The sequence below is a fragment of the Herpetosiphon llansteffanensis genome (genome assembly GCF_003205875.1).
Lineage (GTDB): Bacteria > Chloroflexota > Chloroflexia > Chloroflexales > Herpetosiphonaceae > Herpetosiphon > Herpetosiphon llansteffanensis.
This window is the reverse complement of record NZ_PUBZ01000093.1, coordinates 1-57,671: the sequence shown is the minus strand read 5'-3', so window position 1 is coordinate 57,671 and position 57,671 is coordinate 1. Positions and strand designations below refer to the sequence as shown.

The 57,671-nt window shown below is 51.0% G+C and carries 46 protein-coding genes, 1 tRNA gene and 2 pseudogenes (1 of these 49 running past the window's edge); 8 read left to right on the top strand and 41 right to left on the bottom strand.

Translation table 11 applies throughout. The annotated features are described in order from the left end of the window. The 3 genes and pseudogenes from C5S61_RS12670 to C5S61_RS26855 form a co-directional block, all read right to left on the bottom strand. Positions 1 to 496, bottom strand: partial view of an SAVED domain-containing protein gene (locus C5S61_RS12670; protein ID WP_110515412.1) — the 5' portion only. The gene continues 653 nt to the left of window position 1, outside the view; the window shows 496 of its 1,149 coding nt (coding positions 1–496); the start codon lies at positions 494 to 496; its stop codon lies off the left edge, out of view. A gap of 8 nt (positions 497 to 504) precedes the next feature. Continuing rightward, positions 505 to 894, bottom strand: coding sequence for a hypothetical protein (locus C5S61_RS27585; RefSeq protein WP_369128090.1), 390 nt, complete (start codon positions 892 to 894; stop codon positions 505 to 507). 9 nt (positions 895 to 903) lie between these two features. Further along, a pseudogene (locus C5S61_RS26855) lies at positions 904 to 1,902 on the bottom strand (hypothetical protein); the annotation flags it as partial. A 223-nt stretch (positions 1,903 to 2,125) separates the two neighbouring features. On the opposite strand from C5S61_RS26855, the gene C5S61_RS12660 reads away from it, so the two are divergent. Continuing rightward, positions 2,126 to 2,200: transfer RNA gene (locus C5S61_RS12660), tRNA-His, on the top strand. 334 nt (positions 2,201 to 2,534) lie between these two features. On the opposite strand, the gene C5S61_RS12655 is transcribed toward C5S61_RS12660, so the two are convergent. From C5S61_RS12655 to C5S61_RS12570, 18 genes and pseudogenes are all read right to left on the bottom strand, one after another. Continuing rightward, positions 2,535 to 4,268 carry an alcohol dehydrogenase catalytic domain-containing protein gene (locus tag C5S61_RS12655; protein WP_110515411.1) on the bottom strand — a complete coding sequence of 578 codons (1,734 nt, stop codon included), beginning with the start codon at positions 4,266 to 4,268 and terminating at the stop codon, positions 2,535 to 2,537. Continuing rightward, a complete protein-coding gene (ptsP, locus tag C5S61_RS12650; protein ID WP_205701394.1) occupies positions 4,265 to 6,373 on the bottom strand; it encodes a phosphoenolpyruvate--protein phosphotransferase in 2,109 nt (702 codons plus the stop codon). The genes C5S61_RS12655 and ptsP overlap by 4 nt, the downstream gene beginning before the upstream one ends. Further along, the gene (locus tag C5S61_RS27290) at positions 6,360 to 6,833 is read right to left on the bottom strand and encodes a PTS mannitol transporter subunit IIA (RefSeq protein ID WP_240614513.1); all 474 of its coding nucleotides are present in this window, start codon (positions 6,831 to 6,833) and stop codon (positions 6,360 to 6,362) included. The genes ptsP and C5S61_RS27290 overlap by 14 nt, the downstream gene beginning before the upstream one ends. A gap of 1 nt (position 6,834) precedes the next feature. Further along, positions 6,835 to 8,252, bottom strand: a pseudogene (locus C5S61_RS27280) (PTS mannitol transporter subunit IIBC). Between the two features lie 354 nt (positions 8,253 to 8,606). Then, the gene (locus C5S61_RS12635) at positions 8,607 to 10,148 is read right to left on the bottom strand and encodes a BglG family transcription antiterminator (protein ID WP_110515408.1); all 1,542 of its coding nucleotides are present in this window, start codon (positions 10,146 to 10,148) and stop codon (positions 8,607 to 8,609) included. A gap of 320 nt (positions 10,149 to 10,468) precedes the next feature. Then, a complete protein-coding gene (locus tag C5S61_RS12630) occupies positions 10,469 to 11,407 on the bottom strand; it encodes a hypothetical protein (protein WP_110515407.1) in 939 nt (312 codons plus the stop codon). Between the two features lie 765 nt (positions 11,408 to 12,172). Then, a complete protein-coding gene (locus C5S61_RS12625) occupies positions 12,173 to 13,549 on the bottom strand; it encodes an alkaline phosphatase family protein (RefSeq protein ID WP_110515422.1) in 1,377 nt (458 codons plus the stop codon). Position 13,550: 1 nt separating this feature from the next. Then, positions 13,551 to 14,405, bottom strand: a complete 855-nt coding sequence (locus C5S61_RS12620) for a UbiA family prenyltransferase (RefSeq protein WP_205701393.1) — start codon at positions 14,403 to 14,405, stop codon at positions 13,551 to 13,553. Further along, complete coding sequence (eboE, locus tag C5S61_RS12615; RefSeq protein ID WP_110515406.1) at positions 14,389 to 15,591, bottom strand: metabolite traffic protein EboE; 1,203 nt, start codon at positions 15,589 to 15,591, stop codon at positions 14,389 to 14,391. The genes C5S61_RS12620 and eboE overlap by 17 nt, the downstream gene beginning before the upstream one ends. Before the next feature lie 2 nt (positions 15,592 to 15,593). Beyond that, a complete protein-coding gene (locus tag C5S61_RS12610; protein WP_110515420.1) occupies positions 15,594 to 16,421 on the bottom strand; it encodes a TatD family hydrolase in 828 nt (275 codons plus the stop codon). Next, on the bottom strand, positions 16,421 to 16,723 hold the full coding sequence (locus tag C5S61_RS12605; protein ID WP_110515405.1) for a hypothetical protein: 303 nt from the start codon (positions 16,721 to 16,723) through the stop codon (positions 16,421 to 16,423). The genes C5S61_RS12610 and C5S61_RS12605 overlap by 1 nt, the downstream gene beginning before the upstream one ends. Before the next feature lie 12 nt (positions 16,724 to 16,735). Beyond that, complete coding sequence (locus tag C5S61_RS12600) at positions 16,736 to 17,893, bottom strand: 3-dehydroquinate synthase (RefSeq protein ID WP_110515404.1); 1,158 nt, start codon at positions 17,891 to 17,893, stop codon at positions 16,736 to 16,738. Between the two features lie 79 nt (positions 17,894 to 17,972). Further along, positions 17,973 to 18,719, bottom strand: coding sequence for a YggS family pyridoxal phosphate-dependent enzyme (locus C5S61_RS12595; protein WP_110515403.1), 747 nt, complete (start codon positions 18,717 to 18,719; stop codon positions 17,973 to 17,975). Beyond that, entirely contained in the window at positions 18,709 to 19,515 is an 807-nt protein-coding gene (gene pgeF / locus C5S61_RS12590) for a peptidoglycan editing factor PgeF (protein ID WP_164689419.1), read from the bottom strand. The genes C5S61_RS12595 and pgeF overlap by 11 nt, the downstream gene beginning before the upstream one ends. Positions 19,516 to 19,681: 166 nt before the next feature. Then, entirely contained in the window at positions 19,682 to 20,077 is a 396-nt protein-coding gene (locus tag C5S61_RS12585) for a phasin family protein (protein ID WP_054532596.1), read from the bottom strand. A 63-nt stretch (positions 20,078 to 20,140) separates the two neighbouring features. After that, the gene (locus C5S61_RS12580; RefSeq protein WP_110515401.1) at positions 20,141 to 20,878 is read right to left on the bottom strand and encodes a phasin family protein; all 738 of its coding nucleotides are present in this window, start codon (positions 20,876 to 20,878) and stop codon (positions 20,141 to 20,143) included. A 434-nt stretch (positions 20,879 to 21,312) separates the two neighbouring features. Then, positions 21,313 to 21,828, bottom strand: a complete 516-nt coding sequence (locus C5S61_RS12575) for an SUKH-3 domain-containing protein (protein ID WP_110515400.1) — start codon at positions 21,826 to 21,828, stop codon at positions 21,313 to 21,315. A 2-nt stretch (positions 21,829 to 21,830) separates the two neighbouring features. Next, on the bottom strand, positions 21,831 to 22,391 hold the full coding sequence (locus C5S61_RS12570) for an SUKH-3 domain-containing protein (RefSeq protein ID WP_110515399.1): 561 nt from the start codon (positions 22,389 to 22,391) through the stop codon (positions 21,831 to 21,833). Positions 22,392 to 22,506: 115 nt separating this feature from the next. Here C5S61_RS12570 and C5S61_RS12565 point away from each other — a divergent pair, with 115 nt between their 5' ends. Continuing rightward, entirely contained in the window at positions 22,507 to 22,998 is a 492-nt protein-coding gene (locus C5S61_RS12565) for a DinB family protein (protein ID WP_110515398.1), read from the top strand. An 86-nt stretch (positions 22,999 to 23,084) separates the two neighbouring features. On the opposite strand, the gene C5S61_RS12560 is transcribed toward C5S61_RS12565, so the two are convergent. The 8 genes from C5S61_RS12560 to C5S61_RS12525 all read right to left on the bottom strand — a co-directional run bounded on the left by C5S61_RS12560 (position 23,085) and on the right by C5S61_RS12525 (position 30,707). Then, positions 23,085 to 23,606 carry a hypothetical protein gene (locus C5S61_RS12560; RefSeq protein WP_110515397.1) on the bottom strand — a complete coding sequence of 174 codons (522 nt, stop codon included), beginning with the start codon at positions 23,604 to 23,606 and terminating at the stop codon, positions 23,085 to 23,087. A 114-nt stretch (positions 23,607 to 23,720) separates the two neighbouring features. Continuing rightward, positions 23,721 to 24,917, bottom strand: a complete 1,197-nt coding sequence (locus C5S61_RS12555; RefSeq protein ID WP_240614510.1) for an MFS transporter — start codon at positions 24,915 to 24,917, stop codon at positions 23,721 to 23,723. A gap of 14 nt (positions 24,918 to 24,931) precedes the next feature. After that, entirely contained in the window at positions 24,932 to 25,162 is a 231-nt protein-coding gene (locus C5S61_RS12550; protein WP_054532605.1) for a DUF6755 family protein, read from the bottom strand. Next, entirely contained in the window at positions 25,159 to 25,713 is a 555-nt protein-coding gene (locus C5S61_RS12545; RefSeq protein WP_240614509.1) for a QcrA and Rieske domain-containing protein, read from the bottom strand. Before C5S61_RS12545 ends, C5S61_RS12550 begins: the two co-directional genes overlap by 4 nt. 41 nt (positions 25,714 to 25,754) lie before the next feature. Further along, the gene (locus C5S61_RS12540) at positions 25,755 to 26,375 is read right to left on the bottom strand and encodes a 4Fe-4S dicluster domain-containing protein (protein ID WP_110515396.1); all 621 of its coding nucleotides are present in this window, start codon (positions 26,373 to 26,375) and stop codon (positions 25,755 to 25,757) included. Positions 26,376 to 26,384: 9 nt separating this feature from the next. Next, complete coding sequence (locus tag C5S61_RS12535; RefSeq protein WP_110515395.1) at positions 26,385 to 28,631, bottom strand: molybdopterin oxidoreductase family protein; 2,247 nt, start codon at positions 28,629 to 28,631, stop codon at positions 26,385 to 26,387. Between the two features lie 20 nt (positions 28,632 to 28,651). Then, entirely contained in the window at positions 28,652 to 29,806 is a 1,155-nt protein-coding gene (locus C5S61_RS12530; protein WP_110515394.1) for an MFS transporter, read from the bottom strand. 124 nt (positions 29,807 to 29,930) lie between these two features. After that, positions 29,931 to 30,707, bottom strand: a complete 777-nt coding sequence (locus C5S61_RS12525) for a DUF2249 domain-containing protein (RefSeq protein WP_110515393.1) — start codon at positions 30,705 to 30,707, stop codon at positions 29,931 to 29,933. A gap of 163 nt (positions 30,708 to 30,870) precedes the next feature. On the opposite strand from C5S61_RS12525, the gene C5S61_RS12520 reads away from it, so the two are divergent. Continuing rightward, entirely contained in the window at positions 30,871 to 32,154 is a 1,284-nt protein-coding gene (locus tag C5S61_RS12520) for a hypothetical protein (RefSeq protein WP_110515392.1), read from the top strand. Positions 32,155 to 32,510: 356 nt separating this feature from the next. Here C5S61_RS12520 and C5S61_RS12515 read toward each other — a convergent pair whose 3' ends face one another. Together C5S61_RS12515 and C5S61_RS26600 are read right to left on the bottom strand one after the other, a co-directional pair. Continuing rightward, positions 32,511 to 33,086 (bottom strand): hypothetical protein, encoded by a 576-nt coding sequence (locus C5S61_RS12515; RefSeq protein WP_110515391.1) that lies wholly within the window; start codon positions 33,084 to 33,086, stop codon positions 32,511 to 32,513. A gap of 88 nt (positions 33,087 to 33,174) precedes the next feature. Then, positions 33,175 to 33,483: a hypothetical protein gene (locus tag C5S61_RS26600; RefSeq protein ID WP_124033425.1), complete on the bottom strand. Its 309-nt coding sequence runs from the start codon at positions 33,481 to 33,483 to the stop codon at positions 33,175 to 33,177. Positions 33,484 to 33,937: 454 nt separating this feature from the next. Between C5S61_RS26600 and C5S61_RS12505 the strand changes: the two genes are divergently transcribed. Together C5S61_RS12505 and C5S61_RS12500 are read left to right on the top strand one after the other, a co-directional pair. Further along, a complete protein-coding gene (locus tag C5S61_RS12505; protein WP_369128089.1) occupies positions 33,938 to 34,225 on the top strand; it encodes a PadR family transcriptional regulator in 288 nt (95 codons plus the stop codon). Between the two features lies 1 nt (position 34,226). Next, a complete protein-coding gene (locus C5S61_RS12500) occupies positions 34,227 to 35,234 on the top strand; it encodes an HAAS signaling domain-containing protein (RefSeq protein WP_110515388.1) in 1,008 nt (335 codons plus the stop codon). Positions 35,235 to 35,290: 56 nt separating this feature from the next. On the opposite strand, the gene C5S61_RS12495 is transcribed toward C5S61_RS12500, so the two are convergent. Further along, a complete protein-coding gene (locus C5S61_RS12495; RefSeq protein ID WP_338066641.1) occupies positions 35,291 to 36,181 on the bottom strand; it encodes a glycosyltransferase 87 family protein in 891 nt (296 codons plus the stop codon). Between the two features lie 280 nt (positions 36,182 to 36,461). Beyond that, positions 36,462 to 37,415, bottom strand: a complete 954-nt coding sequence (locus tag C5S61_RS12490) for a glycosyltransferase 87 family protein (RefSeq protein ID WP_110515386.1) — start codon at positions 37,413 to 37,415, stop codon at positions 36,462 to 36,464. 166 nt (positions 37,416 to 37,581) lie between these two features. Between C5S61_RS12490 and C5S61_RS12485 the strand changes: the two genes are divergently transcribed. Beyond that, positions 37,582 to 38,013 carry an NUDIX hydrolase gene (locus C5S61_RS12485; RefSeq protein ID WP_110515385.1) on the top strand — a complete coding sequence of 144 codons (432 nt, stop codon included), beginning with the start codon at positions 37,582 to 37,584 and terminating at the stop codon, positions 38,011 to 38,013. 53 nt (positions 38,014 to 38,066) lie between these two features. Here the strand turns inward: C5S61_RS12485 and C5S61_RS12480 are convergent, their stop codons facing one another. The 3 genes from C5S61_RS12480 to C5S61_RS12470 all read right to left on the bottom strand — a co-directional run bounded on the left by C5S61_RS12480 (position 38,067) and on the right by C5S61_RS12470 (position 40,643). Then, positions 38,067 to 38,384: a metal-sulfur cluster assembly factor gene (locus C5S61_RS12480; RefSeq protein ID WP_110515384.1), complete on the bottom strand. Its 318-nt coding sequence runs from the start codon at positions 38,382 to 38,384 to the stop codon at positions 38,067 to 38,069. A gap of 38 nt (positions 38,385 to 38,422) precedes the next feature. Continuing rightward, positions 38,423 to 38,869: an iron-sulfur cluster assembly scaffold protein gene (locus C5S61_RS12475; protein ID WP_110515383.1), complete on the bottom strand. Its 447-nt coding sequence runs from the start codon at positions 38,867 to 38,869 to the stop codon at positions 38,423 to 38,425. A 130-nt stretch (positions 38,870 to 38,999) separates the two neighbouring features. Continuing rightward, on the bottom strand, positions 39,000 to 40,643 hold the full coding sequence (locus C5S61_RS12470) for an alpha/beta fold hydrolase (RefSeq protein ID WP_164689415.1): 1,644 nt from the start codon (positions 40,641 to 40,643) through the stop codon (positions 39,000 to 39,002). Between the two features lie 183 nt (positions 40,644 to 40,826). Here C5S61_RS12470 and C5S61_RS12465 point away from each other — a divergent pair, with 183 nt between their 5' ends. After that, on the top strand, positions 40,827 to 43,208 hold the full coding sequence (locus C5S61_RS12465; RefSeq protein ID WP_110515381.1) for an ATP-binding protein: 2,382 nt from the start codon (positions 40,827 to 40,829) through the stop codon (positions 43,206 to 43,208). Positions 43,209 to 43,600: 392 nt separating this feature from the next. Then, complete coding sequence (locus C5S61_RS12460; protein ID WP_110515380.1) at positions 43,601 to 44,290, top strand: hypothetical protein; 690 nt, start codon at positions 43,601 to 43,603, stop codon at positions 44,288 to 44,290. 221 nt (positions 44,291 to 44,511) lie between these two features. Here C5S61_RS12460 and C5S61_RS12455 read toward each other — a convergent pair whose 3' ends face one another. The 5 genes from C5S61_RS12455 to C5S61_RS12435 all read right to left on the bottom strand — a co-directional run bounded on the left by C5S61_RS12455 (position 44,512) and on the right by C5S61_RS12435 (position 57,060). Beyond that, a complete protein-coding gene (locus C5S61_RS12455; protein WP_110515379.1) occupies positions 44,512 to 44,940 on the bottom strand; it encodes a hypothetical protein in 429 nt (142 codons plus the stop codon). 295 nt (positions 44,941 to 45,235) lie between these two features. Continuing rightward, positions 45,236 to 46,291 carry a histidine kinase gene (locus C5S61_RS12450; RefSeq protein WP_110515378.1) on the bottom strand — a complete coding sequence of 352 codons (1,056 nt, stop codon included), beginning with the start codon at positions 46,289 to 46,291 and terminating at the stop codon, positions 45,236 to 45,238. A gap of 44 nt (positions 46,292 to 46,335) precedes the next feature. Then, positions 46,336 to 46,848: a hypothetical protein gene (locus tag C5S61_RS12445; RefSeq protein ID WP_110515377.1), complete on the bottom strand. Its 513-nt coding sequence runs from the start codon at positions 46,846 to 46,848 to the stop codon at positions 46,336 to 46,338. Positions 46,849 to 46,857: 9 nt separating this feature from the next. After that, positions 46,858 to 49,272 (bottom strand): DUF2298 domain-containing protein, encoded by a 2,415-nt coding sequence (locus C5S61_RS12440; protein WP_110515376.1) that lies wholly within the window; start codon positions 49,270 to 49,272, stop codon positions 46,858 to 46,860. 9 nt (positions 49,273 to 49,281) lie between these two features. Next, positions 49,282 to 57,060 carry a DUF2298 domain-containing protein gene (locus tag C5S61_RS12435; protein WP_110515375.1) on the bottom strand — a complete coding sequence of 2,593 codons (7,779 nt, stop codon included), beginning with the start codon at positions 57,058 to 57,060 and terminating at the stop codon, positions 49,282 to 49,284. Positions 57,061 to 57,671: the final 611 nt, after the last annotated feature.

Here is a 57,671-nt window from a genome sequence, read left to right as displayed (position 1 = left end):
TGGCTGGTGCAGCGTTATAGGTACATGCAAGTAGGCTCAGCCACGAAGGGTTATTTTGGCGCATAAAACGCTGAAAAACGACCTTCAATAATGCTTGCGCTACCTGAACGGGGTTATGCTGATCAAGCTGCCAGCTGTGTTGTAATTGCGTAAACGGCAAATATTGAAAGTTCGCTGCTTCACGAACTTCGGCAATTTCCACCTCGTCACAAACTAGCCACCACGGGGTTTCGGGATGTTCTTGCAAATACAGAATCGCCACCCCAAGCGGCTGATCAATCGTTACGTCGAGTGAATCAAGATAGAGCACAACCCCTTGGCTCGCTGCTATTTGCTCACGAATTTCGCTTGCTGCATGGCTAGGATCACGTTCGATAACCAAACCACGCACCCGACATTCACGCGCCAAATCAGCTCGGGCAGGCGCGCTATTTGGGGCAAGCCAGAGGCTAAGCGGGCGACTTTCAGGATGATAAATCGGCTCAAATTGGTTCACACAACCTCCTATTTAATTTTACGCACTAATGGCGACCAAACCCGATAGCCGTTGGCAATAATGCTGGCCTGCACGCTACGACTATTAATCTGGGCTGTATTGACAATTACGCGGCGCTCATTGGTGCTGACGGTGGCGCGAAAGCTAATTACGGCGCTCTGCGAATTGGGAATTGTGCCACTCCATTGCACGCTATTATTACTCATTGTTGGCGCTGGCAACGTGCTTGGATTAATCATTGCGCTGTTAGGCACAATCGTCAAGCCTGCTGGCAATTGATCATTCATCGTTTGCGAACTGCCCGTGCCAACCACGGTAATTGCATAGCGCAACGCTTGGCCTTGATCAACAGCGCCAAATTCGGCCAGCTTGTTTGGTTGCGGAGCAGCACTGGCCACAACCGCCGCCGAATCGGCGTTAAGCTGCAAGCTGGAGCTATCAACGGCCTCGAAATGCTCGCCCCGAATTTGATCAAAGGCACTGCCCAAATCGCTATCATCCCAATTTGGATGCGGCGCGCCGGAAATATACCAATCCGAGCCATTATCGGCCACAATGATGCCATAGCGTTGCATGGCGCGTAAAATAACTTGCACCTCGCTGGAAAAGCCCGAAATATCGAACGCGGCTTTAAGCCGAAAACGCATGCCCATCGGTGGCAGATTCAAGTCGGTAAGCGACGAGGCAAAATGGCGGGCGGGCCAAACATAGGCTTTTTGCGAACGCTGAATCGTAAAGCGAATTGCATGGCGAATTTCGCCTGCCTGTACCTCTTCGTAGCGCACTAAACCAGGCAAAATTGGCAAACCAGCTGCATCTGCCGAAGTCCAACTTGCAGGCCGTAGCGCATTCGAACGCAAATCGAACATCGCGCCATTGCTCGCATTCCAAGTGGTATCGTTGATTTTGGTCGCATTGTAGAGTTCGTAGAGTTTACACTCGCCCTCACGCACCACCAACACATGATGGTCGCTGCCATGTTCGCGCGGCGCATTCGGCGGCACGGGATATTGGCCTGCGCCCGTGGTTGGATCGCTCTCATCGGGATAATCGACAAAATTCACGGTCACGGTTGGTTGATTGGCGGGCACAACCACAAATGGAATGCCAATTGCACCGCCATTCCATTGGCCTGCGCCAAAATCGGGGTGCAGGCTTTCGCTCGCGCCAATGCTGGCAATATACTGGCTCGAACGCGGGTGCACTGGCAAATTGTCGATTGGCGTATTCCAAACATTATCAAGCGGAAAAACTGGGCATTGGCCAATATTTGGCGAGCTTTGGGGAGTCGGTGGAAAATTGGTCGGATTGGCGGGTGTGCTCTGGGCAGTTGGCGGCCCAGCCCAATTGGAACTGCAAGCAGCAATCAAGCCAACCAGTAAAGCAACAGCAATTATTCGACGCATCAAGGCCTCCTTTGGTTTTGCTGCGGATAATCGGACAGCACCATGGCCAGTCTACCACAGCCTTTTTGGGCTGTCGCTAAGCAATTTGCTACGATTTTTAAGCTGATTTTTAGCCGTGTCTCAAGTAGCAGCATGCCACTGGTCGAGACGCTTGGGGCAATTTGACATGCCAAGCGAATCGTGCTATAATCTCAACGCCTTAGTAAATGAGGCAACAAATATGGTGGCTATAGCTCAATGGCAGAGCGCCTCACTGTGGCTGAGGATGTTGAGGGTTCGAGCCCCTTTAGCCACCCCATTAAAAGAACTCCTTGTTCGTAGTTAACTATGAACAAGGAGTTCTGCTTTTAGCTTAAAAATCGCCATCAAAAAAGCCAGTTCCTTATGTTCTAAGGAACTGGCTCAAGCGTTAGGTGTATTGGTACATTGGATTAACAACAAGCAGCATGCCCTCACCCCCCAGCCCCCTCTCCCACTGAACGTGGGCGAGGGGGAGCATCGGTTTTCACGAAGGAATTGGGGGTGAACCACGGCGTTAAAGCCCCTCGCCCGCGCCACGGGAGCGGGGTTGGGGTGAGGGGATCAGACAATGGTTAACGTGATGTACCAGTACATTTAGGCGCTAGACCCATTTAGCCTTGCCAGAAGTGTTCAATCAAGGCTTGTTCTGCTTCAGGATTCCAGACATTGCCTTCGCCCAGTTTAGCAGCTACTTCAGGGCAAATGCTGTGCAACTGATCAATTCCGGTCAGCGGCAAGCCACTCAACTGTGGAAAAATCACAACTTTGCCTGCATAGGTTCCGGCCATCATGGCTTTAACACCATCGAGCGCCGCTTCGATGCCACCAACTGCCGCCACCGAACGATTTGGCGATAGCTCGCCAGCAAGCGTTTTTTGAATTACCGTTGCTTGGTCGCTAATCCGCGAGCCAGATGTACCTGTAAATTGAGCATTGGCCAAATAGACATTGCTCAAATTCAAGGGTGCAAAGGTGCCATTTGGCACACCAGCAAACAACACCAACATGCCATTTGGGGCTAACAAAGTTGCTGCATCGCCCATCAACGGACCACTTGGCACGCTGACAATCACATCATCAGCACCCAAATCGTTGCTTTCGAGCATAACTGTGGCATGCAACGAGTTTTCAAGCGTTGGGTTGATCAGCACCAAGCGTTTGCCCCGAGCCTCTGCTAAACTCCGAAATAATCGATCCAAGGCCCGCAGCCGATCGTCGTTGACATCGGTTGCAATGATGGTGCGTGGCCCATTAGGCAATTCAATCGCCCGCTGGACGTGCATTTGGCCCATCGGCCCGCCAGCACCAACAAAGACCGCCACGCCATTTGGTTGTAAATCGCAGCGATTGCGTTGCTCGCCATAGGCTGCGCTAATTTCAGGGCCGCTTGTGCCAACATAGGCAATATAATCGTAGTGAATTCGCCCAACATCGATCTCTGGCAAACCATCGAGCGCAGTTTGGCCAACCAAATTAAACGTGCCACGTCGGGCAACCAAGCGGGCTGCGGCGCTAATTTGGTTAGCAGAGCGTGGATCAAGCACGATCACATCGTCAAAGCCTTGGTTGCTAGTCAATTCGCTGCTCAGTGCGGCGTAATCATCAATGCTCAGGCCATCGCGCACCAGAATTTCGGCCTTGCTGGTTTGCTGCACAAGTTCGCGCACTTGCTGCGGCACATCAGTCAAAATAATTCTGGCTGGCGCAGCAAGGCCACTGCTAAAACTGTAGCTGGTTTGATCATCAGCGTTGCCAATAATCCACAATGTGCCACCTTCCTTGAGTTGGAGGAGGCGGCGCTGGGTGTAGGCTCCTTCGACACAGGCCCATGGCTCGGTCAAGGCGGTTTCGGCGTAGCCCATACCCGCGCCAATTGGCAGCACATAGGCTCCATCGTCTGCATTCAGCACTTCATCGCCAAGCACATGAAATTGGGTCAGGCCACCAGGAATCGTGTAGCCATAGGCCGTGCTCATACCATCTTGGTAAATATCGGGCTGAATCGCCAAACGCTGACCTGGCTGATACAGATCTTGCAGATCTTTGCCAACTTTGAGCACGGTTAAGGCTGCTTCGTGGCCCAAGCGGGTTGGCTCGCTGGCCAAATCGCGATTATACAGCTTGGGATGGCGACCACCCTGCTGAATCAATTTAACATCGGAGAAGCACATGCCGACCGCATCAACCCGCACCAATAGCTGATTATCGGCAGGCTCGCTCACGGCAAAGGTTTCAGGTAGGGCATCGCGCCCAATATTCTCAACCCCAGCCCCATACATATTCCAGGCAACCGTGGTTGCAGCAATCGGGGCATCGGGTGCTTGATAGTGATCAAAAGTGGTCATTGGTCGAACGCTCCTTGGCGTACTTCGGCGGCAGTGGCACAGGCCAATGCACGGCGGGCAGATGTTTGGCACTGAGCAAAGTTCAATGCTCGAATTTGGGCTTTAACAGTTGGAATAGCGGGCACGCTGACGCTTAATTCATCAACGCCCAGCCCAACCAAAATTGGCACAGCCTGCGGATCAGCGCCCAACTCGCCGCAAACTCCAACCCATTTGCCAGCAGCATGGGCCGCCTCAACCGTGCGCGCAATCAACCGCAACACCGCTGGGTGCAGGCCATCTGCTTGGGCGGCCAAGGTTGGGTGGGTACGATCCATCGCCAAGGTATATTGGGTCAGGTCGTTGGTGCCAATTGAAAAGAAATCGACTTCTTGGGCCAAAAGATCGGCCATTAATGCCGCTGAAGGCACTTCAATCATGATCCCAATTTCGATTGGCGGCAGCTGCAATTCAGCCCGAATGCGTTCGACTTCAGCTTTGGCAGCGCGTAATTCGCCAGCATCGGCAATCATCGGGAACATAATCCGCAAGCGGCCAAAGCTGGCAGCGCGTAAAATTGCCCGCAATTGGGTTTGCAGCAACTCAGGATGAGCTAAGCACAAGCGAATTCCGCGCTCGCCCAAAAATGGGTTTTCCTCAGTAGGCAGGGCCAAATATGGCAAGGGTTTGTCGCCGCCAATGTCGAGCGTGCGCACAATCACGGGAGCAGCGTCCATGGCTTGGGCAATATCGCGGTAGGTCGCGAATTGTTCATCTTCGGTGGGGGCTTGGGTGCGCTCCAAAAACAGAAATTCGGTGCGCAATAAGCCAACGCCATCAGCCCCAAGGGTTGTGGCTTGTTGGGCTTCGTTCAAGCCGCCAATGTTGGCGACAACTTCGATATGCTGGCCATCAACGGTCGTCGCTGGCTGATTGGCGCTCCGTATCGCCAAGGCTTGTTGCGCTTGCTCGTGTTGCTGAGCAGTTTTGGCAGCAGTAATCGCCTCAGCCGATGGGCTAATTAATAACGTGCCAGCAGTGCCATCAAGAATCACTTCAGTTCCGGTGGCCAATTCCAAGACGCTCGGCCCAGCGCTAATCACCGCTGGCAAGCCCAAAGCGCGGGCCAAAATCGCGGTATGCGCATTCGGGCCACCCACAGCAGTGCAAAAGCCCAGCACTTTGGCCGGATCAAACGCTGCGGTTTCCGAGGGCGTGAGATCATAGGCAACCACAATCATTGGCTGCTTGGTTTTGGCCCAATGTTGATCGAGGCTAGCGGCTTCGGCTCCCGCCAACAGGCGCAGCACACGGTCGCCAACGTCGCGAATATCGCTCGCTCGCTCAGCCAACAAACGATCGTCGAGTTGGGCAATTGCAACTGCTTGTTGATTGATCACTGTTTGCCAAGCAACCGCTGCCGCCTGACCAGCGCCAATCGCGCCATGCACCGCCTCTAATAAACTTGGATCGGCCAAAATATCGCGGTGAACATCGAAAATTGCTGCTTCGCTGGCATCGGCTCGTACCAACACTTGTTCGCGCAGCGCCACTAATTGTTGTTGGGCGGTGGTCAAGGCTGCTTGCAAATGCTGTAGCTCGTTATCCACGCCGCTAAATGCGTGGTTAATGTCAATTCGTGCCCGTTCGTAGCGCAAAACTGGGCCAACTGCAATTCCAGGTGCGCCAGCAATTGCTTGGATGGTCGCGCCAGCTTTGATCGGTTCGGCACGCGTTGGGGTGCTAAGTGGCACAACGTCAGTTAGTACAGCATTTGATGCGATTTGGGCGTGGCCGTTGGGCGTGCCATTGCCGTTGCGAGCAGCAGCTAAGGCACTGTTGACGCTATCATGGCTTTCGGGACCTTCGCCTAAACCTTCACGCACAGCAGTTGTCAGGGCTTCGGCGGCCAGCGCTTCATCTTCACCATTTATGTCAATCTGCACCGCTTGACCGCAACCAACGCCCAAGGTCAAAATTGCGATCATGCTTTTGGCGCTAACCCGCTTGTTGCCAGCCCGAATATGCACGGTCGATTTGAATTGTTTTGCAAGGTCAACCAACACTCTGGCAGGCCGCGCATGCAGGCCTGCCGAGTTATGAATGACCAGATCAAGCTCCTGCATGATGCCTTTCCTCGTCGTAGGCTTCTTCCTCACGCGCTCGCCCTAAGTGCTCAAGAATTTGCAAGGGATCGGTGGTTTGGGCCAAATGCTGGACAATGTGCTCATCCTCGATCACTTCGGCCAAGTTGGCCAACACGCCAACATGTTCATCGGCGTTGGCAGCGATGCCAATCACCAAATAGGCCAACTCGCCTGGCTCCCACTCAACACCAGCGGGAAACTGCACCACAGCGATGCCAGTGCGCAGCACATCGGCCATATTTTCGTGCTGGCCATGCGGAATCGCCACACCATTACCAAGATAGGTTGAGATGACTTGTTCGCGCTGTAACATGCCAGCCACATAATTAGCCGAAACACAGCCGCTGGCAACTAACAAGGCTCCAGCTTGTTGAATGGCCTCGTGTTTGCTCGCAGCGCTGGCTCCAAGCCGAATCGTTTCGCTCGATAAGATCGACATTTTAGGCCTCCACCAGATCAGTACCATCCTGCAAGCTTTGCACAACCTGATCAAACACTGGATCGTTGAGGAATTGGGTGAAGGCAATCACCACGGCATTTGGCGCTTGCTTGCGGGCAAAATCGGCCAAGCCTTTATGCACCAGCACCAGCTTGGCATCGGTTGGCAATGAGCGCACCGATTTATGCACCACGCTAATGCTCAAATTGGCTTGTTTGAGTTTCTTTTTGAGCGCCGTTACGCCCATAAAACTTGAGCCAATGCCTGCTTCACAGGCAAACACGATGGTTGAAACATCGGCAGCGGCAATTGATTGAGCCATAACAAACCTCCTTGTTTGAAATTAATTTAGTGCGCGGCAACGGTTGCGCCAGTCATTTCTGCTGCTTCTTGTTCGGCTTCAACGGCTTCTTGGCCGGGGAAGAGTTTGAGCAGCACCGAGCCAACCACAAACGAGCCGATAATCCCCACAACCACGCCACCTAAGACCGCAAAATGGCCGCCGCGTGGAATAACCGCAAAATAGGCAAAGATCGAGCCAGGTGATGGCGTGGCAACCAAACCTGCATCCCAAATCACAAACCAGAGGTCAGCCACAATCCCACCAGCCCACATTGCAACAATCATCATGGGGCGAGCCAAAATATAGGGGAAATAGATTTCGTGAATCCCGCCGAGGAAGTGAATCACGGCAGCGCCTGGAGCCGATTGTTTGAGGTTGCCTTTGCCAGCAAACCAGAAGGCCAAGAGCAAACCCAAGCCTGGGCCGGGATTACTTTCGAGCAAGAAGTGAATCGCTTTGCCGCTTTGGTTGACTTCCGCCACACCTAAGGGGCCGAGAATCCCGTGGTTAATCGCATTGTTGAGAAACAGCACTTTGGCTGGTTCGATCAAAATGTCAGCGACGGGCAACAAGCGCGAATCAATCAGGAATTGTACGCCCGAACCCAAGCCAGCGCTCAAAAATTCCACGACTGGGCCGATTGCCGCGTTGGCCAACAGCACCAAGCCTGTTACCAAGAAACCAGCTGAAAAGTTATTGATCAACATTTCAAAGCCGGTTGGCATGCGATCTTCGAGGAATTCATCGATTTTCTTCATCAGATAGCCGCCAAGTGGCCCCATAACCATGGCCCCGATAAACATTGGAATATCGGCCCCGACGATCACACCCATGGTTGCGGCAGCGCCAACCACCCCGCCACGGGTATCGTGAATCATCTTGCCACCAGTGTAGCCAATCAGGGTTGGCAACAAGTAGGTGATCATTGGGCCAACCAGCTTGGCAAAGTCTTCGTTGGGAATCCAACCAGTGGGAATAAACAGAGCGGTGATTAAGCCCCAAGCAATGAACGCACCGATATTGGGAACAACCATTGCAGCCAAGAAGCTGCCAAAGCGCTGAATATGCTGTCGCATGATGGGCGTTTCTCCTTTGAAGTCTTTGTTAATCGTCGTTGATTGCCCGTGGATTTCAGAATGGTGGTTCTGCCAGCTAACGCCCGGGTTGTTATCTGTGCAACAGTCACCCACGGTTTTTAACACACCGCTAAGTAGAGGTTCGTCGGGGTGTTTTGGCAGTGCCCTACACCATAGCAACGCTCCTAGCATAGATTGTCAATCGAGGGAGATGGCTCCGGATGGACAGAGGTTCGATGTGTTTGTTCTACTCTTACGGTACAAGCGTTTTAGGCCATTGTCAAGCCATAAAACCCACTTTATTAGTTTGCTTTTTGGTTGCTCAATTACGACAAAATGCGATGATTTCGCAAGCTAGACCATCCACTGGCTTAGCGCCGCAATATCTTCTGGGTGCAACATTGGATGCACTTGGATGACATCAATCGGCACACTTGCCAGCGCCAAGGGCGCAGTCGTAATTACCAAATCTGCATTCGCCAAACGTTCTGCAGAAAGCTCGCGCATCGACAAGACCTCAAAAATGCCAAGTTTAGGAAAACGGGCCTTGAGCCGCGCCACCAAGAGTTGGGTTGTGGCCATGCCGCTGGGGCAAACCACCAAAATATTGCGGGTCTGCACTGGTCGCGCGCGCACCACCGCCGCCCGCAACAGCAAAATCAGTTCATCGCGGGCATCGAATGGCAAGGTCACACCAATCGTCGCCAACAAGCTCCGATCAATCAGATCGGCCATGCGCCGCTCTGCTGCATAACGCTCGCTCTGCGTTTCGCTTGCTTGATGCGTCGGAACCCACAAACCAAAGCGTTGACGATTGCAAGCAGGCGGAATTAATGCCTCCAAGCCATCGCGCAAAAGCTGATCATTGGCTAAGGCTGGCACATTGTAGGTTGTGGCAATCAAATCAATCAGACGATTAATTAAATTATGGGTTACATGATCAGTTTCACGTTGCTTGAGCCATGGTCGTTCGCGTGCAGCACACACCAATTGCAAGCTCAGGCCAGCAATTTCGGCCTGCCTAGCGTTTGGCATTTGCTCCAAGCCATAGCCAACGCTTAATTGGGCGGCAATTGGCCAAACCATTTGTTGCTCAAGCCAATGCAAGGTTTCAGGATGCCAGGTTAGATACTGTTGGGTGCTGCTGCGCTGCTGTTGCAAAGCCAAAGCCAGCCCAAGCAAGCTAATTGCCTGATCGCTAAAGCGGGCATGCAATTGGGTTTCGGCCCAAATGACCTGCTGTTGCGCCTCAGCCAAATCAAGCTCCTGCAAAAAGCTATTGACCCGTTGAATAATTGGCAAGAGTGCTGCATCCTGCTGCAACACAAAATCAAAGCCAACCCCAGCCTGAAGCGTGATAATTGGCAAACTGAAGGGCACATCGCCCCATAACAAGGCCGCAATTGCTTGGCGTTTGGCCAATTCAGGCCCTTCGATCCAGCAGCCACGATGTTGTCGCCGCACCACTTGCAAGCCAAAACTTGCCAACCAAATCTCCATCACATCGAGATCTTTGAGCACCGTCGTGCGCGCAATCGCCAAATCGTGCTGAAGTTGGTTGAGAGTCAATGGCTCAGGTGTAATCAACAACACCAAGCCCAAAAGCTGGCCACGTTGCTCTGGCGTGAGAATTAATTGAAATTTGGCTTGGGATTCAAGCTCAGCATGCAGGCGTTGGCGTTGCTGCGCCGAGCAGATGAGCTGAATGCCAACCCCTGGCACTTGGCGTAAACTGGCGTGGCGACGAGCCAACCAAAGCTTGATACTGCGTAAACTATAGGAAACTTGGCGTGGCGTGAGATGCAAAGACTGGCCGAGCGCCGCAGCCCCGATCGGGGTTTCGGTGGTGAGCAAAAGGTACAATAGATCACGTTGAGCAGTCGTCAGCGACAGCATACGTTTACCCCATAGTGTGGAGCGAAATAGGTTCCCTGCAGTGAGAGATTGTGTTTATGCTAGCTGCGATTTAGCCCATTGTCAAGCCCTAAAACACGTTTTATTAATACATTTTTTAGTAGTGCAATTAAGACAAAAGTGGATGATTTAACTCATCACGTGTTGTATAGAGTTCCCTCACCCCCAGCCCCCTCTCCTACTAAACGCGGGAGAGGGGGTATTATGCATTTTGTCCAACAAATTGCACTAAAACCACCATATGAAAGCCCCTATCCCAAACATCATGGGAGAGGGGTTGGGGTGAGGGAACGTACCGCAGGTTACTTCGATTCGTCAGCTGGTTTTGAATCCTCATTGACGATCGGGATATTGGTTGCTTGCGCTTGTTCTGGTGCTTGCGCTTGTTCAGGCGCTGCTGGCCCATCCAACTGGCGCAAAAAGCGATCGGTATAGGTTTCTTCGGCTGGGTCGAAGTGCTTGGCTGCGCGCTCAAAGTAGGGGGTTGTAACGCGGCGAGCAAACTCCAGCAAGCCTTCTTGTTGAATCGAGTTCAACGACTCGCGATAATATTCAAAAATATGCGTATTGCCCAAACTCCAGCCTGCTTGCAACGCGCCTGCGGCAACCACAGCCGAAACATCAAGCAACGATTGGCCTTCGGTACGTGCGGTTTCGCGCAGTTGGTCGAAAGTATCGGCTAAAGCGGTTGGGGCAGGCAAGCTGCTGGCATTGGCTTTGATCGTTTCCCACGAGCTGCGCAAAGCCGAAACATCAAGCGGCGGCAAATCGACCGTATCGGCGGCTACGCCAGACGTGCCTTCCAAGCGTTCGAGCAAGGCATCAACCGAATCAATATTAGCTTCAGCTGGCAACAATTGGCGTTGTTGTAATTCGGATACCAGCGCTGCCAAATAGGTGCGCGTGCCACTCGTCACATCCGATGCTGCGGCCAAAAACCACAGCGGCGACCAACCAAGGCTCAAAAAGCCGACCAATTCGACCGCGTTACCGGCAATTTTGCGTTTGGTCAGTTCTTCAATGCCCAGTTTTTCATCGACATAGACATTTTTCACATCGCCAACCAATTCGATTGTGATGCGCAGCAAGCGTTCAAATGTTACCTGATAGAGCCGCGTATTGCGCAAACTCTTGGGAACGATCACATTGCTGGCCTCGTTGACCAAGCCGCCAACTAAGGCTGCGCCTGCTCGTAGCGTGCGCTCTGGCAACGAAATCACATAATTTAGTGGGTTATCCATCGACATCTCCTTTGACAGCACCTGATCTAGGCTTGTACTAGGACGTTACTCGCTGCCAATTTGTTTTAGCCATTTTGATCCACGAAGAGCACGAAGGGCACGAAGGACGGAAACCGCGAAGCGCACGAAGATCGCGAAGGTTAAGTTTTTTCGCCACAGATTATTAGGATTATATTCCAATAGCCTATAGCCATTTTTCCTCTGCGCCTCTGCGTTGAAATCATGTGTTTTTCGCCACGAATTGCACGAATGCCACGACTAATTATTTTTGCCACAGATTGCCACAGATTGTTAGGATTATGTTCCGATAGCCTATAGCCCATAGCCCATAGCCATATCTTCTCTGCGCCTCTGCGTTGAAATCATGTGTTTTTCGCCACGAATTGCACGAATTCCACGAATAATTATTTTTGCCACAGATTGCCACAGATTGTTAGGATTATGTTCCGATAGCCTATAGCTGTAATGGTTCATCACATTAACCACCATATTTCTTTTCCACCCTTCCGTCCCGCCAGCGGGAGACGCAGGGGGCTTTAATCCCCCTGCACCCCCTCAAGGACAATTCGTGACCGAACCGCATCTGTTGATGAACCTGCGGATGGGTGGTGTTCAGTCGAAACCAACCCTTGGCATAGGGTTGCGATGCAGGAATGCTGCGGTTGCTAACGCAATGAACCAGTACATATAGCCCATAGCCTATAGCCATATCTTCTATGTTCTATACTCTTTGTTCTATGCTCTTCATCCCTCATCCCTCATCCTTCATCCTTCTACAAGGTGTCGCCACAAAATTTGGTAGACATCGGTGGCATGCAAGGCGGCTTCGGGCAAAAGTTCTGGCTGGTTGGTCAGCAACAGTGGCGCATGATCAGGATCGCTGCTAATCACGCCATGCGAGCCACGCACGACTGTTGGATCAAGCCCAATCACATCCATCACATAGCGGAAGCCAAGCTTTTTCTTGGCCAAGGTCATGCCAATTTTGGCCATTGGCACACGCAAACTGGGGTCAACAAACAGCTCGGCGGGGTCGTAGCCAGGCTTACGATGAATATCCACCGCCCGCGCAAAATCGGGCGCACGCTGATCGTCAAGCCAATAGTAGTAGCTAAACCATGCATCAGCCTCGGCAATCGCCATCAATTCGCCAGCTCGCTCGTGATCAAGGCCATATTCGCGTTTGCCTTCAGCATCAAGCACTTTGGCAATGCCAGGCGTGGCTTCAAGCAGAGCTTTGACTCGTTCCAAATAGCTTAAATCATTCACATAAACATGGGCAACTTGATGATCAGCCACAGCAAAGGCTTTGCTCACGCCAGCATCGAGCAATTCACGGCCCAATTCTTCGCGTACCGCAATCAAACCTGCTGCCCGCAACAACCGATTAATTGCTACTGGCCGATTAACGCTGGTAATGCCATATTCCGATAAAATGATAATTCGGGCATTGCGCTGTGTGTAAAAATCAAGCAAATCACCAACAACCTGATCAATTTCGGCTAATTGGGCTGCGCAACGCTCAATATCCGCGCCATATTGCTGAAAACAATAATCCAAATGCGGCAAATAAATTAAGCTCAACGTTGGATTGTAGCGTTGCTCAACGGTTTTGGCTGAGTTGGCAATCCAACGCGATGAAGCAATTGAAGAATTTGGCCCCCAAAAATTAAACAATGGAAACTGACCTAATTCACGTTGCAAATCATCACGCAACTCTGCTGGTTGGCTATAAATATCGGGCAATTTGCGGCCATCAGCAGGATACATCGGGCGTGGCGTGACCGCAACATCAGCTGATGAATACATGTTGTACCACCAGAACAAATTCGCGCAGGTAAAGCTTGGGTCAAGCGCTTTGGCTGCTTCCCAAATTTTTGGCGCTTGCACTAATTTATTCGATTGTCGCCAAAATTTAACTTCACATTCATCACGAAAATACCAACCATTACCCACAATTCCATGCTCGCTGGGCATTTTACCAGTCAGATAGGTTGCTTGCATGCTACAAGTTACTGCCGGAACAATTGGTTTAATTGAAGCTTGGGCTGTTTTTTGCTGCCATGCGTGTAAGCGTGGCGTATGCGGCCCAATTAATGCAGGGGTCAACCCAACAACATTAATCACAACAGTTTTATGCATCTTAGGTTCCTTGAATAGAGCGTTGAGCCAAACGAGTGAGGCCAAAGGCGGCAATTGCAAACGAGCAAGCCCACAAATTGCCAGCAACAATGCATACGAGCGCATCGAATAGGCTAATGCCTGCAATCAAACGGCCAATCGCTGGGCCAATCAGGCGCTGGCGATAGACCAAACTGATGCTGTGCAAGACCCAACTCAGCAAGCCCACACTCACAATAATCGGGCTAAAATCGGGCGTAACCAAGGCATAGCCAGCGGGCAGCAGCACACATAGCGCAGGCCATAGCGCCTTCAATTGTGGGCGTAGCTCCGATTTGGCGATAAAGGTAAAGCCCATCACATAACAAAATAACAAGCCAACCGCCAGCCATGATTGCCACGAAAAACCAGCACCCAAGGCCGCAATTGTGCTGAGATAGACCAAAATGCGTGTACCAGCCATCAGCACTGGGCTGATTGGATTGGTTTTGTGCCACAGATCATAGAGGACGATCAGGGCAACCAAGCAGCTGGCCCAAAGCAAACCTTGCCAACTCACCAGCGCCACACAGCCCAAACCAACTCCAAACAAGCCGATTGTTAGCAGCAACGCGGCCTTGCGGCTGACGCGACCACTAGGCAAAGGCCGATCTGGGCGTTCACGCAGGTCGATTGCATAATCGCACCAATCGTTAAACACCATGCCAGCGCTATAGAAAAGGCTAAATGCCAGCGCCAACAGCCACACCCGCCAATCGCCGATGCTCACACCAGCCAAAGCTACGCCAGCAAGCGTATTGCTGATCACGGTCGGATTATTGGAGATGCGCATCAACTCCAAATAGGCAAACCAGCCAGATTTAGCGCTTGAGTTCATGCAGCACCCACGCATATTCTCGCGCAATCGATTCGGTCAGATCGAGCTTTAATTGGCTTGGCAGCACATCCCAGGTATAAGTTTCGATCTCTAAATGCTGGCTGTAGGGTTGCTCGGTCAACAGCTGCAAACATTCTAGCAAGGCTGGTTGAGTGGCATTCAGCAGGCCAAAACTGCTAGTAAAAATCGGCACATGAAAATGAATGCGCCATTCGCAGGCTTGCGGGTCGTCGATTGCCGCCAAAGCTTGGGGCAAATCGCGATATTGCAGCAACGAGCCATCGCGATTGCGCTGAATGACTTGATGCAAATAAATTGCCTCGCTAAATGGCGTTAAGGCAGCGGCTACAGCTTGGCGATCGTCACCAAGCTCGACTTGCAATGCCGAGCTAAGCTGCACTTTGGCAATGTTCAACCCTGCTGTTTGATAGTTGGCAATCACCGTGCGCGGTGCTTCGTAGGCCACCGCACAATGACAAGTATCCAAGCAAGCAGCCACGTGGCGGCGAATCGCCGTTTGGGCTTCGAGCAACGAGCAATCGAGCATGGCCGCCAATTCGGCAGAACCATCATCCAGCAATTGCTCAAAATAACTAATCAATTCGCTGCTATTTTCGAGCAAGCCATCTGGCTCTGGCTCGAAGGCTAGTTGAATGAGGATGCCGCGCTCGCGTTCAAGCAGCACCAAGGCAGCAACCACTTGCAACACATGACGATTGAGCAAGGCCCATGGCACGCTGGTTAAATCAGCAAACCATGGTTTATAGCTCAACGGGCTGGTCGAAATTGAGCCATGCATACCCTTTGGCAACAGCGCCGCCAAAATTTCGATCAAGCGCAGTGTGTAAGCAACTCGTTCAGGCTCACGCCAATCGGGCGCATGCACCTGATCCTTGACTGGTTGTTGATGAAATGGGTGGTAAGGAAAGCCATTCAGGGTAAAAACATATAAGTTATGTTCAGTTAACCAAGCTTGAAATGCAGCTAAAGGTGCTGGCTGCAATAATTCATGGCTTTCTTGGCCCGAAAGCCGCAGGCCAATGCCAAACGCTTGGTCGGGCGCTACCCGCTGTTTAAGCCCGAGTACATGCTGTTGTAAGCCAGCCAGCACTGCTGGCCAGCCATTGGCAGGGTGAATATTGGTGCAGTAGGTCAAATCCAGTTGCGGCGATTGCTTCACTTGCATCGTTACTGCACCAATGCTTGCTCAAGTGGCGCGAGCTTAAATTTGGGGCTTTGGCTCAGGAAGCGGCTGGGATTGGTATACACCACCTCGTGAATCCATTGCTGCGAATGACCACGGCGGCGCATTTCAAACATACAATTGGGAATGGCCAGCGGTTGGCTTGGCCCCCAATCGCAGGCTGAGGCGACACACAAGCGCTCGGTGCCATACATTTCGAGCATATCAATCGCGCGGCCTGGCGAAACTTTGGTCATGGGATACAGCGTCAAGCCAGCCCAAAAACCATGCTCAAGCACCATGCGAATCGTATGTTCCTCAACATGATCAACCATCACTCTACTAGGATCGATGCGGCTGTTGCTGGCCAAGGTTTCAACAATTGCCTTGGTACCTTTGTATTTATCTTCAAGGTGCGGGGTGTGAATATGAATCAATTGATTATGCTCTAGCGCCAATTCAACATGATCGATGAAGGTTGCCAGCTCGTTGCGGGTTACGCGGTTGAGGCCAATTTCGCCAATCCCCAACACATTTGGGCGATCCAAAAATTGCGGAATAATTGCCAAGACTTCACGCGCCAGTTCGCGATCTTCGCCTTCTTTGGGGTTCAAACAGAGCCAAGTATAATGCTGAATGCCATATTTCGCTGCGCGTTGGGGTTCAAATTCGGTTAAATGTTTAAAATAATCAGCAAAGGCGCTGGCCGAAACCCGATCGTAGCCAGCCCAAAATGCTGGTTCGGTCACTGCAACACAGCCAGTCAAAGCCATGGCGTGGTAATCATCGGTGGTGCGCGAAACCATATGGGCATGCAAATCGATATAGTTGATCATTGCTCACTCTCCTTGGCAGCACCATAGGCACTTTGGCCATCGCGTTCAGCGCGTAGCTCGCTACTCAAATCGCTCAACAACATTTGAATCCGTTCGACGCGGCCAAATTCGGCGCTATTGAGCGCTGCAAGTGCTTCGCGAAACGCTTTGATGCGAAAATCGTCGTTGGCGTTGTGCTCAATCGAGCGATCAAAGCGATCCAAAAAGGCAGCAATATCTAAGATTTTGGTCCGATGCTCAATAAATTCAAGCTCAATTAATTCACGCTGCGTGCGTGGGCAAGAACCTTCAATCTGCATAAAATCCTCGTTTCAAGCGCGTTCGGCTAAATAGCGAATGGCTTGTTGCATAACCGTTAAATCAATTGTGTGCACTTCGTAGGGTTGGCCAATATCGCGAATTAATGTGATGGTTAATTGGCCGCCAAGGTGTTCGCGAAACTCAGTTAAGCCACTCAATAGGCTTTGGGGATGCTCGATCTGCGCAAGATAGCTGCTCAGAGCTGGGTGATAGAGGTCGAAGCCAAGCGCAGTTAAGCAATTTAACACCCGTTGCCACGGAGCCTCAGCCAAATCGCCTTTTAAATAGCCATACGTGCAATCGAGCGCAATCCCAATTGCCACTGCTTCGCCATGGCGCAGGCTATAATCGCTGAGATATTCAAGTTTATGCGCCGCCCAATGGCCAAAATCTAGGGGTCGCGCCGAGCCACGCTCAAACGGGTCGCCACCAGCAATGTGAGCGAGATGCAGCTCGGCACAGCGAAAAATCTGATCCTGCATCACATTCAAATCGCGCTGCTGAAGCGCTGGCGCAGTGCGCTCAATCGTGGCAAAAAAAGCTGCATCTTTGAGCAACGCCACTTTGATAGCTTCGGCAATGCCACTGCGCCAATCGCGCTCGCTGAGTGTGGTCAAAAAGTGGCTATCGTTGAGCACCGCGTAGGGCGGCGCAAACGTGCCTAGAAAATTCTTTTTGCCAAAGGCATTGATGCTATTTTTCACCCCAACCGCAGCATCGTTTTGGGCCAAAACCGTGGTTGGCACGCGAATCAAGCGCACGCCACGATGGGCGGTTGCCGCTGCATAGCCAACCATATCGATTAATGCCCCGCCACCAATCGCCATCACATACGAATGGCGATCGATGGCATAGCGATTAATGCCGGTGTACACTGCTTGCAGCGGCTCGCTGCTGTGTTTAATCGCTTCGCCACCAGCGAGCACCAGGCTTGGCTCGACCAATTCAAAGGCTTGGCTGGCTTGGGCATAAGCCGCAATCTCGGCTAAAAGGGTTGGGTGATGCTCCGCCACAGCCTGATCAAGCACCACCCAAAGCTTGGGCTGGCTAGGCGCTGGGGCAACTATCTCAGCTAAACATGGGTTAGCTAGGTCAAAAAGTTTGTAGGTGCAATGAACAGGATACGAATAGCGTACTTCAAACGCTTGCTGGATCGAACGCATAGCCATCTCTACCACTATGAGCAGTTGCTCCAAATACTGAAATTACAATATTCCAATTTTAGCATAGCTTGTAGTAGGCCGTTATTTAGCGCGCGCCAAACAACGCAGTGCCTACCCGCACAAACGTCGAGCCTTCCTCGATGGCCACCTCAAAATCGCCGCTCATGCCCATCGAAAGCTCTGGTAGAGGCCGATCGAGCTGCTGTTCAAGCGCATCGCGTACGTCGCGCAAGGCCCGAAAACATGGCCGCACCACTCCCTCAACATCATCAGAATAGGGCGCAATCGTCATAAAGCCCTGCAAATCGATCAACGGTAGCTGAGCGATGGCGCGAACGTCGGCGACAAAATCGAGCCATGCGGGATTGCGCACCCCGCCAGTCAATTCAAAGCCATCTTTGGAACGCTCACCTGAAACATTAACTTGCAGCAAAATTGGCAAGGGCTGAGGAATAACGTTGGCTTCTTCATCAACAATGCGGTTGAGAATTTCGGCCAATTTAAGGCTATCGATTGAATGAATTAATGAAAAAAGCTTGGCAGCTCGCCGTGCCTTGTTGCGTTGCAAATGGCCAATTAAATGCCAGCGGGTTTGCGCTACGGCTTCTGGCGTTTGCAGGGCAATTTTCTCCTCGGCCTCTTGCACCCGATTTTCGCCAACATCGTGAATGCCAGCAGCCAAAACCGCGTTGACCCGCAGCATTGGGTGGGTTTTGGTAACTGCAATCAAGCGCACGCTGGCAGGATCGCGCTGACTGCGCTGAGCAGCTTGGTCGATCCGGTGCTGAATCTGAGCAATTTGTTCCAACAATTGAGCCTGATCAAACGGCATGACGTACCTCGCGTAGACCAATCACCGCAGCAAAGCGACCGGTAGCTCCTGCTTCGTGACGATGCGAAAAGAAGCGATCATTATGACAAGCTGTACATAAATTCATGTTAATCAGGTTGGCAGGTTGAATGCCAGCTTGCAGCAACCAATGGGCATTTGCCGCCCATAAATCAAAATGCGGACGTTGTTTGCCAAGTTGGCGCAACAACACATGGGCCGAATGCTCGCCGAATGCTTGTTCAACCGCGCCGATCACTGGCTGATCGACCTCATAGCAACATGGGCCAATCGCTGGGCCGATTGCCGCCAGAATGTTGGCTGGCTCGGAACCAAATTGGGCTTGCATGGTTGTGATGACCACCCGAGCAATATTATTAACCGTGCCTTGCCAACCGGCGTGAGCCACGCCAACCGCTTGGGCAATCGGGTCGAAAAAAAGCAATGGCGTGCAATCGGCAAAATTAGCCCACAGCACCAGCCCAGGTTGGTTGGTGACTAAGCCATCGGCAGGCGGCAAGGTTGTTTCGCGCTCGCTCGCGCCGCGTCCGCGCTGCAATTCGCCCACCACGGCGACGGTTGTGCCATGGACTTGACCAGCCAAAACCGCATCATCCAAGGTAAAGCCAACCTGTTCTGCGAAGCGGTGGCGATTTTCCAAGACGGCAGCGGGATCGTCGGGCCGCGAAAAACCAAGATTGAGGGTTGCATGGGGTGGTTTACTGACCCCACCTTGGCGGGTTGAAACGCCATGAATCAACTCAGGATACCGCAATAAGCGTTGGATTTGCTCGATCATGCCAACCCCCATCAGAGTGCTTGAATTTAACCAACAACGCTCACAAAAGCGTGCTAGCGCCCATCATAACACCAGATGCAGCTTGGTTGAGAAGCAAAAATCCCCCTCGAATGGTTTTTCGCCATTCAAGAGGGATTTGCACTTTGCGAAGCAGCAGGCCTAGGGGTTAGGCGTTGCGGCTTTTCTTCAATTCTTCCACGCGGGCCGAAAGTTGGGCAATTTTGTCGCTCAACTCATCAATATCGCGCTTTGATGGAATATTCATGCGGTTGAGCACTTGTTCGAGGCGTGATTCAACCCGTGATTCAGCTTCATCGGCAACATGCTCAACTTCGCGTTTGCGGCGCGAAAGCACATCATTTAACAAGGTTTTGGCTTCGCGTTCGGCAACTTCACCACGATCGACCAAGCGACCAACGAATTGTTCCATCTCGTCGCGGGTCATGGCGACAGCGCCAACAGCAGCCAACATCAATTTGCGCACGCCATCGACAAATGGCACGCCACGATCATCAGCATCTTTCTTGATTTCATTCAAGTTTACTTCGATTTCATCAGCCATTACAATAACTCCTTTGGATTGACCTATCGCTCACCAGTTGTTCCAGTATAGCACCGCGCCAAATTAGCCGCGAAGCGCTTCGATCCGGCGTTCAACTTCGCGTTGAACGGTGACGCGCTTGGCGTGGCTGGCTTCAAACAATTTGACGTGATGCAATTCGGCGATGCCCAAGCCATCGAGCTTGGCAATGGCTTCTTCAGCCCGCAACGCTTCGTAGCCAGCAAAAGGCTCGCGAATTTCGCCATCGACGGTCAGGTGTTTGGCAACCGATTGTTCAATTTCGCGTTGAACGGTGACGCGTTTGGCGTGGCTGCTTTCGTAGGCTTCCAAAGCAAACAATTCATCAAGGCTCAAGGTTGGCAATAAAACAATAATTTCTTCGGCGGTAAGATTTTCGTAGTTGGCAACTGGGGCGATGCTGCCATCGCTGCCAAGCTCGCGCAATTGAGCGTTCAGCTGGGCAATGCGAGTATCGAGCACGCGCAAGGTTTTGCGTGAAGGAATGTTCAAGTTTTCCAACACATCGCTCACACCGCGTTCGACAGTTTGGCTGGCATCTTGCACATCGTTATTCAAATTGTTTTGTTCGCGGCGGAGGCGCACATTCAAATCTTTTAAATCGCCACGAACGCCGGCGGCTACTTTTTCGCCGCGCTTGATCAATTTTTTGAAGGTTTTTTCACCGTTATCGATGGCCAAACCAGCAATCCCCAAGCCTGCCAACCATGAGCGGCGGGCAACTTTTTGGGCGCTTTTAACTTGTTTTTCAGTCGTGTCAGCAATTTGGCGAATGATCGTCATAGATCGCTCCTTTGGGTGATTCAACCGCCAGCAGGCAGTTGTTTATAGTGCTGAGTGTTGTTTCGATGTCATGACGCGTTGCGTTATTAAGAATATAACACAGCGCGTCATAGGTGTCAAGAGCTAGCATGCTAAGTTTTAAGATCCCCTCTCCCGTGCGCGGGCGAGGGGGCGTTCATTCCGTGGTTTTGCACCAATGCTTTGGCAAAACGACCGCTCCCCCTCGCCCGCGCACGGGAGAGGGGTTGGGGGGTGAGGGAATGGACAGAATCAGACCAATTGTTAAAAACCTACCCTTACACCCTCGTTCTTGAATAATTTGCGGCTCAAATGCACTTTGTGCTCTTCGCAGTTGCATTTTGCGAGCGCGTAACTGCTTGTTGGTAAAGCAACATTGAGACCATGGGCGCTTATGCTGTTTTGATGATTCAACATCAAAGCTCCTCGCTAATCGCTTGAATCAACAAAAATGATTGTAGAAGCCGGTGCAGCGCAAGCGGCAAATTTGCCCCAAGCAAACACAAGCTTTTACGATGATATTCGTGCATAATTTGACCGTTCGATAGAATAAAGAGCGAGCTCTCTTTTTGATTTGGACATTTAATTCTGCCAATTGGGGCAATTTGCAAACCACTCAGCTGGACGTAGGCATGAGAACACCAAAAGGCTGCTTCGCTCAATGCTGGGGCCAGCTGTGGCAGCAATTGAATCTCAATTGGTTGATCAGTCCATGCAAATAGCGCTTCCAAGCTTGAATCAAGCTGCCACGGTTGGGCTAGAGTTGCGCTATTTAACTGAAACCCACCATAATGGCGTAATAGCTTAATCAATTGCGGAAAAATCGGGTATTGCTGCTGACGCAGCTCAGAGAGCCATGGTTCAGGATCCATCTGTGCATCTGGCTGCCAACCTGCTGCTATCAATAGTGAATCAATAATTGACTTAATCATGGCTACTCCTTGGCTGCATCATCAAACAAAACTGCATACTCAGCCAAGGCATTCAAGCCTTCGCTGGGCGTGGTTCCCCACATTTTCAAAGCCGATTTAGCCACATCAGCCAAGCCACCCCAACGCATATTGTAGAATTGGCCAGTCATAATCCACCCATCAGAAGTCAAAAAGATCGTACTTCCCACATCATACGAGCCAATTGGGCAGAGTAAACGCCCATAGTTGGCAATCAACGGATGGTTAAGCCAGTAGGGTGCAGCCTCATAATCGGCATGCTGAGAATACGCAGGAATAAAATTCTCAAACATTCGCCAAAGCCGATAGGGAATTCCGTGATGCTCAAAAACTTGATCATCAAAAATGAAACGGTTATGGCTACCTAGGGTTGTTAGGCCACTAAATTGGCGTAAAAATGCTTCAGCCAGCGGAAATATCGGATAGGTCGCTTGCTTGATGTGCTCAAGATGCGCTGTAGGATCAACATCGCGCTCTGGAGTCCAGCGCAGCTGGCGATAGACGGTTTCGGCGATTGGCGAAAGTTGAAGTTCAAGTTTTTCCACTAATCACGGCTCCTCAATCTATGCCAAATAAAACAGATGTGCTATGATGAATTTAATTCCTGCCCTTTATGCTCAGTATCGTTCAAAGCAGCTTGATTAAGCATAGGAGCTTCTGATGAATGTAGCAGCGTTTCGCCATTTCTACGCGTATCATTTTGCCGAAAATCGCCAGCTTTTGGAACAGTATGTTGCTCAATTATCTGCTGAGCAATATATCCAAGCAATACCGTATTCGCTCGGCTCGGTGCGCAATCAACTTGTGCATTTGATGAGTGTTGATGAAACATGGTTTAGTGGCCTGCGCGGCGTAGATTTCCCCGAACCGCTTGATCCCAACGCGTTCCCTGATCTGGCAGCATTGCGTAGCTATTGGGCTGGGGTTGAAGCTATGATGCGCGACTATTTAGCGAATTTGCAGGATGCAGATTTGCAAACTAAACCGCTTGATGGCGAGGATGAGAACTTGATTGTCTGGCAAGTATTGTTACAAGTTGTCAATCACGGTACCGATCATCGCGCCCAAGTGCTGCGCATGTGTCACGATTTTGGGGTTAAAACCAGTTCCCAAGATTATATTTTTTATGTCTATGATAATCCAATCATCTAAGCACCGATCAAAAAAACCAAGGCATGGTGATCCATGCCTTGGGCATTGTAGGTAATCAATAGCTACACTAATCCTAAAAGAATGAACTAAGGTTCGGCGTTAAAATAATCGATATTAACGTATGTGCCGGTGCTGAGTGGGTTTTTGCGATTAACTGCTTTGACCTTGACGGTGCCTGCTGGTAAGCCACCATAAATACTTAAAAAACAGCCCGATTCAGTTTCAGGGCCATACATATCGATGGTCGTGACATAGACATCGTTATAATACACGTCGGCCAAACCAGCATTTCGCATTTTGGTATAATAGATGTAGAGACCAATATACGGTGGTGGGTCCATTGTATACGAAACATACGCGCCACCGCTGTTGGTAATATGTTGGGTTCCGAGGTAGAGTTGGCGACCAGGGGTTTCAGCTTTCCAAGTCCCAGAATAGGTCAGGAGTGAGCTGGTATCGTCAACGTTGTAGACTGAATTTTCAGTATCCCAACCACAACCAAAATTCCATAAATAGTCCGAGTTCGTTTGAGCACTCGAACGAGCAGGGACGGTCAGACTTAAGCAACTTAATGCTATCAATGCCAACAGTAACACACGCTTGCGCACAAAAATCTCCCTCTACTGATCGACCTACGCGCCGATTATAGCCTATCTATTTAGCTCAATCAATATGCAAATAGGCGGAGAACGCTGGAAATTTCTGCCAGCGTTCTCCCTCGATTATGAGGCGAGCTGGGCGCTTGGGCGGCGCGGGCGATTGTTGAAGTAGAGTACCAGCCAGCAAACCACAGTAAAGACCGCCAACGCCACAAAGCCATAACTAAACGAGCCAGTTTGTTGGCGAATATAGCCCAGCAGCAATGGAGGGAAGAAACCGCCCAAGCCACCAGCAGCGCCAACTAAGCCTGTCACAATCCCAACTGATTGCGGGAAATACTCGGGCACAAGTTTGAACACGGCTCCATTACCTAAGCCAATTGCCGCTGCCATACCCAATGCACCAATCGTAAATGGCACTACATTGTTGAAGGCCATCAAGCTCGCCATACAGGTGGTGATCGGAAATACCCATTTCAAAATCGTATTGCCGCCAACTTTATCGGCCAAAATCCCGCCAACTGGGCGCAAAGCAGTGGCTACCAGCACAAAGCCAGCAGTCCGCAAGCCTGCATCGGTTTTGCTCAGGCCAAATAAATCGGTCAGCAAGGTTGGCAAATAGACCGCCATGGCCACAAAACCGCCAAAGGTCAGAAAATAGTACAAGCTCAAAATCCAGCTTTTGGGGTTGCTCATTGGCTGCAAAATTTGGCCCAAGCTTTTGACTTGGCCTTGGCGTGGCGCATTGCGGGCAAACAGCATAAAGCAAATTAGCCAAACCACGGTCAAGGCTGAAAAGACCCAAAAGCCCCATTGATAGCCCAAATTGGCTGCCAACACCGGCGCACCAAACGCTGCCAGCGATTGACCAGCATTGCCAGCGCCATACACACCCAAGGCAAAACCTTGGCGTTGTGGTGGATACCAGCCACTGACAAAGCCAACCCCAACCGAAAAACTTGCCAGCGCCAAGCCACAACCAAAGGCTGCAATCAGCAATTGATTGTAACTTTGCACCCAGCCCATGCCAAGCGATGGAATAATCGCGCCAGCCATCACGGCACTAAACACGATGCGGCCACCATAGCGATCAGTCAACATCCCCAGCGGAATCCGGCCTAAACTACCAAGCAAAACCGGCAAGGCCAGCGCAATACTGACCTGAACGGGCGTGAGATTCAAATCGGTTTTAATCGTTGGCATCATGGCCGAAACCGAGCCAAATATCGCAAAACAAACGGCAAACGCGCCGGTTGCTAAAATCAATTGGCCAAGATTGCCACGGGGTTGGCCCTCGTTGGCCGTTGCTTGAGCATTCATTGCAAGGCTCCTAATCAGTTGGGCTTTCGATCAAGCTTGTAGAGAAATCTCAGCAAGCCAAGGTTGAGCAGCAAACAGATGCAGCTGAAAATCAGGGCTGGCAGTGGCACACCGCTATCGCCGCCAAGATACGAGTTCATGGTGGCGGTCAACAGCCAAAGCTGCACAATATCGATGATCAGCACAATGCTTAAAATGCCATGGACGATGGTCATTTTTTGCTGGCGCGGAAAACGTTGTTTCATATGCTGCGTAGCTCCACGGCGGTTGCAAAAATCTCATCGCCGCGCACTTCGACATGAATGCGGGGCAATGGACGTTGCGGTGGGCCAGCTAATGGGCGGCCTTCAGCCAAACTAAACGAGCCGTTATGGCATGGGCAGCCAATTTGGTTTTCGGCAACATTCGGAATCACTGCACACGAAAGATGGGTGCATTTTTGGCTATAGGCCAGCAAGGTATCAGCATTGGGGCGCACCAAAATGCATGGCTCATGCTCGTTGGGATAGTGAAATACCAATGTGCCGCCAACCGGAATTTCGGCCAAGCTGGCAATTTTTTGGGCTGGTGGCGCTGGTTGTTGGTTGCGCTGCCAATTTTTAAACAAAATCCAAAATTGACCAGCACTAAATGCCGAGCTAATCAGCACCAAAAATTTGGCAAATTCCCGCCGCGAAACGTAATTATCTTGGGCTACATCAATGGGAAAATCTTGCCGCCATTGCGGCTGTTCGCTCAATGGCAAACCATCGGGCGCAAGCGAAAGTTCATCGTGGTCGCGAGTCATAATCAGCATGTCCTTTCAATCTCAGGTTGCAACAAACAGCGTTTGGCGGCTTATTCGTCGTGCATCATCAAGAAAATATCGTGGCCGCTGGTGTGATCATGCATGGCCGAAAGCACGTCGATGTGTTCTGGTTGGGCTGTTCGCGGCACCATCATGTGGACTTTGGTGCTAATTGTTTGCTGACCAAATTGAAATTGATTGACTGGCATCGAACGGGGACGTTGGGCTTCGATTTGCTCGCGTGTGCCATAGTATAAAGCACCGCTTGGGCAGACCGAGGCGCACATCGGCGCTTTTCCTATCGAAGTTCGGTCATAACACATATCGCATTTCATCATCAGTTCAGCGCCACTATTCATCTTGGGTACGCCAAACGGGCAGGCCAGCACACAGTTGTTGCAGGCAATACAGCGTGGTTTACGGGCGGTTTGCACCACGCCATCAGGCGTTTTTTTAATCGCATCAGCAGGGCAAACCTCGGCGCAGGTTGGCGAATCGCAGTGCATACATACCACTGGCGCGGTTTGGGTCGAATAATGCCGATTCACAAATTCAAGGTGAATCATGGCCTGACCTTTGTGCGTGTCGCACTCGCTACAGGCTTGAACACACGATTGGCAGCCAATGCAACGGCTGGGATCGATAAAAAATTCATACTGGGCTTCAGGCATGGCAGGCTCCTATTGCTGTGGCTCAAGTTGGCTGGCATAGGCCGGTGCTTGGGTCGCTTTGACCAAGCGCACCGCACAAACCTTGTACTCAGGAATTTTCGAAATTGGGTCTTGAGCGGCGATCGTTAAGCGATTGATGCTTTTTTGGCCAGCCCAGTGATAGGGCACAAAAATCGTATCTGGGCGAATCGTGCGCACGACTTGCGCGCGCAAGGTTATTTCGCCACGTCTGGTTTGGGCCGTCACCCAATCGCCATCTTGAATGTTGAGCCGCATCGCCAGTTGAGGATGCAGTTCAATCCGTGGCTCAGGATATTGATCAACCAACGGGCCAATTCGCCGGGTTTGGGTTCCCGAAAGGAAGTGGCTAATCACGCGGCCTGTTGTCAACATCAAGGGATATTCTGCATCAACATCTTCGGCGGGCGGCGTGTAGGGCGCAACGTTAAAGCGCGCTTTGCCATCGGAGAAGTAGAACGGGCCAGCGCCTTTGGCAACTGGGTTCCAAGAATGTGGCTCGAACAGGCGCGGCGTGCCCGGGTGATCATCGCTGGGGCACGGCCAGAATACCCCGTTTTGGGCTTCGATCTTCTCGTAGCTAATACCTGAGTAATCGGCGACCCCACCTTTCGAAGCGCGGCGCAATTCCTCGAAGATTGCCCGTGGCCCATCGAAGGTAAAGCCTTTGCTGCGGCCCAAAGCTTGGGCAATATCCTGAATGATGCGCCAATCTTGGCGAGCCTCGCCTGGGCATTCAATCGCTTGATTGATTTTGATCACCCGACCCTCGGCTTGGGTCACTGTGCCTTCATCTTCTTCTTGCAGCGAGCCGGGCAAGACAATATCGGCATGGCGGGCACTATCGTTCAAGAAAAAATCGATTGAAGTATAGAATTCCAGCTTATCGAGCATCGCGCTGACGTAATCGCTATCGGGCAGCGAAACCTTGGGATTGAAGCACAAACTTAGCAAGCCTTTGATCTCGCCAGTTTCGATTTTGCGAAAAATTTCGTAGGCATCAACACCTGGCTGCGGCATTTCCTCGACAGGCATATCCCAAATGTTGGCAATATGTTGGCGATGTTCGGGGTTGGCCAAATCGCGCCAGCCTGGCAATTGGTCGCATTTTTGGCCATGTTCGCGGCCACCTTGGCCATTGGCTTGGCCGGTAATTGTGGCATAACCACAATTTGGCCGCCCGATGCGGCCCGAAGCCAGCACAAGGCTAATTGCGCCCAACACATTTTGCACGCCATGAGTGTGATGCTCGATGCCACGGGCGTGCGTCATAAACGACGTTTTGGCCGTGCCCCACCATTCGGCGGCCTGCTGAATGCCCTTTTCAGCAATGCCCGTCACCTCGGCAGTGCGCTTGGGTGTCCAATCGGCAACGTGTTCGGCTACTGCTTCAAAGCCAACCGTATGATTGTTAATAAACTCGTGATCAAGCCAATCGTGTTTGATCATCAGGTGCAGAATGCCGTTGAACAGCGCAATATCGCGGCCCGGCTTAATTGGCAAGTAGAGGTCGCAGGTACGCGCAATCGGCGTAATCCGTGGATCAACGACGATAATTTTGGCTCCGTTTTCGCGTGCTCGCCAGACATAGCTGGTCGTAATTGGCGCACATTCGGCTACATTCGCGCCGCTAATCCACACCACATCGGTGTGCAGCATATCGTCCCAGGCGTTGGCAGCACGGTCGATGCCGAATGATTTTTTGTTGGCAGCGCCAGCACTGACCATGCACAAGCGCCCGTTGTAGTCGATATAGGGCGTTTTGAGGCACATGCGGGCAAATTTGCCCATGAGATAGGTTTTTTCGGTGGTCAAACTTGCGCCAGAGAGAATGCCAAACGCGCTGTTGCCATATTGAGCTTGAATGCGGCCAATTTCAGCAGCCACGCGCTGAATTGCAGCATCGTAGCCGATTGGCCGAAAGCCGCCGCTACTCGCCGGATCACGCTCCAAGGCCGTCAACAAGCGGTCGGGATGCGCTCCTTGCAAATAGCGTTTTACACCTTTGGGGCAGAGCATCCCTTGATTAAACGGGAAGTCATACCATGGCTCGAAGCCAATCACGGTGTTATCTTTGACTTTAAGTTGAATGCCACATTGCTGGCCACAAAAGCAACAGTGGGTTTTGACCAAGCGATCTGGCTCAACGCCAGCCTCAAGCCGTTGGCCTTGGGCGTGGGCCACATGCGGGCCATACGCTGCAATCATCTCAAGTTCGGAACGGGGAAGCTGTGCCATATCGAAAACTCCTCACAAACCTAAAAATGCAGATTGGCCTGATCTTCATGGCCAAGTGGGCCTTCGCTAATGACGGGGTTGCCAAAGCGCGGGGCAGCTGGTTGCTCATGCATGCTCGAAAACATTTGATCGCCAAAATTGCCTTGCCATTGTTTGGTTTGCGCTAGTACAAACATCGCGCGGCGGCATGGTGGGCAAATCCATTGATAATGTTCGACTTCGCCCGCAACTTCGTAGCGAAAACCAAGTTGCTTTTGCACGCTAATCAAATCTTCAACGTGCATACGCGAGGAATAGGCCTCGCCACAACGGCGGCAATGGGCTTGCTCGCTGGTTGCGCCTGCATCTTTATAGAAGGTAGCGCCAAGTTGAGCTGGGCGTTGGAAGATGTGAAAAAATTTGCCAAACGGCATATACAGCAAGGTGAAAATCACCGTAATTGCGTGCAGAATCGCAATAAAATCGAAGGCATAGCCACGCATCCAGGTGTAGCTCGCGGTCAGCATCACGCCAGTCACGCTAATCGCAAATAGCAAAATCAGCGGCAAAATATCTTCGACAAATTGCTGCACCGAGGCCGCGCCATGGTCGCGCATGCGCCGCCACATCGCCAGCATCACGCCGAAAATCACCGCAAACGACGACCACACCAAGCCATGAAACATCAAAAAAGCAAAAATCGAATCAACGGGGAAGTCGAAGAGCGCAAAGCCAAACAAATACGCTCGATATGAATCCAACGAGCCAGGCACGCTGGCGAAGTGCAGCCAGCCAAAGACTAAGGGAAAGGTAATCGCAACAGCGACAATACAACCCCACATAATGAACCAGTGGGCCAGCCAGCGCAACTTCCCACGCTTCCAAATAAAGCGATTAGCGGCAAAATCGCTGCTGGTGCGGGTAAATAAATTGCGAATATTGGTTAATAAGCGCTGGGGTTTAAAAAACATTTGCCAGCCACGCTTCCAATACATCGCGGTTGGCGGGCGTTGCAGCCACATTGTGTAGCGGTAGGTAATGCCAAAAGTGGCAAAAAGCGTGGCAAAGGTATAAGCGACAAGGGCTGCATCAAAATGCGCAAGATCGCGCGAGCCAACCGCAATCATAATCGCAAGACTGATCGTTGTCATGCAGCCCCAAAGAACCGCTTTGCGAACGGGGTGGCGTTTGACCATCGGGTGCTCCTTCAACCAAAACGACACTGTTGTTTTAAGTTGGCACATTGGGGATTCGCAAGCAGAATACTGGCTACGCCCCTACAACAATGTAATCATCTAAATACGTGTGGTTAGAAACTCCTTACAATGCAGTGATTAATGTCAGATAGGCTTGCTGGATGTGGCCTAACGACTCAAACGAATAGCCTTCGTCGCTAAGTGTTTCATGCAAGATCACCGGAATGCGATCGGTAATCCCAATGAGATAGCTCGCAGGCGGCAACCGTTTGAGCGTGGTGATGGTGCGGACCATTGGTTCCGGTGGCTTGAGGCTACGATTATCCAAAACGACACATGGCTTGGCCAAATTGGGCTGGTCGGATTGTTGAGCTTCGCTGCTAGCAACCCGCCCAATAAATACCAACCAATCATCGTCTGTATGTTGATGTGACCATGCTTGGAAGCCACGCCGAGCTAGCCATTGATACAGCGGCACTGGCTCGAAACTACTGCGCAACAGCAACAGCTGATCGGCGGCGAGGGCAAGCGTTGCAGGGGTAATCAGCGCCAATGGATTTTGGGCGGTTGCTTGGGCTTCGCGCACATCAAGCAAATAATTAATGTGGTTCAATTGCAGCCATGCTGGCGGTGTGGTTGGATCAGGCTGCGTGCTAAAACCCTCAGCAAATGGCGTACCCGCAACAGGCTCAGGCTGGGCTTGATTGAGCGCTTGCAGCAAGCGAGCAGGCTCGATCTTAGCAATTTGGGCAGCCTGTTCAACCGTGACCATGCGCGCAAACACCCGCCGCAGCAGCGGATTGCGCAGCCGTTGAAAGGCTGTATGTTGAGCCACAAACACCTCAAGCAAGTTGGGATAGCGCTTGAGAATGTCGGCGACAGTCATTGTAGCAGTAATCATGAAAACCTCGTTGGGCTGAATGCCTTGTCCGGTGATTCTAGCTCCAGCAACATGCTTCAGGCAGCGACTTTTCTCACATGACTGTGGTGTGAGAAAAGTCACGCCCTAACTGGCCTCAATTTGCTAGGCTCATACAGAGGTTAATTGCTGAAACGAGGATGCTATGCATGTTCCCAGCCAAAACTATAATCATGCCCGCAACGTGTTGATATTGCTCTTAATTGCCCAAGGCTTTCTGTTGGCTTGGGCTGGCTTACAAGCCAGCATTGCACCACAGCTCATTGGCTTTCCCTACAGCCCCAACATCTTAAGTTTGACCCACCTGATCACGCTGAGCTGGGCAAGCTTAATCTGTTTGGCGGCCTTGTATCAACTATTGCCAGTGCTTTTACAACAACCCTTGGCATGGCGCAGCATGGTCGATTGGAGCTTTGCGGCATTTGTCGTTGGCAGCGGCATCTTTAGTTGGGCGTTTAGTCAAGCGGCAACTCATTGGCTAATTAGCGGGGCAGGGTTGCTGAGTATTGGCTTGGTGGGCATTTTGGCGAGCTATGGGCGCACATTATGCCAAGCACGCCAGTGGGATGTAACGACGATTGGGATTAGTTTAGCATTAACTGCCTTGGCAATTCAACTCCTAATTGGCATTATGTTGGTGATCAATCGTTCGGTATTGATTTGGCCAAGTTTAGTTGCCTATGGCCCACTCGGCCATGCCACGCTCGGGGTGCTCGGTTGGTTTAGCACGCTGACGTTGGCCTTGAGCTATCGCTTATTGGCAATGTTCAGTTTGGCCCATGGCTATGTTTGCCGTTGGCGCTGGGTTGCAGTGCTTGGAATCAACAGCGCAGCCTATGCAACCGGCCTCGCTTTATGGCTCCAAGCATCAAATATCATTATGTTAATTTGTGCCAGTTTGATTTTGCTTAGTGTTGGGGCATGGTTGGCTGATGTGCGTTCGATTTTGCGCCATCGGATTCGCCGCCACGTTGAAGGCCCGATTAAGCTCTTTGTTGCTGCTGGATTGTGGTTATTGTTGTGTAGTGGCTGGGCGTTTGGCGCAGTTTTGGGTTGGCTGCCAGGCAGTGGGGTAAAGCAGTTCCAAGTCTTATTTATGGCTGGCATGCAAGGCTGGATTGGCCTCGCAATCATGACCATGTTGCACAAAATTATTCCATTTTTGATTTGGATTGATCGTGCCAATCGCCCAACCCAGCATGTGCCAACCACCGCTCGCGAGTTATTCTTGCCCCAACTCACTGCTGCCTCAATTGCAAGTTATGGCTTGGGCAGTGGCTTGGTAATTCTAGCGGTCGTGATCAATAGCATTTGGGGCTTGCGCTTGGGCAGCGGCTTGATTGCCGCTAGTGGCCTAGCGCTGTTGCTCAATTGCTGGCATGGGCTGCGTGCAGAACATAGAGCAAAGAACATAGAACATAGAACATAGAACATAGAGCATAGATGTACTGGTTCATTGCGTTACCAGCCGCCTGATCCCCTCACCCCAACCCCTCTCCCGTGCGCGGGCGAGGGGCTTTAATCGTGCGGTTCTGTCACGATATGTGATACACCATGGTCGGCTCCCCCTCGCCCGCGTTCAGTGGGAGAGGGGGCTGGGGGGTGAGGGAACACGATTGCCAATCCAATGAACCATTACACCAATCACTGTTGCACAACTCACCAATTGTTCCGCTCGCCAAAAGCCTATAGCCTTCGCCCCTTCGTGCTCTTCCTGGATCAAAAAATTAACCCTCGTGATCTGCGCGTTTTTTGCGCTTGCAACACGAGGGTTGGGGTCAAAAATTAAACAGCATCCTCAGCATGAACGATATTGCAGAGTAGCAACACCTCGCTACGCTTGACCCGCCGCCGATGGCGTGGATTTGGCGCAAGCTCAGCGCTAGCAGTATATTCATGAAGTTTGCCGCTAGCAATTAATCGAATCACGCGTTGGGTCGCTACATTGCTGCCAACCAGCGCTGCATCGGGGTAGAGCAATTGCGCTGCTTCGGTAATCGTAATTAAATCATCTGCATCGAGCCATGCCAGCACCGCCCCACAGACCGCGCCAATTCCTGGCTGAGTCCAAAATTCTGCTGGGATAACTGGTGCTGTGCTCAACGGCGCTTGCCACAAAAGCCGACACAGATCATCGAGCACACCTTTAATTTCAAAATAACGCGCCACGCCCGCCGTTTCGCGCTCAATTTCGCCATTAGCAACCTGCACCAAGAGCGTTATTTCTTGCTCCAACAAACTTGGAATCGTGGTTGAATTGGCGGAAGCGCCACCCCACCACAAATGCTCAGCCAGCCGCTGCTGCGCTTGCATCACCGTCGCCAACGTCGTTTGCACGATCAACGGAGCATCGAAGTGCATAACCAATCCTTACTAAACTATGTTTCAATATACGTATATTACATCAATATACGTATATTATCAAGTAATTTTAGGATGTGGATTGCGGCTAGGGCTCTGCATAATAATCTTCGCTATAGGGATCATCATACAAATAGCGTAGCTCAGTCACCTCGTGGCGTTTGCGGCGGCGCGGTGGGTGCGGCGTAGCCAGCGGATCAACGGCTGGTTGCGCCGATCCTTTACTTTTCGGTTGTGCTTGCTCGCTAATATCGAGATAAAAGCTAAGATCATCGATTTCCCATGGCTCAGCGGGGAAAAGGATTTGCCAAACGCGCAGCAAAAAAGCATGAACATCACTCGGTCGGTCAAACTGGATTTGCATTGAATCCCATGCACTATAAAATTCATGGCTCATCTGTTCATCATAGCTATTCAAGCAATAGCGAAGCGATTCTTTCATCCAATATTGGGAACGAATGTGATCCGGATGGCGGGCTGGTTCGAAATATGGTTTTGCATAGGTTTCAATAAATCGCACCTGATTTGCCACGTCGTCCATGGGTAGCCATTCTGACAAATGCTCAATACCACTATTCCAAGTACTAAACCATAAGTTCTCATAGACAAGTTTGCGATCAACCTTAATTGGCTTAAACCCCATAGCCCAAACTCCCGCTAATCAACAATTATTTGCTTAACTATACCTGCGCTTTGCTCGCAATAGTTCACTTCTCCAAAATAACCAGAATTTCGCTATATTTACCTATTGACAATACTGTGCATTACACAGTATTATAAAAAACATGATAATACAAGCAACAGAACAAGAGGGATACGAAAAGTTATCCCAAGAATTACGGCGGGGAGTGGTGATTTTGGCGGCGCTAAGCCAGCTGCAAACGCCCCAATATGGCTACTCGCTGATTGATCGCTTGGCTGAACGAGGCTTTAACATCGACCAAGGCACGCTGTATCCGCTTTTGCGCCGCTTAGAAAGCCAAGGCTTTTTGGATAGCATGTGGAATGTCGAAGGCTCTCGGCCACGCCGCTACTATGTGATTAACGAGGCAGGTCGCACGATTCTGGCCCAACTCAGCCACGATTGGCAAAGCTTGGCCGAAGTTATGCAGCGCCTCTTGAATGATGAAGGAGTTTAAGGTGGACTTGATTGAACGATACCTTGGCGCAGTTAGCAATTATTTACCAGCCAAACAGCGCAACGATATTTTGGCTGAATTACGCTCGTCGATTTACGATAGCCTTGAGCGCAACGATCAAGCGCTCGACGATCAAGCAGCAGTGGTCGCCGCCTTGCAAGCGCTGGGCGAGCCAGCCAAGGTTGCTGCCGCCTATGGTAATAACCGCCAATATTTAATTAGCCCAGCGCTGTTTCCCCAGTTTCGCTCGGTCGTATTGCTGGTGTTTAGCATTATGATCGCGACCCAACTTGGCTTGGCGCTGCTTGGCTCGCTCGGCAATCAGCGGCTCAATATCATTAATACAATCTGGGGAGTGATTGGCAATCTGCCTGCTACCTTTGGGCTGATCGTCGCGATTTTTTGGGGCTTGCAACAGCTCGAAGTTGACACCGAGTTTGAACCGAAAAAGCCCTTTGACCCGCGCAAATTGCCAGCGATTACCCCAGCCAGCGAGAAAGTTGGCCGTGGCTCGCAATTATTTGGGATTGCAGCCCAAGTCATTTTGCTCGGCTGGCTGATGCAATTTCAGGCTGAAGGTGGCTTCCGCTGGTTCAGTGGCCAAGGCTTCTTTGAAAATCCGGTCATTAGCCAATACTTTGCCTTGGTTGTGGTTGCTAGCATTGTCAATATTGTGGTCGATTTGGTGGTGTTGTGGCGTGGCGTTTGGCAAACAAGCACCAGAATTGCCTCGCTCGCAGCCAGCGGCTTGAGCATCATCGTGCTGTTCTTGCTGATTCAAGGCCATTCCGCATGGCTAGTGAATGCTGGTTATCCTAATTCGTTGATTGAGCTAAGCAAGCTCGGCACCATGATTCGCGAGAACAATATGGCAATTGGCATGAGTGCCTTCTACTATGGCCTCACTTTCACAGCATTTTTTGTGATTGTCGATGCAGGCTATACCGCCTACAAACTGTATCAAGAACGCAGCCGCGCCCAGCAAAACGAGGTTGTCGCCACCGCATAACCACGCAAATCCAATGAGCAGCAGTTAATCACGAGCGATTAACTGCTGCGCTGTGGTTAAGCCAGCGTTTGATTGGCCAATTTGGCCCGCCGCCGCATCCACCAACTTTCATCCCAATTGGTATAGCAAATATGAATAATCATCACCAAGGGCAAAATCCAGGCCCAACGAAGCGTATAAAGCGTATCAAACGGCAGAAAGACAAGCCAAGCATACGAAAGCACGATCGTCCACCACTTTGGATAAAACAAAATAAACACAATATAGGTATAGGTACCAAATGCAGGCGAGACCAGCGCCATCATCAAAATGCTCAATAGAACGCGGCGCTCACGATCCTCAAACAAGAACGGAATCCAGATAAAGGGTAAGGCAAAGGGCCAGGTATCGCTTGATGCTAAACGCCATACATGAAGTGGCAAGGTTTGAGCATTGGTCAACCAACGAACTGGCCAATCGATCCCAAAAACCAAAAAGCTAAGTAGCAGCATCATTGCTGGCGGAATAACTATTTTCCAGAGTTGCGACCATTTTTGACCAATCAGAAAACCTACGATCACCAACGCAGTAACCTGTGGCTTAATCGCCAAAAAGCAAATTCCCAGCCCTTGAACCCATGGATTTTTCGATTTAAGCATCAGGTACAAACCAATGCATAGAAAAATATCAACTTGACCTAAAGAATATTGAGCAATCATCGAGAATGACATAATTACTAATGGTGTAACTTCCATCTTGTAAATCAACCAAAACATCATGCAAAATACCATAAAGCTCCAAATTGGCATTGCAAATTCATTGTTTGGAATAATCGATAAGGGAACAAAAAACCAACGTGAATAATAAGGATTAAATCCACAATCATTACAACCTTGAGCAAAAGGTATATAAAATTCGCGCAAATCTTGACCATATCGAGGTATATAAAATGAGACGATTGTTAGCATGCATGCAATTATAATTGATGCAATCCATGACACTCGTTTAATGTCAATTGTTTGTGATGCCATATGATCATTCCTCTCTTAAAGTAAGGCGTGTACATAATACCAAAAAATATCCCAACCAAATTAACTTTGGCGTTGAGGCAAATTAATGGCGCGAATATATCATAGCCAACCATTAATTAGGGTTTCGGAGATGGTTTCGCACGAACAATCCGCCGCTTAAACCATGCAAATCCAACCAGCAGCAATTAATCGCTCGTGATTAACTGCTGCTCTGTGGTTACGCCAGCGTTTGATTAGCCAATTTGGCCCGCCGCCGCATCCACCAACTTTCATCCCAATTGGTATAGCAAATATGAATAATCATCACCAAGGGCAAAATCCAGGCAAACCGAATGGCAAAATCTGGTTCAATCGGGGTAAACACGACCCACACATACGAAAGCACAATCGTCCACCACTTAGGATAAAACAAAATAAACACGATATAGCTATAGGTGCCAAACACAGGCGAGGCCAGCGCCATCATCAGAATACTGAGCAGCATCCGCCGCTCACGATCTTCAAACAAGAACGGAATCCAGATAAAAGGCAAAGCAAAGCGCCAGGTATCGCCTGCTGCCAAACGCCAGACGTGCGGTGGCAATGCTTGGGTATTGCTCAACCAGCGCACTGGCCAGTCGATGCCAAAGACCAAAAAACTTAATAATAGCATCATTGCTGGCGGAATAACTATTTTCCAGAGTTGCGACCATTTTTGACCAATCAGAAAGCCTACGATCACCAACGCAGTAACCTGTGGCTTAATCGCCAAAAAGCAAATTCCCAGCCCTTGAACCCATGGATTTTTCGATTTAAGCATCAGATAGAAACCAATGCATAAGAAAATATCAACTTGACCCAGTGAATATTGACCAAGCATTGGAAAGGCGATAATTACCAGTGGATTTATATCGAGCCTATAAATCAACCAAAACATGCCCGCAAAGACCATCATGCTCCACAAAGGCATAGCCCATTCGTTATTGGGCAAGATCATTAATGGAACAAAAAACCAACGCGCATAATAGGGATTAAATCCACATGTATCACAACCTTTGGCAAATGGCATATAGTATTTATGCAGATCTTCACCAAACATCGAGATAAAGAACGATGCAATTACCAGCGTTCCTGCAATAAGAACCGAGCTAATCCACGCAATTCGCCGAACATTAATCGTTGGTTGGGTCATAAAAGCCTTCCTCGTATGCTATGTAGCCTGCATCATACCAAAAAAGCACAATCTGAAATTGACATTTATAATTCTCTATTGCAGACTATTTTTATAGACAAAACATCAATCAACAGCAAGGTATGGCATAATCAAAGCTGATTAACCTTGTCATTGAGGAGCATTGATGTCGCGGATCTATCCTAGCCAACCGTTAATTGGGGTTTCGGTGATGGTTTGGCACGAACAACGGGTGCTGTTGGTGAAGCGCTCAAAGGAGCCACTAGCTGGTCAGTGGAGTGTGCCAGGTGGGGCAATCGAGCTTGGCGAAACGGTCGAGGCTGCTGCACGGCGCGAAATTCGCGAAGAGTGTGCTGTTGAAATCAGCACACCAAGTTTTATTACTGCCGTCGATGTGATTCATCGCGACCAAAGCGAGCGCATTCAATATCATTATGTCTTGTTGGAAATGCAAGCAGAGTGGATTAGTGGCGAGTCGCAGGCTGGCGACGATGCGCTGGCGATTGGCTGGTTTGGAGTTGACGATTTAACAGGCTTGGAGATTCACCCTGAAACCCGCTTGCTGGTAGAAACTGTTGCCGCTCAACGCCTTGGTTAAAAGCAAAACCCCGTCATGCTAGCCAGCACAACGGGGTTTTCGCGTACTTCAATTTAGAAATAGCCTAATTCATCTTTGGCATCTTGGCTCATCATTTCTGGGTTCCAGAAGGGAGTCCAAACCAAATTGATATTAACATCGTTCAAACTTGGGTGAATCACTTCGAGCGCTTTGACCTCTTTATGCGCTTGGTCGATAATTTGCGGGCCAGCTGGGCAAGCAGGCGTGGTCAGGGTCATATCGACGACAATTTGGCGACCTTCATCGCGAATATCGACGTTATAAATCAGGCCCAAATCGACAATATTAACCCCAATTTCTGGGTCAACCACGTTTTTGAGCGCTGAACGAACCATATCATCACTAAGCATTGAATTTCCTTCCTATAGCTCACACCACGTAGATGTGCTTAATTTGAGAATGTTTCAGGTGGGGTTTGGGCTGATGCGTCGTTGCCAAGCTCGGCCCGAATTTGATCGTTGCGATATTTCTTGATCGCAGCTTTGAGCGTGCCGAGGGCCAAGGTTGCACAGCGTGGGCGCGATTGCACAACCTCACGGCCTAGCTCATCGATCATCCAATTAAAATCCAAGCCTTCGACTGCGGTCAGGCTTTGGCCTTGCATTTGTTCGAGCAAAATCGAGGCAGCAGCTTGGCTGATGGTGCAGCCCTCGCCGACAAATGCCACATCTTGAATTGCATCGTTGGCTGAATCGACCTTGAGATAGATTGTCACGACATCGCCGCAACCAGGATTACCACCAGGCATGGTCACATCCGGATCGGCCAGTTCGCCACGATGGCGAGGTTGTTCGTAGTGTTCGATTAAAAACTCGAAAGCTTCTTGGCGATCCACATTCGCCTCCATAACTGGTGCTAAGATCTGTTTGTATTGTACACGATTATGCCTAAAAATTGGCTAGCTAAACGACCAAACACCACCCACAAAGGATGGTGTTTGGCCAAAGCATTGGTTTTTTGCCAGTTTAGCGGCCAGCAGGCAAGCTATCGGCGGTGTTCTTCGCAGCACTATCAACAACCCCAATATTCAAGGGAATTGAGCGCTCGAAGCTGCTACCATCGGCAGTTGTGCCCGTTACCGTTACCGCTAGTTGATACAAGCCGAAGCCTTGGGGGCTGCTGACATTCAAGCTGGCGCGATCAACACCTTTCGCAGCGAGGCTGCGATTGGTTGGCATTGCGCTGTGCAATTCAGTGCCTTGTGGCGTGCCAGTCAATTGGGCCTTGATGCTCAAGCCTTGGGCATTGGCAGCATTGACTTTGAAGCTCAAGTTTTGGTTGGGTTGAGCCAACAAGTTGCCAGCGTCAAGTTGCACTTTCAGGCTACTTTCAAGCGTGGCATTGAACAAATAGCCAGTATCTGCTTTGCCACCGCTGACCAACACCGACCACGTGCCGCTTGCAGGCGCAGCAACTTCGGCGCTGTAGTGATAAGCACCACGGAAGAATTCGCCATCAAGCATTGGTTTGTTGGCAGCAAACCGCTGGCCCTTGCTATCGACAAACGTCACTTCCAGCTCTGCGCTGTTGCTGACAAAATCAAAGCTCGCAGTTTTGACCCCAGTTTCGAGATTGAAGCGAATTCCGCTGCGGCTGGCGCTTTCGAGCATACCGCCGCGCAAAATGCTATTGGCTTCAATGCTGGTTGCTTGCTCAGCAACTGGGCTGGCGCTTGCATTTTCGAGAGTTTTGCTGCGGAACGTACCGCGCACACTTGGCTCGATTGAACTCCAAACCACACTGCCCAAGCGAATATTATCGTGATCGTAGTTGCGGGTGAAGAGGCGGGTCGTTTGACGTGGGTGAATTGAGCTGCTAACCTGCACAACTCCATCGTTATCGCCGGAGATGTAGGCTCCACCAAACCACATTGCCGAGAAGAACGGGCCATGGTTGGTGCCGCCAGCGGTGTGGAAACGCACATTATTGTAATTGGCGCTGCCATCGGTTTGGGCGCGGAAGTTGTTCATATACGAGGTTTGCATTGAATAGGTGCCATCATCGCGTTGGCCAAGCAACGAAGCCAGCCAACCAGCCCACCAGCTATTGGCCAAATCGGCCAGTTGCGAGCCACGATGCGGCGAGCTGAGGGTGACGATATTTTGTACTTTGCTGCTTGCGCCATAGTGAATAACGGCGCTATTGGTATCGACACCACCTTTGCTATGGGCGATAATGTTAACCGAACTAACCCCATAATGGCTTAAAATAACGTCTAATTGGCGATTGAGGGTTGCGCCGTTGGTCCAAATTGTTGATGAAGGGCCATCAACTTCGTCGTCAATACTGACAAAGGCTGTACGATAACCAGCGGCATAGGCCTTATCATACATATCGTTCGTGCCGTGGTACATGGTTTCGCCCCACCAGTTGGGAGCCTTGCCGTGCAAGCCATGGACAAAGACCAAAACTGGCTTGCTGCTGCTGTTGGCGGGCACAGCGCCAACCCAAACCCGACCTTTGCCAGCCCCATTAACCTCGGCAATAATCCGTGGCGCTGGTGCAGCCATCAACTGATTGGTTTGGGCTTGAACTGCTTGCTGGGGAAGGCTAAATGTGGCCAACATGAGGCCGATCAGGGCCAAAATAATAACAATCCGACGTTTCACGAACGACTCCTTTGCATTGCTCATCGTCACTGACGAACGATCATCGAGAGAAGCGACTGACGGATATTTGTGAGAATCGACTAGCGGCTAGATGGGAGAAATTGGTGGATAGCAGCATCATAACGCAGAATGTCAAAATAGTCAAAAATTTATTAATACTGTATTTTTGAGGAGTATGAGGCAATGACACAGCATCTCTGGCAGGTTGAATGGCTTCAACAATTGCTGCAACAACCGCATACGGCACTCAATCAGCCAGCAATTCAACAGCTTGTAAGCGCGAATGGCGGACTCAATACTTTTCTCCAAGCGCTTTGCCAACAAGCCTTACAGCCCGATCAACAGCGCTTGCTGCAATTGATTGTGGCCGAGCCTCAACGCAGTATTGCCTATTACGCTGATAGTTTGGGCATTCACAGCACCACCTATCATCGCCATTTCAAAAAGTTATGTCAACAATTAACGACGCGCTTAAATGATGGCATTGCTGAGCGCCAACCAAGCGCCAGCTTCAGCCTACCAATTCCGCCAACCAGCTGTTTGGGCCGCAATAGCGAACAGCAAACGGTTAATCAGCTGTTGGCCAAGGGTCAACGCTTGATTAGCATTCTCGGCTTTGGCGGAGTTGGCAAAACCCGCTTGGCCCTTGCGATTGCCGAAGCGCAGCAGGCCACCTATCGCGATGGTGTGTGTTTCTGTGGCCTAGCCAGCATCAGCCAACCGCAATTAGTGTTGGCCACGATTGCCGAAGCCTTGGGCGTGGCGATTGGCCCGCAACAAACTGCCGCCAAAGCGCTGCAACAGTTTTTGGCCAGCCGTCAATTGTTGCTCATTTTGGATAATGTTGAGCATGTGGTTGAAGGCGTGACCGCAATTGGCCAGCTGTTGCGCGAAGCGCCACAATTGCAAATTGTCGCCACCAGTCGCGTGCCGCTTAATTTGTATGGCGAATATATGCTGCAACTTCAGCCCTTGGCCGTGCCAACCAAACCGATTGCCAGCGAAGATTTGGCTGATACGCCAGCGATTGCCCTGTTTCTTGAGCGAGCACAGAGCCATGCCGCCGCATTGCAACCAGATGCAGCAACGCTCGAAGCGATTCGCCAAATTTGCAGCCAACTCGAAGGCTTGCCCTTGGCGCTCGAATTAGCTGCCGCCCATACGCGTGTGCTCTCGCCGCAACGCTTGGCTCAACAATTAACTAACCATGTGCTTGGGCTAAAAACCAGCATTCGCGATTTGCCTGAACGCCAGCGCAGCCTGCGCAACCTGATTAGCTGGAGCCTCGATCTGCTTGAACCAAGCCAACAACAAGCGCTGCACGCCTTGGCAATTTGGCCCGCTGGCTGGACGATCAGCAGTGCCAGCTTTGCGCTTAATCTGGAAGAAGTAAACCCTGCACTCTATGAGATTTTGGGTAATTTGGTCGATCATCATTTGATTATGCAAGTGCCACAAACTGAGCGCTGGGTATTGCACCCATTTGTGCGCGATTATGTGCTCGAACAATTATCAAGCGCCCAACAGCAACAATTGGCGCAACAGCATTTAGCCTGGGCCAGCCAACTCAGCGAAGCCTTTAATCATCATTTTGCTAGCGATCAGCAACATTGGCTAGATCTCTTTGAGGCTGAGCACGATAATTTGCGCGCGGCACTTGCTTGGGCAAGTAGCAATCATTATCCAATTGCAGCATTAAATATTGCGGTCAATAGCTGGCGCTTTTGGTGGGCACGCAACTATTTCCACGAAGGCCAACAATGGCTTGATCAAGCTCTGGCCCAAGCTACTAACCAAGCACAACCGCTTGAGCCAACCCTGCATTCGCGGGCATTAAACGCCTGTGGCGCAATGGCCTGGAGCCGAGGCGATATTGCTGCGGCCCAAGCCAGCTTTAGCCAAAGCCTTGCGCTCTACGATGCCAACAATAACCCGATTGGTGCAGCCATGGTGCGCAATAACTTGGCGCTGGTAGCGATTAAGCAACAAGCATATAGCCAAGCAGAAACCTTATTTGAATTGAATGCCGCCGTCTTTGGCAGCAATCCTGATCAAGCTGCCAACTATGCAGCAACTTTGAGCAACTTATCGATGCTGGCTCGCTATCGGGGCGATTTGCAACGCGCCTATGATCTGGCACAGCAAACCCTCAGCCTGCGCCAGCAGCTCAATAACCAGTGGGCTAGCGCAACCTCGCTCACCAATCTTGGCGCAATTAGCTTGCAACGCGGTGAATATCAACAAGCTCAAGCCTATTATCAACAGAGCTTGCAGGCCTTACAACAGCTTGGCGAGCGCGAAAGTATTGCCGAATGTTTGGAGGGCATGGCAATTTTGGCGATTCAGGCGGGCAATTATCAGCTTGGCGCACAACGCTTAATTGTGGTCGAGCAGCTGCGCGAATCGATTGGCGCACCGCGCTCCGAGCCAGAACAAGCCTTGTTAGCTCCATGGATTGCTCAGCTTGAGCAACAATTGGATGCCCGTGTATATCAGCAGCTCAAACAGCAAACGAGCCTTGATTTGCTCAACCCCATGATTGAACAAGCGCTTGGAGAAATATGAAGGATGAAGGATGAAGGATGAAGAACAGAGAGCATAATCCAACAAAAGGCAGAAGGCAAAAATTTAACGCAGAGGCGCAGAGCACCGAAGGATGAAGGATGAGGGATGAAGGGCGATGCGCTAAACATTGAGCTTGACGTTCTTCGCGATCTTCGTGTCCTTCGTGGTTCCAACCTTCGTGCTCTTCGCGGTTCCAACCTTCGTGCCCTTCGTGTTCTTCGTGGATCAACATTCGCGATCTTCGCGGTTTCAGCCCCATTTGATTGACCATGAGGATTATTATTGGTATATTAGCACCCAGAGACATTGCAGCTTCCCACTCTATCCTCTAATTTTCACCCCAACACCAAAATATAGCCTAATACACTTAATTCATTAAGGAGCTGTGAGCAATGTGGCCTAAACATAAGCTAATCCAAGGGCTTTTCGTGGCGATTCCTTTAATTGCGCTTGGAATCATACTGCTATCGACCCGTGTTTCATCGAAGAGACCTGATACAACCATAGCTGTGCTTGAAGAACGAGAGTCAATTATCATCTCAAGTCATGCAACCATGGAGTTTAAAAGTCTTGAAGACCTGATTCAACAATCAGATCTGATTGTTCATGGGGCGGTATCTACGGCGACCCCAGCGCGCTGGAATACGCCTGATGGAACGTTACCACATACTGTGACTCTTGATACTATTTCTGCTAACTTTATTATTTATACCGACATGGTTTTTGAGCCAAAAGCCATCTTAAAGGGAAATGTACCAAACGACCAACTGATCGTTCGAACATTTGGGGGTAGTGTTGGGAAAGATCACATGACGATTGATGCAGAGGAGCTTAAGCCTAGTACAGAATATGTCATCTTTCTGGCAAAAGATACAGGCTCAACTGCGCAATTAGGGCCTAGGCACTACTTGGTTTTAGGTGCAACCCAAGGTGTCTACGAGATCACTGAGGGTCGCGTTGTTGCGCAAACAGCATTACGAGGCGAACAACAACGAACTGATCCTGCCCAATTAAGCGACGATAAAGCATTAGCCGGAATGTCGATGAATGAACTCATCCGTCAGATCGATCAAGCAAAATAGGATCAGGGTAAAGTCAGAAGGCAAAAGGCGAGGGATCAGGGATCAGGCTAGCAATAAGAAAAGAACATAGAGCATAGAACATAGGATACGTGGCTATCGGCTATTGGCTTTGGGCTATCGGAACATGCTTCGTGCAATTCGTGCAATTCGTGGCTAAAAAACTTAACCTTCGTGCGCTTCGTGTCCTTCGTAGATCAAACATCAATACAGAAAAGAAAAATTTATTTGCGGTTTCTTGACTCCATTTTCGCTGCAAACGCTTGTAAATAGTCATTCAACCGATAATCGAGCCGATAGCCACGCCGCAGTGAGCCGTCAATAATTCGCATTGCAAATTCTTCAGGATCGAAAGGAATCACCAAATAGTGGGCATAAAACACCGAAGGATCGATGGAAGAACTATACACCCGATCTTTATGTCTGCCACGCTCAAAGAGCAGATAAATGTTCAAGCTTTGATGTTGTTCTGCTGGAAGCGTTAATGGAATATGGCCCATATACCAAATTAAAACCTGTACCTGCTTCGGCGCATCAATCGTGGGAACCGCATCAAGCAGCACCAACTCAGCACCTAAAAATAAACAAACTTCTTGAATAGACTCGATTAATTGAGGATCACGCGAGCCATACAATCCAATTTGTAAACTCATTGCTAGCTCCAAACGATAAAATGTATTTTTTAACGCAGAGGCGCAGAGCAGCGAAGGATGAAGGATGAAGGATGAGGGATGAAGGCTATAGGCTTTTGGGTTTTGGCTTTTGGCTATCGGAACATGCTTCGTGCAATTCGTGCAATTCGTGGCTAAACAGCCTTCGCGCTCTTCGTGCGCTTCGTGGATCAATTCTTAACGCAGAGGCGCAGAGTGGATAAGGCTATGGGCTAGCAGAACATTTTGGGTATCTCAAACATTCCGCTAGCCCATAGCCTACAGCCAATAGCCTTCTTTATCGCGGAGCATCGGCCAAGACAAAAATATCCAAATCACGATCGCTATTGATCAGTTTGGTCAACAACGAGCCGCCGCGCAGTTCATCCCAGCGTGAGCGCACAGGCCGCCCAATAAAGATGCCGGTTGCATGCTGCTCGTGAGCTACTTGGAGCATCGCCGCCGCCACATCTTTCTCCTCGATAATTACCACCTCGTGACACAACTCATCGGCATAATCGAGATGTTCGCGGGCAGCCAAACGATAGCCACTTGAGCCACCACCAGGCGGGCGAATATGCACCCCAATCAACAATGCACCCATGCCATAAGCCAAATCGGCGGCCCGTTGCAACAAATACATCGCGCTTGGATTGAAGCCAATGCCAACCAACCAACGCGGACGTTCGGCGCTATCGCTCAATGGGCGGCGAATTTCGAGCAAGGCATGGGTTGCAGCGCGCAGTTGATTTAAAACATCGAGGCGCAGCGACGTACCACGCGCTTGCTCTGCTTCTGGCGGAGCCAGCAAAAGCCCTTCATCCAATTGGCGAATAATATCAATTGGCTCAGGATCGATCAGCACCAACTCGCTGGCTTGCTCCAAGGCCGTTTCAGGAATAATCGGCGTTGGCGTAATATCAGTCAAACGGGTGAAAATTGGCGCAATTGTGGTCAAATTATAAGCATAAATCGTTGACCAAACTGCAATTCCGGCCATGCGCAATTGCTCGACCAACTTCAACGGCTCAATTGGCTGATTTGGCAAGCCATGTTGATGTGCTAAATTGCCTAGCACAATAATTTGGGGTGGATCACGCAGAATCGTTTCAAGATCGAGCGCCTCAATCCGTTGATTGTCCTGACGCTCGTAGATTAAAGGTAAAGGCCGCAAACCACGGGCAAAATCGCATAAATAATCGCTTGAAGCATTAAAGGCAATCCCAACATCATAGCCTTGGGCTGCCAGCAATTGGGCATCGGCCATCAACCGACGGGTGCAGCCAATGCCTGGCGCTAAGCTCAAATAAATGCGATGTTCGCCATAACGGTGTGAAGCGGATTCAGATCGCATGGAGACCTCATTGCATGAATTGAGCTTTAATTATACCTGTAGCGTCAATCGTGTGCCAATAGCATCTCTGGCAAAACTCGGACCACAATTGGCCGCCCCCGTAAATCGCGCTGAGCATAGAATAAGGCTCTGCCAGCTTCGAGTTCTTCAACATTCTTGGAAAGTTTGGGGTTGGCAAGGCCAAAGCCAATTAAAAAGGCCCCAAAAAAGATCGTAAAGGCTCCACCAAAAATATAGGCACAAGCATATGCTATGACCGCCCAAATCACCCACGCCACGATTGGCAAGGGCTTAAGCGCTGGCAGCAGTTTAAAATCGCGGGCGGTTTCGGCCTTTAGCAAGCGTTCGCGTAATTTGCGCCAATGGATCTTAATTTGATAAAAATAAATCGCCACTGGAATCACAATACTGATGCCGAGCATACCTGCCAAATCTCCAAGCTTAAAGCCAATTTTGCGAATTTCAAAGCCGAGAAACAGCACGCCTAAGCCAAGCAAGATGCTGCCAGCGATGCAGAGCCAACGCCCAACTTGGCGTAATTGTTCAGTTAAGCGCATTGCATGCTCCTAGGGTTGTACCTGATAAATAATCCAGCCATCAGCTTCATAAACTTTGGTCGCTGCCTGTTCGAGCAAGCCAATATTCGCTTGGGGGTAGGCTTTTTGCTCATTTGGCCCCCAAACCACATAATTAACTTTTTGGCGGGTCAGCACTTCGCGCAGTTGATTAAGATCAGTTGCATTATAAATCGCATTCAGATCACCTTGGCGTTGCGCCACTTGCTGGTTGGCATCGGGCTGTTTGCTACGCCACAAGCCTTCGTGAGAGCCAGGCCATACCAAAAGCGTTGGCCGAGCGCTTAAGGTCGCCAATTCGCCGCCATCTTGATAGCTACTGCCAGGCGCTGTTGCCAAAACGCTGTTGCTCGGCGTGTTCGCCTCAAGCCAAGCTGCTGCTTTGCGAATTGGCTCCAAAAAGTGGTTTGAACTTTCAATTCCATCAAGCTTCGCGCCGCTTGAATCCCACGAGGGCGAGGTTCGCGGGTTGATCACTGAAATGGGGTAGACCAAGCCGCCGGCCAACAATAGCCCAAATAATGGCAACCAAATGCCATTCGTCCAGCGTCGCCACTGGCCATTACTCAACAAACCCCAAATACTGGCAGTCGCAGTAATCCCCAACAGCATCCATGCCTGATAATAGACCTTGAAAACCGTGTTCATGCGATTATCAAAAATGTCGCGCAAATACAGAAAATCGACAACCACAATCAATAAGGCTGCCAAGCCAACCACGATCAAGCTAAAGTTTTGCACATCACGTTGGTTGCGTTGCCACGCTGTTTGCCAACAGACCACCGCAATTGGTAAAAAGACGATTGCTGGCATGCCTGCGATCAGACCAATCACGAGCACAACCCCAATCACCGCCCATTGCTGCCATACTTTGATCATGCTGGCGAGCCATGCAACGATTGGAACCAAGAACAGGCCAAAAATGATCAGCAAATCAGTCCAGCCAGAGTGATCACGCGCTGGAGCCATAATTTTGCCCAAACTGCTGATAATTGGGATAGAGTCAAATGGTTCAGGCACAGTATCGCGGCCAGCAAACGAGGTAAATGTCAGCAAGAATGGCATATACAGCAAAACCGCTGCCAGCACCACCAAGCCAACTTGACCAGCCACATGCAACCAATCGCGGCGGGTTGGTTGTGGCGTATGACTCCGCCACAAGTTGACCAAGCCCAAGGCATACAACAGACCAAAGGTTGGCGCATCCCACGAATTAGCAGCGTACAAACTGCCAATCACCAAACCAGCGATGGCCAATTCAAGCCAATCGTGCTTGGGAAAGCGCAACATTGTAGGCCGCACAAACAGCGCCAAGGCCAAGGCAATTGCCAAAAGCGTCAGCGGAATCGAGAGCACATGCGGGTGCATATCGGCCAGATAAAAGCTGAAGAAGGGAAATTCGGTGATAACTTCGCGCTGAAACATCCCCGTGCGTTGCTGGTTATCAACGATGATCGTCGTTTCTTCGCTATCATCGTAGATCACGCGTGATGGCCACCAAGCATTAAATTTCTCGCCCATTGGTGGTAAGGTCGAGCTTTTGGACTCGCCTGGATTATCCGATTTGAGCGTGGCTGGATCAACAGTAGCAGGTTCGATGCCTTGCAGTGCTTGCCACAGCACCGAAACCCGTTGGCTATCGGTGAGCTTATTAACTTCCCCAGAATTGACGATCGTTTGCAAGGCTCCCATTTGGTTGCCCACCAACAGCACCAGCACACAGCCAAGCACGCCAAGCGCTGCAATCCCAACCAAGCGCAAACGTGATAGCAGATAATCGTGCCACCACAAACGCAGCATAGTGGTGACCAAACCAGCCACCCCAACGCTGGCCAAAGCCATAATCGTGGCTAAGCCCAGATTGAAGGTTTCACCAAGCGTCGCGCCACTGAGCACGCTCAACACGCTGATCAGCACATAGCCAAAATAGTAATAATTAACGCTAAATCCCGCCAACCATAAATCGCTTGGGGGATAGCTAGGGCTATTGAGCACAGCACTAAATAACATCGCTTCCATCGGTTTTTCGGTGGAATGAATGCCTGAGCCATAAAACCCATGCAAACGCAACTGAATGCCCAGCCAGAAAACCAGCCCAAACAACAGTTCGTAGGCCAGCCATTCAGGCCAATGTTGGCGAATTGCCGCTAGCACCCGCGCTTTATCGAAGGGTTTTTGCACAAACCAACTGAGCGTGCCAAGGCCGATCAGGCCCAAGCCAACCGTCACGCCATCGAAGCCCGAAAGATTGAGCATCGCGCCCATCCAAGCGAGCCATGCAACAACCAACAAGCCCAGCGCCTTGCTCCACGCCAAGCCCCGCCCTGGCAAATGGCCAAACACGCGCATGCTCAGCGGCAGCGCGAGGATTCCGATTAAAACGATGCTTAACCACCAAGCAATCATAACAACTCACTATGGCAGGTTCTTCAAGCGCTCCTGCGCCGAACCTACCCACAAGCCCTCGGGCGGGGCGATACTCAAATAGGCTTCGTATTCGCGGCGAGCCTCGGCAGGATTATTTTGCAAACGATACACTTCGGCCAGATGATAGTGCGGGTCGGCAAATTGGCTATCGGCCATAATCGCCGCGCTAAATTGAGCCGCCGCCGCATCGAGTTTGGTGCTATCAATCTCGGCCCAAGCCAAATAGCCTTGGCCAAGTTTGGTTTGGTTTTGCGGGTTTGGCCCTGCATTATAGGCTTGTTCATAGGCCAACACCACTTGATCGTAGCGTTTGAGCGTAAGCAACACATCGCCCAAGAGATGGTGCAAGCCAATATCATTGGGATGCACATCGGCAGCACGGCCCAAAATCGCCGCCGCCCGATCAGCTTGGCCCGACTGCCACAATTGCTTGCCAGCCTCGAAGGCATAACCAGCATTGTTGGGGTCGCTTTCATACAACGCAACCGCCGCCTCAACTTGGTTGCCAGCCTGATCAACTGGAGTATTCGGGACTGCGGGAGTTGCAGGCACACCATCGCGCCATTGCATCGCTAGCTCACGCAATTGCGGCGTTGTTTTGTAGATTGTGACGCTATTCTGTTGATACACTTGCTGCACGCCGGGCATCGTTACAAATTTATCAACGCCCATTGGGTCGCGCAAACGCTCAATCTGGCCAACATACACATAATCAACGCCATATTTATTCAGCAACCATTGGGTACGCAACACATCGAGGCTGCTATAGATTTCCATCACATCGCGAATGCGTTGGTCAACCAATGGCCCAGGCCGTTGTTCGCCAGCATGCAAGGCGCTAATCACAGTTGGCAAGCCAGTGTTAGCCGTAATCCGAATGCCATAAGCACGATAAAATTCTTGCTCCGATTGCAGCAAAATTTCGGTGCCAGTAATGTTGTCGGTAATCCAGCGAATCGCTGTCAGATCGTCGGCTAGATTGACTACGCCATTGTTGACGCTATATTCGGCGGTTTGCATATAAGCCAAGCCATCAAGGGTCAAGCCTTGTACCGATTTATCGAAGCGCATGCCAACCCGACTGAGCGTGCCAAAAATTGGGAAGAACAGGCCGATCACCACGCCAACCGTAACCACCGTTTGCCAACTATATTTGGCCACCCGCGAGTTGCGCAGCGCCGAAGCAATATGCGGCAATAGCAGGCTGGCACTCAAAGCCCACAGCACCCAAACTTGGTAGCCAAATTTAAAGACCGTGTTCATGCGCTCTGAATCGCCAGGGCCGCCTTCCCACGTGCCAGGTGCAAGGTGATCACGAATGAATAACATCTCGACACCCAAGGCCACCAAGCCGCCAACCAAGCCCAAAACAATCGCCCAGCGCGCCGATGGCGATGCCACCCGATTGATAAAGCGCCGAATTAAGCCCGCCAACAATAAGCCAATCGCCAAACGCACCGGAATGCCAGCGCTGAAAATTGGCTTATAAATTGTGGCTAATTCGGGCAGAACCGAAGGCTCGGTCAGCGCACTTTTGCCAGCAGCACTGCGCGTCAAGAGCAACACAACCAAGGCTGCCGCTGCCAAGCCATAGCCAATCAGCCAGCGCCCACGGGTGGCTTTCACCCAATCCAAAAATGGGGTTGGTTCGGCGCGTTTAAGCGGCAACAACAGCCAAGCAGTAATGACCAGCAAGAAGAGACCATAAATCGCCAGCCACGGTATAAGCGCCGTGCCAACCCGAATTGGCCAAACGCCGCCAACTGGTGCTTTATAGCTGCCCAAGAATGGAGCATACAGCAGCAAACCAAGTGCTACCGTTGCCACGCCAAGCAAACTATAGCCAAGCGTCGCCCACCAACGGCGCTGCGGTGCTTGCCAACCACGCGCCATCAAACCAACAATCAACACCAAGCCATAGGTCGGCACATCCCAAGCATTGGCAGCAGCCAACGAACCAAGCGCCAAGGCTGCTAAACCAAAGGCTGGCAATTGTCGCCGCAAACGTCGCCGTCTGCTCACTTCCCACGCCAAGGCCACCACCAACAAAGTTATTGGCAAGGCAATCAGGTGTGGGTGCAAATCGGCAAAAATGATGCTCCAAGCAGGAAATTCATTAATCGTATTCAGCTGATCGCTGACGGTAACCCGACTTGGCCCCCAGAACCATGGCACGCCGCCGCCCAAACGGCGAGTAAAGTTTTCGCCCGTGCCATTGGCCAGCGCATCGCCGAGCATCGCGCCCAAACTGGTGTTGCTATCGAGCGGCGCACACGCTGCTTCGCGGCCTTCGCCACCCAACTCGCAGGCTTGCCAAGCCCGCACCACGCCGCCAATGCCGGTCGAGGTGCCAATTGGCAATACGCCTGCCAAATTGCCGATGATGGCCACCGCAACGAGGGCCATGGCGGCAACTTTGAGCCGTCGCGTAACCACCAAGCCCACAGCCCAAGCGCCAATCCCAATCAATGCGCCAACCGTGGCAACCGCCAAATTAAAGCCGATTGCTGAGTTCAGCCCAAACAACTTCATCGGCAAGGCCATCAAATAAAGGCCATAATAGTAGTAGTTGATCGTGCCTTGCGAATAGAAGGGGTCAAGCGGTGGCATGTTGGGCGAACGCAGCACCGCATTCAAGAAGCCAAATTCAAATGGTTTTTCGCCACCCCAGTAGGGATGCCACAAATCAGAATTGGCTGCTCGAACCAAGGTCCAAAGCGCAAACAAGCTAATAAAAACCAGCTCGCTAATGATGATGCTGCGCCGTTGTTGCCGCCAGTTATCGCGAATTCGTTGGGCCGCGCCAAAATACCATGCCGCAACCGCCAAGGCCGCCAACATCGCCAAGCCCACAATCACGCTGAGCCGCGTCCATTGCCAAAAACCAAGGCTGGTTGGCAGCCAAATCAGCCAACCAAGCAGCAAAATACCAGCAATTTTGCTAGCGCTCCAGGCTGCGGCCAACGATGAACGCAAGGCTTGAGCCACAATTGGGAAGGCCAGCAAGCCCACTAATTCAAAGAACAGCAACCACAATACGATTGCAGCGCCCTGATTTTGGTTGATCCAAGCCCAATCTGAGAAGCCATCGACGCGTGGGGTTTCGACCTTATTATCAACCGTTGCTTGCGGCAAAGGCTTTTCGGCCATGCTAATCGCCGCAACTGAATTGGCTGGCGGAATTCCAGGCAATTCGGTTGGCGGCAAGGCGCTTGGTTCAGGCACTTTGGCATCGGTACGCAGGTAGATTTGGGTTGTGCCGCTATCGTAGCCAACGCGCCAGCGCCCTGAGGCCTTCAGTTGCTCAAAAACTGGCAACAAATCGCCATAGACCGCGCGCTCTAAGCCGCCAAGGTAAATCACGCTCACTCCATAGCGATCGAGGTAATTTTGGGCGGTGTTGGCATCAAACGCTGTATAAATTTGCTGAATAATATTTTTGCGGTTGGCGATAATGCCCGCCGCTTCTGCTGGCGCACGTTGCTGATTCTCGTGACCATCCCAGCCAATCAAGGTTGGCAGGCCAGTCCAGGTTGCAATCCGGCTGTTCCAGCGATAGGCCGAGGTGCTGGCTTCGAGCACGGTTGGCGTGCCTTCAACGTTGGCGCGCAACCAGCGAATCGCCGCTGCATCATCTTTAATTGCAATTTCGCGATTTTCAACCCACGTTGCGCCTTCCATCCAGGCCATGCCATCAAGGCCGCGCGGCGCATCGGCCACGTAGCGATCGGCAACTTTGGCTTGAGTGGCGGTAATTGGGTAAACAAAGCCACCAAGCACCAACAAGCCGGTGACAGTTGCCCACGAGATGCGCAGTGGAGCCGCCAAACCAGAACGCAAGACGCTGCGGAAGGCACTCAAGGTCAAGGGCACAACGCTGGCAGCAGCCAAGGCTAATAAGGCCCAAGCCTCGTAACCAAGCTTAAACACCACGTTCATGCGCCCAGCACCGGGCAAGACAATTATTTCGGTCAAGAGCACCAGCAAAATGCCAGCAGTCGTTAAGGCCAAGGGTACAACTTCACGTCGTCGGGTGCGGCCAGCCAAAGCACTCCACAAGAGCGAAATACCCCAAACTGCCAGCGGCAACAAAACCACAATTGAGGCAGCACGTTGGGCAATTGCCTGCTTGAATAAATTATCAATCATGCCTGGCTCAACGCTCATATCAAGTGGAGTTACCACATTTTGCAGCAGGCTGATCAACGACATCCAGACGAGGCTTGCACCAACCCCAATCAAGGTGCTGCGCATGCCCCAAATCCGCCGTGCCAACAGCAGCATCCATGGAATCAAAATCCAGAACCACAAGCCATATAGCGCCGTAAATTCACGAATCGTCATGCGTTGGTCGTTGGTCAACAATTGGGGCTTGCCATAGTCGCCAGTCGCCAAATAGCGATTGAATGGCGACCAAACCACGGTCATCACCACAACCACCGCCAACGGTGGCAGCACAATCCACAGCCAGCGCTTGGGCCATGCAATTGTGCGGCTTTGTTGTACGCCAACCACCAACAGCGCTACCGCAGCCAACGCAAGGCTCAGCGGATAATCCCACACATTGGTAGCTTTGAGTGCGCCAACCAAAATGCCCAGCGCCACGCTCCAGCCAGCCAAGGCTTTGGCAGAGATTTTGGGCGCTTTATACAAGCCAACCAGGCTTAGCAAGAGCAAAACAAGCAACGAAAGCCCAATGATGTGGGCATGCAAATCGCCATATAAAAACGAGAAGAAAGGAAATTCGCTAATCGTGCTGGGCGGAATCACCCGCGTTGCATTCCAATAGGGCCATTCTGGGCGCAAATTAAACGATTCGCCATCGAGCCGTTTGGCAAAGCCTGCTGCCGCATCAGCCAACGGCAAGCCGCCTTCCAGCCAAATGCCTTGGCTCGATTGCTCAGGATTCGACCAACTCAACTCGCTGTTGCCCAAAATCCGTGCACTATTGAAATAAAAGACTGGCTGAACTAAGTTGCCCAACAGCATCAAGGCAATCGCAGCCCCAACCGCTGTCAAGCAAGCACGGCGTTCGATTTTTTTGGCAACCCGCCCAAGCGTCGAGAGCAGGTTGTAGCCAAAACTGCCGCTCAGTTGCGCGGTCATGGCAAATAAGCTAATTAATGCCAGATTGAAGCCAACCTCTGGGCGAATCGCCAACAGCTTCATCGGCGTGCCCATCAGTACATAGCCCCAATAGTAGTAGTTCATGTAGCCGCCAGCAAACCATGGATCATAGGGCGGGAACTGCACCGATTTGAGCGTGGCGGTCAGGTACGCCAAATTCATGGGCTTTTCGCCGCCCATGGCTGGGTGCCACAAATCGGGGTTAAGGTAGCGAATCGTCAGCAGAATCAAAAAGCCAACCAGATAAATCGCTTGCGAGGTGAGAATCGCCGCGCGGCGGGTTTGCCACCACAGCCGCAATTCGTGGCGCGAACGCAGCAAACTCAGGCCACCCAAGCCCACCAACGCTAAATACACCCCAGCAATCCAGAAGCGATTGAACGACCACCAATGCCAAGCAGCTGGCAGCCATGCGATCAGGGCCAGAGCAAATAAACCAACTAGCCGCGCCATGCCCAAGCCACGGTCAGGCAAGGGCAATCTTAAGCGCCACAACAGACCAAAGGCCGCCAATCCCAACACTTCCAGCGCCAAAACCCAGAAAATCAATGGCGCAACATTGGCAACACCATCAAAAACCCAAGCCCATGTGCCAGAAGTCAATTGCTCACGCCATTCGGCCACGGTTTGCTGGAGCATCGTTGGCATGGGTGTGGCAACTTTGGGCCGCAATTTATAAATTTCATCAACATTCACATCACGCAAAATTTGCTGGCGCGCTGCATCAAGATTCCAACGATCAGTGCGCTTCCAAATTGTTACCCGTGGATGATCGTAAACGCTCCAATCTTCGGTGGCGTGATCATCGGCAATGCTAATGCCCAAAAACGAGGGATACGAGCTAAAATCGGCAACTTTTTCGTAGCCCAGCGAACCATCAAAAATGCCCTTGAAGAAATTGAGCGTCGCCGGAAAGCGCATCGGCAATTGATCAAGCGAATCGTAGGCGCGGTTCGAAGTAAAGGCCAAGTAGTTGGCTTGGTTGGCAACTTGCAGAATTTGCTCAATCGAGCCAGCATCATTTTCATTGACAATTGGCAACTGCACATCAGTCCAGATCCAATTTTCCATGCCTGGAATGCCAATATCCCACGAATCGGAGGTGTGGGTGCTGCCCGGCGGCAGGTTGGCATGCGCCCAAGCAGAGGCTTGAGTTCGGGTATGCGGTCGCTCATAAATGCGGCTAAAGCCCCAACCCCAGAGCAGCGTTACCAGCGCAACCATGCTGGTCAGGCCCACGGCCAAGCCATGCAACGGCACTTTACGGAACAGCAATGGTGTGCCTTCACGTCGCGCCCAATCAACAAAGCTAATCAAGCCCCACGCCGCAAATAGAATTAACGGGCCATAAATCGGCAGTAAATAGCGCATCGGCTTGATCATCAAGCCGCCTTGCCAAAAGAAATAAATCCCTGTCCAAATCCACATCGGCAAGAGGCCAAGCAAGCGCTGGCGTGAACTTGAGCGCAACAAGGCAATGCCAAATGCCAGCCAGCCAAGCCAAGCAGCCACACCCAAAGGCACGCCCATGCCCCAACGAATCATGTTGGTCAATTCGTAGCTGTAGTTACTGCGGCCAGCCCATTGATGCGATGAAGGTGAGTCAAGATCGCCCGATGAGGTCTCACTAGCGCGGCCAATTGCTTCAATGAAACGATCATCAAAACCAATTCCATTGAACATATCGGGCATCGTAAAGATCAGGGTAACAACCATCATAGCGAAGGCCAACAGCCCAAAGCCAATCCCATATAAGCTACTATTCAGCAAGCGCACAAACATCGCCGATGGTGAATAGTCGCCACGCAAATAGGCAGGGTTGCGCCAATAGGCCACCATCGCCGCAATCGCAACAATTCCGCCAAGCGGCGCGAGGGTAATTTTGCAGGAAATTGCCAAGCCAAGGGCAGCCCCAGCAAACATGGTGTTGAGCACGGCGCTCCACCAGTGGCGCGATTGGGCCAAACGCGTACTGGCATACAAGGTCAACAGGCCATACATCGCTGCCTGACCATCGACCACGAAAAAGTGGGCATGTTGAATCAGCGCTGGTGACCAAGCAAAACAAAAGCCAGCCAACAAGCCAATGCGGCGGCTGTTGAGCGTGCGGCCAAGCACAAACAAAATCACAATTGAAATCAAATCGGCAATTGTTGAGACAGTACGTCCAACCACCGTAATTTGGCGGCTCGATAGTTGGTCTGGTTCAATTTCAGGGTAGAATTTTTCAGTTAAGTAGCGCACGCTGGCAACTGGCAACGAGCCATACACATAGCCGCGATCAATTGTGCGTGGGTTGAGTGAGTTACAGCCGCTAGTTGCACTAGGCCGTTGTTTACTAACATCAGGCTCTTCTGGATTGCGCGTATTCTTCAGTTGCGCCACGCCTTGATCGTTGGTCACAATCTCACATTCGGTTCTGAGATAGCTCAAAAACGAATCGGGGACACGCAGGTTGGTGGTAATCGCATCCTTGAGGTAATACTCGTCTGGGTGAATGAGCGGCGCGTAGCCATCCCAATCAGCACGATTGATCGATCGTACTCCCCAAGCCATCCAAAGGATTACCAACAATAAAAGCAAGCTGATCAAATCGGGGAAGCGTCGCCCAAAGGCACGCAGCGCAGCGAAACGTGGCATAGTTATCACCCTGAACTCAACAACGGGCGAATTATAGCGCAAAATCGGCTTGCATGGGAACGGAATACAGATAAGGATGAAGGATGAGGGATGAGGGATGAAATTAAGAACAGAGAACAAAGAGCAGAGAACAAATCAGAAGGCAAAAGTCAAAAGCCTTGAAATATTGAAACCGCAAAGAGCACGAAGCACACGAAGATTAAGTTTTTTCGCCACAGATTGCCACAGATTATGAGGATTAGGTTCGTGCCAGCCCATAGCCTAGAGCCTATAGCCCTCGCGTCTCTGCGTTAACATTTCGATCCACGAAGAGCACGAAGCACACGAAGGGCCGAAACCGCAAAGAGCACGAAGATTAAGTTTTTTCGCCACAGATTGCCACAGATTATGAGGATTAGGTTCGTGCCAGCCCATAGCCGATAGCTGTAATGGTTCATCACGTTAACCACCGCCTGATCCCCTCACCCCAACCCCTCTCCTGTGCGCGGGCGAGGGGCTTAATCGTGTGGTTCGGTCGCGATGCGTGATACAACAACATTGTCGGCTCCCCCTCGCCCGCGTTCAGTGGGAGAGGGGGTTGGGGGGTGAGGGGACATGATTGCCAATCCAAT

Coding starts and splice junctions, on each gene's coding strand:
- C5S61_RS12655 (WP_110515411.1), bottom strand. CDS start 4,268: ATGACCACTTTTGATCACTATCAAGCACCCGATGCCCCGATTGCTGCA.
- C5S61_RS12540 (WP_110515396.1), bottom strand. CDS start 26,375: ATGCCTGAAGCCCAGTATGAATTTTTTATCGATCCCAGCCGTTGCATT.
- C5S61_RS12620 (WP_205701393.1), bottom strand. CDS start 14,405: ATGAACTCAAGCGCTAAATCTGGCTGGTTTGCCTATTTGGAGTTGATG.
- C5S61_RS12595 (WP_110515403.1), bottom strand. CDS start 18,719: ATGCCGTTTGATCAGGCTCAATTGTTGGAACAAATTGCTCAGATTCAG.
- C5S61_RS12435 (WP_110515375.1), bottom strand. CDS start 57,060: ATGCCACGTTTCGCTGCGCTGCGTGCCTTTGGGCGACGCTTCCCCGAT.
- C5S61_RS12605 (WP_110515405.1), bottom strand. CDS start 16,723: ATGCAGATTGAAGGTTCTTGCCCACGCACGCAGCGTGAATTAATTGAG.
- C5S61_RS12625 (WP_110515422.1), bottom strand. CDS start 13,549: ATGCATAAAACTGTTGTGATTAATGTTGTTGGGTTGACCCCTGCATTA.
- C5S61_RS12520 (WP_110515392.1), top strand. CDS start 30,871: ATGCATGTTCCCAGCCAAAACTATAATCATGCCCGCAACGTGTTGATA.
- C5S61_RS12525 (WP_110515393.1), bottom strand. CDS start 30,707: ATGATTACTGCTACAATGACTGTCGCCGACATTCTCAAGCGCTATCCC.
- pgeF (WP_164689419.1), bottom strand. CDS start 19,515: ATGATCGAGCAAATCCAACGCTTATTGCGGTATCCTGAGTTGATTCAT.
- C5S61_RS27290 (WP_240614513.1), bottom strand. CDS start 6,833: ATGTCGATCTTATCGAGCGAAACGATTCGGCTTGGAGCCAGCGCTGCG.
- C5S61_RS12440 (WP_110515376.1), bottom strand. CDS start 49,272: ATGATTGCTTGGTGGTTAAGCATCGTTTTAATCGGAATCCTCGCGCTG.
- eboE (WP_110515406.1), bottom strand. CDS start 15,591: ATGCAAGTGAAGCAATCGCCGCAACTGGATTTGACCTACTGCACCAAT.
- C5S61_RS12580 (WP_110515401.1), bottom strand. CDS start 20,878: ATGACGATCATTCGCCAAATTGCTGACACGACTGAAAAACAAGTTAAA.
- C5S61_RS12490 (WP_110515386.1), bottom strand. CDS start 37,415: ATGACCCAACCAACGATTAATGTTCGGCGAATTGCGTGGATTAGCTCG.
- C5S61_RS12630 (WP_110515407.1), bottom strand. CDS start 11,407: ATGGATAACCCACTAAATTATGTGATTTCGTTGCCAGAGCGCACGCTA.
- C5S61_RS12515 (WP_110515391.1), bottom strand. CDS start 33,086: ATGCACTTCGATGCTCCGTTGATCGTGCAAACGACGTTGGCGACGGTG.
- C5S61_RS12635 (WP_110515408.1), bottom strand. CDS start 10,148: ATGCTGTCGCTGACGACTGCTCAACGTGATCTATTGTACCTTTTGCTC.
- C5S61_RS12550 (WP_054532605.1), bottom strand. CDS start 25,162: ATGAAACAACGTTTTCCGCGCCAGCAAAAAATGACCATCGTCCATGGC.
- C5S61_RS12460 (WP_110515380.1), top strand. CDS start 43,601: ATGTGGCCTAAACATAAGCTAATCCAAGGGCTTTTCGTGGCGATTCCT.
- C5S61_RS12555 (WP_240614510.1), bottom strand. CDS start 24,917: ATGAATGCTCAAGCAACGGCCAACGAGGGCCAACCCCGTGGCAATCTT.
- C5S61_RS12450 (WP_110515378.1), bottom strand. CDS start 46,291: ATGCGATCTGAATCCGCTTCACACCGTTATGGCGAACATCGCATTTAT.
- C5S61_RS12585 (WP_054532596.1), bottom strand. CDS start 20,077: ATGGCTGATGAAATCGAAGTAAACTTGAATGAAATCAAGAAAGATGCT.
- C5S61_RS26600 (WP_124033425.1), bottom strand. CDS start 33,483: ATGAGCCATGAATTTTATAGTGCATGGGATTCAATGCAAATCCAGTTT.
- C5S61_RS12565 (WP_110515398.1), top strand. CDS start 22,507: ATGAATGTAGCAGCGTTTCGCCATTTCTACGCGTATCATTTTGCCGAA.
- C5S61_RS12575 (WP_110515400.1), bottom strand. CDS start 21,828: ATGATTAAGTCAATTATTGATTCACTATTGATAGCAGCAGGTTGGCAG.
- C5S61_RS12485 (WP_110515385.1), top strand. CDS start 37,582: ATGTCGCGGATCTATCCTAGCCAACCGTTAATTGGGGTTTCGGTGATG.
- C5S61_RS12545 (WP_240614509.1), bottom strand. CDS start 25,713: ATGCTGATTATGACTCGCGACCACGATGAACTTTCGCTTGCGCCCGAT.
- C5S61_RS12480 (WP_110515384.1), bottom strand. CDS start 38,384: ATGCTTAGTGATGATATGGTTCGTTCAGCGCTCAAAAACGTGGTTGAC.
- C5S61_RS12600 (WP_110515404.1), bottom strand. CDS start 17,893: ATGGCTATGCGTTCGATCCAGCAAGCGTTTGAAGTACGCTATTCGTAT.
- C5S61_RS12445 (WP_110515377.1), bottom strand. CDS start 46,848: ATGCGCTTAACTGAACAATTACGCCAAGTTGGGCGTTGGCTCTGCATC.
- ptsP (WP_205701394.1), bottom strand. CDS start 6,373: ATGCAGGAGCTTGATCTGGTCATTCATAACTCGGCAGGCCTGCATGCG.
- C5S61_RS12530 (WP_110515394.1), bottom strand. CDS start 29,806: ATGGTCAAACGCCACCCCGTTCGCAAAGCGGTTCTTTGGGGCTGCATG.
- C5S61_RS12465 (WP_110515381.1), top strand. CDS start 40,827: ATGACACAGCATCTCTGGCAGGTTGAATGGCTTCAACAATTGCTGCAA.
- C5S61_RS12495 (WP_338066641.1), bottom strand. CDS start 36,181: ATGCTAACAATCGTCTCATTTTATATACCTCGATATGGTCAAGATTTG.
- C5S61_RS12455 (WP_110515379.1), bottom strand. CDS start 44,940: ATGAGTTTACAAATTGGATTGTATGGCTCGCGTGATCCTCAATTAATC.
- C5S61_RS12535 (WP_110515395.1), bottom strand. CDS start 28,631: ATGGCACAGCTTCCCCGTTCCGAACTTGAGATGATTGCAGCGTATGGC.